The organism is Zongyangia acetica, assembly GCF_038739695.1.
GTDB classification, from domain to species: Bacteria; Bacillota; Clostridia; order Oscillospirales; family Ruminococcaceae; genus Zongyangia; species Zongyangia gallinarum.
The window spans coordinates 115,344-159,181 of record NZ_JBBEWN010000008.1; the positions used below are offsets into that span (position 1 = coordinate 115,344).

Genomic DNA, 43,838 nt, shown 5'->3' on the forward strand with positions numbered 1-43,838 from the left:
ATCGAGACCTTTGCCAAATCAATGGGATATGACATTGCCACCTTTGCAAAACTGGGACTGTTTTCACAATATCCTGTGGATTTAGGCTCTCGATGCACTGTGTTTATGAATTCATCGGTCAAACAGGCCCAAAAGGATGGGGCGACGGTAGAGGATATTTCCGCAGGACTTTCTATGAGCGTGGTGAAAAACGCCATTTATAAGGTAATCCGTGCCCGCAGCGCCGATGAATTGGGCAAAGAACTAGTGGTACAGGGTGGTACCTTCTTAAATGACGGTGTTTTGCGCAGCTTTGAAAAGGAGCTGGGGCACAATGTCATCCGCCCTGAGATTGCAGGGCTCATGGGCGCCTTTGGAGCGGCCCTTTTTGCAAAGAGTCTGCATAAAGATGTGTCCTCTATGCTCAAACCTGGGGATCTTCGCCATTTTGAACATACTGCGCGAGGGACGATCTGTCAGGGATGTACCAACAAATGCAATTTGACCATTAATACCTTTAGTGGCGGCCGCCGCTTTATTTCTGGTAACCGCTGTGAAAGGCCGTTGGGCCAAAAGGCGGCTCAAAAGCTGCCTAACCTGTTTGAATATAAGCTTGAGCGAATAAAAGCCCTTCAGTCGCCCAAGGGGACCAGAGGGAAAATCGGTCTTCCCCTAGGGCTCAACATGATTGAGAACATCCCGTTCTGGTTTACTTTCTTTACGGAGTTGGGGTTTGAGGTGGTACTGTCGGATATCTCCTCTCGGCAATTGTATCTGTCGGGACAGTATTCCATCCCCTCTGATACAGCCTGTTATCCCGCAAAGCTGATGCATGGGCATATGGAAAACCTTATTTCCAAAGGGGTGGATATGATTTTCTATCCCTGCATGAGCTACAATTTTGATGAAAAAACGTCGGATAATCATTTTAACTGCCCTGTGGTTGCCTATTATCCTGAGTTGCTTTATGGCAACATGGAAAAGCTTCACCATATCAAGTTCTTGTTCCCGTATCTGGGGCTTCATAATCGTACCTATTTTAACCGTTCCATTCACAAGTTTATCAATAAGGAAATTTGTGTGATTCCTTACGGGGAGATTCGTCGGGCATCGGGGTTGGCCTACAAAGCTTATGCCAAATGGCAGGAGGATGTGCGGGCGCAAGGAAAGAAGGCTTTGCAATACGCAAAAGATCATCACCTCAAGACGATTGTATTGGCAGGGCGCCCTTACCATATTGATCCAGAGATCAACCACGGTATTGACCGTCTGATCAGTTCCTTTGGTATTGTAGTGGTCAGCGAAGATGCTGTTGCCCATTTGGTGGAGCCGCAAAAGGTTCATGTTCTCAACCAATGGACCTATCATGCAAGGCTTTACAACAGTGCGAAATATGTTACCACACAGAAAGATATGGAACTGATTCAACTGGTGAGCTTTGGATGTGGTATTGATGCGATTACCACCGATGAAGTCCGTGCGATTCTTGAATCAGGCGGAAAAATGTATACACAGCTGAAAATCGATGAAATCAATAACCTTGGCGCGGTGAAAATCCGCATCCGCAGTTTGCTGGAGGCCATGGACGAAAGGAGCAGAATGGAAAATGAGTAAGAAACAGCAGGATACGGAACGGGTCATCTTTACTGAGGAAATGAAAAAGACCCATACCATCCTGGTGCCGAATATGTTGCCCATTCACTTCAACATGATTGCCCAAATCTTCAGGGAATACGGATATAAGATCGAGGTGCTCAGTACCTCTGGACGCAATGTAGTAGAATGTGGGCTTAAAAATGTCCACAATGATACCTGTTATCCGGCCCTCCTGGTTATCGGCCAGATGATCGATGCCCTGGAAAGCGGAAAATATGATCCAGATAAGATCGCGCTTATGATTACCCAAACAGGCGGTGGATGCCGGGCCTCCAACTATATCCATTTGTTGCGCAAGGCTTTGAAGAAAAGTGGCTATGACCATGTTCCGGTCATTTCTCTTAACTTTGCTGGCATGGAGAAAAATCCCGGCTTTAAGCTGACTCCACCCATGCTGCTCCGGCTTGTCTATGCCGTCCTCTTGGGAGACTTTCTTATGCTTCTATCCAACCAATGCAGATCCTATGAAGTGGTTGAAGGTTCCACCGATGCATTGGTAGAGGCCTGGACCAAGCGCCTATCTGTGTCCCTCCGTCAAAAAGCGAGCTATCGTCAGGTCAAAGAGTTTTATCGTCAGATTGTCCACGACTTTGGAGAACTGCTTTTGCGGGAGGAAGATAAAATCAAGGTAGGGGTGGTAGGAGAAATTTATGTTAAATTTTCTCCCCTCGGCAACAACAACCTAGAGGAATTTCTTCTCACAGAAGGGTGTGAGGTTGTTGTGCCCGGCCTGCTGGATTTTCTCAATTATTGTATTTACAATTCTATTACAGACCATAAGCTTTATGGAACGGGGGCTATTGCGAGTTTGTTCTGCCGGGTGGCCTATCGTTATATGGTGAAAAAGCAGAAGGACATGATTGCTGTTATCCGTGAACACGGAAAATTCCGGCCTGCTGGTTCTTTTGATCATACCAAGGAATTGGTGCAAGGTTATATCAGCCGCGGAGTCAAGATGGGAGAAGGCTGGCTTCTCACCGCGGAGATGCTGGAGCTTATTGAGCAGGGGGTTAACAATATTGTTTGTACCCAGCCTTTTGGTTGCCTGCCCAACCACATTGTAGGCAAAGGAATGATGCGGGTAATTAAAGAGCATCATCCAGAGGCGAATATTGTGGCAGTGGATTACGATCCCGGTGCCAGCCGTATTAACCAGGAAAACAGAATCAAACTGATGCTAGCTAATGCAAAGATGCAGCAGGAGGCCGCTGAAGCGGCTGATAAAACAATGTCTGTAGAGGAAAATGTGGATCAAAAAGAAGCAGTATTTGCTCAGCTATAAGATAAAAAGCGCACCGCTTCACGGTGCGCTTTTTATCTTATGATTGTCAATTGTCATCATAGCTTTCCTGTGATAAAATATATAAATTAGTGGCCATTTTGTTTAGAAATTTGTATTTTGCATATTGACTTTTTGAAGTAAAAAGATTGACCAAATGATTTTATTGTGTTATTATGCTATCATACTAAAGTATAGAGGAAAGGATGCAGCCTCCCAATGAAAATATATGATAAAATTACGCCAGAGGGTACCAGAGATCTGTTGTTTGAGGAATGTCAGACCATCCGCTGGGTGACTGCACAGCTGGCGGAGGAATTTAAAAGCCGTGGCTACGGCGAGGTAATGACTCCGTCTATTGAGTTTTTTGACGTATTTGCGGCCAATTCCACCTATTTTCCTCAAGAATCCATGTATAAACTCATCGACAATAAGGGAAGAATCATTGTTCTTCGGCCAGATATGACGACGCCTATTGCGCGACTGACTGCTACCCGTATGAAAAATCAGACCTTCCCACTGCGATTTTATTATAACGGAAAGGTTCACCGGGTGACGCCCAGCCACAGCGGGCGAAGCGATGAAATTTTTCAGATGGGCGTGGAGCTTATCGGCGCCAACACCTCCCGTTCCGATCTGGAAGTGATCGCTTTGTCGGGAGAATGTTTGAGGAGGATTAATCCGGATGCTTTCCGCATTGAATTGGGCCACATCGGATTGTTCCAGGGACTGGTAAAGCAGTTGGAAGCTGATGATTACACCAAAGAGGAGATCAGAAGATATATAGAAGCAAAAAATTATGGTGCACTTAATGCTCTATTGGACAAATTCGAAGGGAATCCAGCCGCCCAGGCCCTAAAAAAATTGCCGTCTTTGTTTGGCGGCGAAGAAGTTTTTGCGCAGGCAAAGGAGCTCAGTGTAACGGAAGACTTTTCTGATATACTCGACTATCTTCGCAGTGTCTATGAAAGCTTAGGCAGGCTTGGGCTCAAGGATAAAGTCATTATCGACCTAGGCCTTGTGAACCAAGGAAATTATTATACCGGCGTAATCTTCCGGGGATATTTGGAAGGCATTGGAGAACCCCTTGTTTCCGGCGGGCGCTATGATAACCTTTTACGCGATTTTGGAGCGGATTTGGCGGCAACCGGTTTTGGCATTGACATCAATTTAGCGGTAAAATTTTTGCTAAAAAATCATGACTTTATCCGTCCAACCCAATCTAAGGCCATTGTTTTTGGCCGGGATGGCTATGAGACCAAAGCAATTGAGTATGTAAAACAATTGATACCCGAACTCGGACAGTGTGAGCTTTCTGTCTTTGATACGGAAGAAGAGACAAAAGCTTATGCCAGAAAAAAAGGAATTGGTAAGCTTTATATCGTAGGTGAGGATATTACCATTGTAGATATTGGAGGGGAGAAAGCATGAAACCCATGCGGATAGCGCTGACAAAGGGCAGGTTAGAAAAGGATACGGTAGCCCTCTTTGAAAAAATTGGTTTTGATTGTACCAATCTAAAAGAAAAAGGCCGGCGTCTGATCTTGGAGATTCCGGGAGAAAATATCGAAGTTGTGCTGGCGAAAGCAGCTGATGTCATCACCTATGTGGAGCATGGCGTCTGCGATATGGGAGTAGTAGGAAAGGATACCATCATGGAAAACGGTACATCTTTCTATGAAATGATGGATCTCGGTTTCGGCAAATGTAAATTTGCTTTGGCCACTCAGAAAGGCTCTGATTTTTACGCAGGATACAATACCAAATGCATTGCAACCAAATATCCCAAGGTGGCGCGGAGCTACTTTGAAGGGAAAAGCATGGATGTAGATGTAGTGAAAATCGAGGGATCGGTTGAATTGGCGCCGTTGCTGGGATTGGCAGATGGCATTGTGGATATTGTAGAAACTGGAACAACCCTCAAGGAAAACGGTCTGGAAGTGAGCGAGTTTATCTGTGATATTTCGGCCCGTGTGATTGTGAATATTGCGAGCCTTAAGTTACGTAAACAGGAAATCGAGGGCCTTTTAGAAAAAATTGCCAAAGTGAAGGAGGAGAAAAAATGATCCAGGTAGTGAAAGCGGATGGAATCCAGGAAAGGGCATTACTCTCCCAACTGAAAAACCGCAGTGAAGAGGTGGATCGGAAGGTAACCGTGGCAGTGACTGAGATTATTGATGCAGTCAGGGCCAAGGGTGATGAGGCGGTTCGGGAATACACCCTAAAGTTTGATGGCAAGTGCCCGGAACAGTTTGAAATTTCCAAAGCGGATATGCAGCGGGCGTTGGATGAAGCGGATCCAGAATTTGTTGCTTCACTTCAGCGTGCAAAAGAGAATATAGTAGACTTTCACAGACGGCAAAAACACCAAAGCTTTATCGATGCAAAGGCAAACGGTGTGATTTTAGGCCAAAGGATTCGTGGCCTGCACCGGGTGGGCCTCTATGTGCCTGGGGGGACAGCGGCTTATCCCTCATCGGTTTTGATGAATGCTATTCCCGCCAAAGTGGCAGGGGTCAAGGAAATTGTGATGATAACTCCGCCGCTGAAAACTGGTGGCGCCAATCCAGACATTTTAGTGGCGGCGGCTATTGCTGGTGTTGACAGGGTATTCCTGGCAGGCGGAGCACAGGCTGTGGCAGCTTTGGCCTATGGCACTGAGAGCATTCCACGTGTGGATAAGATTGTAGGTCCTGGGAATATTTATGTAGCCACAGCCAAACGGCTTCTCTATGGAACTGTGGACATCGACATGGTAGCGGGCCCCAGTGAAATTCTGATTATGGCGGATGAAAATGCGCCAGCGCCTTTTGTGGCGGCGGATTTGATGAGCCAGGCCGAGCATGATGTATTGGCCTCCGCCATATTGCTGACTACCAGCGAGAGGCTAGCACAGCAGGTAGTAGAGGAAGTGAAGAACCAGTCGGAATCTCTCTCTAGAAAAGAGATTATTGCCCAATCTTTGCAGGATTTTGGGGCTATTATCATCTGCAAGGATAACGATCAAATGGTGGAATACGCCAATGAGATTGCGCCAGAACATCTGGAAGTAATGATGGCAAATCCTTTGGAATATTTAGGCCGGCTAGACAACGCAGGTTCGGTATTCTTGGGCAATTATTCTCCAGAGCCTTTGGGAGATTACTTTGCAGGTCCCAACCATGTTCTGCCCACTAGCGGGACTGCTCGGTTCTTCTCTCCGCTTTCTGTGGATAGCTTTATTAAAAAGTCAAGTTATATTTATTATACAGAAGCTGAGCTGTGCAGGGCTAAGGATGATATTATGCGCATTGCAAATCGAGAAGGGCTGACGGCTCATGCTAATTCCATTAAGGTGCGTTTCTAAGTAAAATTGCGGAAAGGTGAATCATCATGTCTTATTCACTGAATGAAAAGCTGCGGGATTTGGTTCCCTACGACCCAATTAGCGGTAATTTCGAAATCCGGCTGGATGCCAATGAAAGCTTTTTTCAGGTAGATGAAGAAATTCTGGCAGCTTTTAAAGAAAGTCTCTCTCAAGTACAGTTTAATCGCTATCCCGATCCATATGCCAGACGTCTCAATGAAAGCTTTGCCAGCTTTTATGGGATTGATCCCGCTTATGTGACGGCAGGAAATGGTTCAGATGAGCTCATCGGTGTCATTACCTCATCCTTTTTGGAAAAGGGAGATACCGTTGTGACCTTTGCGCCGGATTTTTCAATGTATCGATTTTATGCAAGCATTTATGAGGCGAAAAATATTGATGTCTCTAAGGAAAAAAGCTTTGCCATCGATGTGGATAAGGCCATTGCACGGATCCGGGAAGAGAAAGCAAAGATGGTGATCTTTTCTAACCCATGTAATCCAACGTCTTTGGGCCTTAACAGAGAACAGGTACGCCGCCTTATTACTTCGGTTGATGCACTGGTAGTGGTGGATGAAGCCTATATGGACTTTTGGGATCAATCCATTTTACAGGAAGTTCACCAGTATGACAATGTGATTGTCCTGCGTACTTGTTCTAAGGCGATGGGAATGGCTGCTCTGCGCCTGGGATTTGCTGTGGCCAACCCCACCATTACAAGAGCGCTCCGTGCTGTGAAATCTCCCTATAATGTCAATACTATTTCCCAGGAAATGGGAACAATTATATTTTCCTATCCAGAAAAAATTCATGAAAGAACCAAAGCCATTATTGCTGCGAAAGAAGAGTTGGAGAACGCGCTTCGAAAACTATCCACCCAAAGGCAGCAGATCCAGGAAATCTATCACAGCTGTACCAATTTTGTATTTGTAAAATTCAAAGACAGCCAAAAGGTATTTGAACGTCTTTTATCCATGTCCATTGCGGTACGGCATATGGGAGACTACCTTCGCTTGACGGCAGGAAATAGGGAAGAAAATCAGCGGCTGATAACTTGTTTGGATCAAATTCTCAGTGAGGAGGGGTAAACATGCGCATTGGAAAACAGGAGAGGCGTACTAGGGAAACCGAGATTTGTGTCACCATTGATCTAGATGGTTCAGGAAAAGCAAAAATTGCAACGGGGGTCGGATTTCTTGACCATATGTTGAATTCTTTTGCCGTTCATGGACGATTTGACCTGGAAGTCGTGGTGGAGAAATCAGATTTGGAGATAGATTGCCATCACACGGTTGAGGATACCGGCATTGTTCTAGGCAAGGCAATTGGGGAGGCATTGGGAGATAAGGCGGGAATTGCCCGTTTTGGAAGTTTTTATATTCCCATGGATGAAGCCCTCAGTTTTGCCGCTGTAGATATTAGCGGCCGTCCTTTTTTGGTATATGACAATGTCCACAAAAATGAAATGATCGGCAATTATGAAACCGATATGACTGAGGAGTTTTTCCGGGCGGTGGTCTTTAACGCGGGGATGACACTGCACCTGAAGTCCTTATATGGTACCAATGACCATCATCGGATCGAAGCCATGTTTAAAGCTTTTGCCTATGCGATGGCCATGGCAGTAAAAAAGCTGGATACGGATGCGCCTGTTTCGACCAAAGGCGTGCTATAAAAGGGAGGGGACCTGATGATTGCCATTATTGACTATGGAGCGGGTAATCTTTTCAGCGTCAAGAATGCTTTGGACTATCTAGGGATTGAGAGCCAGATTACCGATGATGGCGGCCAAATTGCAAAGGCCGACGGCGTCATTTTACCTGGAGTGGGTGCTTTTCCTGACGCGATGAGAATGCTTACAAATCAGGGATTGAAGCCGGCTGTCCTGGAGGCTGCAGGAGAAAAGCCCTTTTTAGGAATTTGCCTAGGCATGCAGATGCTTTTTGATGAAGGTAGGGAATTTGAGATGGCACCGGGGCTGGGGCTGATTGACGGATATGTGGACAGGTTACAGACCCAGAAGCTAAAAATTCCCCATATGGGTTGGAATGAACTGCGGTATCAAAACCCTTGTGAGCTGTTGAAAGGCATCGAAGAAGGGGAATATGTCTACTTTGTCCATTCCTTTATGGCTTATACCGGGGATGAAAACATCGCCGCTTATTGTGATTACGATCAGAAGGTAACAGCATTGGTGCAGAGAGGATATGTGTTTGGAGCCCAATTTCATCCTGAGAAAAGTGGAGAAACCGGGCTGATGATGCTCAAAAACTTTGCGCGGCTTACAAAATGAAAGAAAGGGCAGAGAATATGATCATATTACCGGCCATCGATATTAAAGATGGACAGTGTGTTCGCCTGGTCAAAGGAGATTTTTCTACTGCACATAAAGTGGCAGAAGATCCGGTCACAACGGCAAAAGGCTTTGTTGACCAGGGAAGCCATTGGATTCATATGGTGGACTTGGATGGCGCAAAGCTGGCAAAACCCAAGAATACAGAGATTTTCACATCTGTGAAAAATGCGACCGGGCTGCATATGGAATTAGGCGGCGGTATTCGAGATATGAAAACCATTGCCTACTATCTGGAGCATGGTATCGATCGGGTCATTCTAGGGTCGATTGCTCTGAAAAGGCCGGACCTTGTCAAGGAGGCAATTCAGCAGTATGGCGGAGATCGCATTGCTGTAGGTATTGATGCAAAGGATGGTAAAGTTGCCACGGAGGGGTGGCTTTCCACCAGCGAGGTGAGCTATCTAGATCTGGCAAAATCCATGGAGCAATCAGGAGTAAGGGTGATTATCTTTACAGACATATCCAGAGATGGCACCCTTTCGGGGCCTAACTTGGATCAGCTCGGCGCACTGCAAAATGCAGTGTCCTGTGACATCATTGCCAGTGGCGGTATCAAAGAGATTGTGGATATCAAAAATTTGATGGAATTGGGACTCTACGGCGCAATCTGTGGCAAGTCTCTGTATCAGGGAACATTGTCCTTGCGCCAAGCCATAGAAACGGCGGGTGATCAAAATTGCTAGCTAAACGGATTATTCCCTGCCTGGATGTCCGGGATGGGCGTGTGGTCAAAGGCGTCAATTTTGTGGGAATCAAAGATGTAGGAGACCCGGTTGAATGTGCAATTATGTATGACCGCCAGGGCGCGGATGAAATTACCTTTCTCGATATTACCGCTACCCATGAGGGGCGAAAAACGATGGCGGATGTTGTGAGAAAGACGGCGAAAAATGTGTTTGTCCCTTTGACGGTGGGAGGAGGTATTTCCACTATCGAGGACTTTAGAACCATTCTGCGGGCCGGTGCGGATAAGATATCCGTCAACTCCTCGGCGGTCCGTAACCCGGATCTGGTGGCTCAGGCTGCGGATAAATTTGGCAGCCAGTGTGTAGTGGTGGCCATCGATGCCCGGCGGGATGGAAAAGGCGGCTTTCACGTTGTGGTCAACGGAGGCCGGATTGATACAGGGCTTGATGCTATTGCGTGGGCCCGAAAGGTCTATGAGATGGGGGCCGGAGAAATACTTCTTACCTCAATGGATGCTGACGGTACCAAGAATGGCTTTGATTTGGAACTGACCAATGCGGTATGCAATGTGGTTTCTATACCTGTGATTGCCTCGGGGGGCTGCGGGAGATTGGAGCATTTTTCAGAGGTTTTCCTCCAATCTGGGGCGGATGCGGCTCTGGCCGCTTCCTTGTTCCATTACAGAGAATTGACAGTTGGCCAGGTCAAGGACCATCTACGTGCCTGTGGTATTCCAGTGAGAAAAACAAGGGAGCGATAGAATATGGATTACGATCAGTATTTTAAGAAATCAGAGCTTATCCCTGCTATAGTGCAGGAAGCAGGAACGGGAGAGGTACTGATGTTGGCCTATGTCAATAGAGAAAGCCTTCAGAAGACTTTTGAAACAGGCTATACTTGGTTTTATAGCCGTTCCCGTCAGGAATTATGGAATAAGGGAGCAACTTCCGGGCATCTGCAAAAGATTGTGGAAATCTATGCGGATTGTGATGACGATACCTTTCTTTTTGTGGTAGAACAAACGGGTAATGCTTGTCATACAGGTGCCCACAGCTGCTTTTTCAAAAAACTGAAATAAAGGAGGAAAATCAGATGAACGAGACCCTACAGGGATTATATGAAGTGGTATGCGACCGTAAAAAGAACCCCAGTGAAGGATCCTACACCTGTTATCTTTTTGAAAAAGGAAAGGATAAAATTCTGAAAAAATGTGGGGAAGAATGTGCGGAAACCATTATTGCCGCAAAAAACTGCGACAATGATGAGCTCAAAAATGAAATCTGCGATTTGCTATACCACCTGATCGTATTGATGGTGGAAAGTGCTCTGCCCCTTTCCGATGTGATGGATGTTCTGGAGGAGAGAAGAAAGAAAATTTCTAATCTGAAAGTCATGAAGGTAGTAGATCATAATACTTAATGACAAGCATCATATGTAATGTTATAACGCTTTACAGATGATACTTCTGCATGTGTTCGCTCTTGAAAAAGTATTTTATTCATGCTATAATTGTTTACAATTAAGACGTGGAGATGGTGCCAGCATGCAGGAGCAACATAAAACAAAAATGGTTGTGGGACTTTTAGCGGCTGTGATAGCAGTAGGGGCTACCTTATGCGCGGCTGTTGTCAAGACGCAAAATTATATCGGTGACCTATTAGGGGATATGTCCCTATTTTAAGGGTAATAAAAAGCAGGACACATAGTGTCCTGCTTTTTTTGTTGTAGACCAAGCTGATAATTCTTAGATGAGAGATGATCACAGAATTTCTCCATCTTCAAATTTTTTCTGAAACCAGACATCCTTTACAGTGAAGGTTTTTCCGTTGAGATATGTCAGATGTTCAGCATCGGTAGAAAAATCGAACGTCAGTTGATAGGAATAAAGCGCTTGATAACGAAAGCCGGTATGCTGATTGTCTTTATTCCTTCCATATTTGCTGTCGCCTAAAAGAGGATGGCCGATATGAGCCATATGAGCGCGGATCTGATGGGTACGTCCAGTAATGAGATCGACTTCCAAAAGGGAGAAACGTCCTTTTTCGGAAAGCACTTTATATTTCGTGATCATGGTTCGACGGCCGGTACCAGGGGTATTGAAGACTCTCACTTGGTTTTTACTTTCATCCTTAATCATATAAGCTTTTAGGGTATCAGATTTGCGTTCCATACGTCCATGGACAATGCAAAGATATTTTTTATGCAGCTCCCGGTCCTTGATTTTTTGGTTGAGAACTCGTAGGGACGCTGCATTTTTGGCGGCTATGACAATGCCCCCGGTGTTGCGGTCAATGCGGTTACACAGCGCCGGAGCAAATACATTTTCCTTGCCCGGATTATACTCACCCTGCGCATATAAATAGTGCTGAATTCTGTTAATAAGGGTATCGACCTGCTCCGCATCATCTTCGTGAACCAGTAGGCCGGGCTTTTTGTCCACTAAAAGAATATTGTCATCTTCATAGAGAATATCGATCTCCTTTGGCGCGGACAGGAAAGGCCATTTGGTGATAGCTTCGCTGAAAAACTCATCGGCAATATAGAGTTCTAAGAGGTCCCCCTCTTTTAGACGAGTGGAAATTTCACAGCGCTTTTTATTAAGTTTAATTCTTTTAAGCCGGATGGATTTATAGAGAAGCGAGAGAGGAAGACGAGGGACGATTTTGGCAACAAAGCGATCGACTCGGGCACCCTCATCATTCTTTCCTATAGTAAACGCACGCATGGACATCCTCCAGGAAATATTTTTGTTTATTATAGCATATTTTTTCTATTCCTGTTTTTTTACTTGGGAAATTCTTTTTATTTTGCCTTTTCAAAAGAAGGCGAGTGGTTTATAATAAGGACAATATCTGAAGAGGGGTTGAATATTACAGATGATTACACGGGAAAGGGTATTGGAAATTTTAAAAGAGGCAGGAGTATTGCTCGAGGGTCATTTCCTGCTGACCAGTGGAAAACACAGCAATCGTTATCTGCAGTGCGCAAAAATTTTCCGCAATACAAAATATTCTGAAGAGCTTTGCCGCGCTTTGGCTGAGCAGTTCCAGGATGCGGGAGTAGAAGTTGTTATTGGACCGGCGATGGGTGCCGTGCAGATGGCCTATGAAGTCAGCCGTCATCTGGGATGTGAAAACTTTTTCGCAGAGCGTGAGGATGGCAAGATGACGCTGCGCCGGGGATTTGTTGTAAAACCTGGAATGAAGGTCCTGCTGGTAGAAGATGTGGTGACAACGGGCGGTTCTGTCAAAGAGGTGATGGAGATCGTCAGAGAGGCCGGTGGTGAAATTGTCGGTGTTGGTTCTATTGTAGACCGTACCAATGGAAAAATGGACTTTGGCGTTCCTTTTAAATCGGTAATTGCAGTGGATGTGCAGGCTTGGGAGCCACAGGATTGCCCGCTTTGTAAAGAGGGAAAAGTTGAACTAGTAAAACCGGGTAGCAGAAAACTCCCTGTAAAAAAATAAATTGTGCTTCATCTGCACTTTGGGGGAGAAATCTATGGAAGAGCAGCTTCATACAAATCACAGAGAACGGTTGCGGGATCGCTTTCTCAAGGATGGCCTTGACTCTTTCGAGCCACATAACGTGCTGGAACTGCTTTTGTTTTATGCGCAGCCAAGAGGAGATATGAACCCTTTAGCTCACCGCCTCATTGATACATTTGGCAGCCTGTCGGGAGTATTGGATGCGGCTATAGAGGATCTTTGTTCTGTCAAAGGGATGGGCAAGAACACAGCTGTATTTTTAAAGATGATCCCTCAATTATGCAGATACTATTTGGATGACAAGTACCAAAACGGGTTTATTATTGATAGCACCCAAAAGGCCGGAGAATTTCTTCTTCCCAAATTTGTAGGACGTACCAACGAGGTTGTCTATTTGGTTTGCTTAGATAATAAGGGAAAGGTAATTCATACCACCCAAGTGATTGAGGGAAGCGTCAATGCGACCCAAGTATCTGCCCGTCGAATTATTGAAATCGCAATCAGAACCAATGCTTCTGCAGTCATTATCTCCCATAACCATCCCAACGGTGTGGCAATTCCTTCGGGAGCCGATGTTGCCACCACTAGAGATTTGGATCAAGCTTTACGGCTAGTGGGGATCCAGCTCATGGATCATATTATTGTGGCAGAGGATGACTTCACCTCCATGGCGGATTCCGGAATTATTACCCCTGTCATGCGATAAAAATGGTTCTTCATTTTCATAAAAGGATTACATAATTTGTAAATGCGGTCTGTATTTTGGCAGACCGTATTTTTTTAGGAAAATCGATCCAATTGAATAAAAAATTCAGAAATAGTACACATATTTTCATAGGAAATCCGGTAAAATTCTAATTTGAGGAGTTATATAAACATGGGATATGATTTTCGATTGGCAAAAAATAATGAAATTGATACTATTTTTTCTCTATATAAAAAAAGAATTCAATGGATGGATAAATCTGGTATTCAGCAGTGGAATATGACAAATTATTTAGAAGTATATCCAATCAGCTATTATGCAGACCGCCAAAGGTTGGGAGAACTCTATGTCCTAAGTAAAGAGGATGTTGTTATTGGCGCCGTGGTTCTGTTACAAAGCGATGAATGTTGGCCCCAAATGGCAGATTCGCCAGCGTACTATGTGCACAATCTTGTTACTGAGTTATCAGTAAAAGGTGCAGGTAAGATTATTCTTTCAGAAGTGGAAAAAATGGCAATCAGTAAAGGAATACAATTCTTGCGTCTTGATTGTGCAGTAGATAATAAATTTTTGAATGAATATTACGAATCAATTGGGTATAAAATGGTTGGTTGTTGTAAGGAAGGAGCTTATATCGGCAATAAGCGAGAAAAAGAATTACACTGATAAATATCAATTATAAAATCGAAAAGTCGAGATTTTAGCTGTTTAGTAGCCATATAGGAGAAATGAAGTAACCATTTCTTTGAAAGTCAAAAGGTTTGCAATCTTTTGTCAATTGCGTCAATATTTCTAAATAGTGAGAATGTGATTTGTCACCATTCACGATAAAATACAAGTTTTTTTGTAAAGATGCTATAAATAATTGACAGGAAAGCAAGGCAAACGTATAATGATGGTATAATTTGCAAGTTGAGCAAAGCTCAAATACACTCTCACGAAGTGGCGATGTTTGTTGGAATCCAGTATGTTTCCGAACAGATATTGCCTTGTTTATTGAAAGAGAGAAAAATATTTTTGCAGTGGAAATAAGGATTTTGCTGCGGAGGTTGGAATGAAAAAGGCAAATAGGATTTTTTATATATCTTCTTTGGTGCTATGGGATTTTTTATGTACTTGGTTTTCCGTACAAATTAGCTTTAAACTAAAGTTTGGTTTTTTCCGAGAAATTCCTCAGTATTATCTCAATAACCAAGGGAGCTATATTCTTTTTTGCGCCCTGGTGATTATTGGACTCAATATTATTTTTCGATGCTATAACTCGGTGTGGCGCCATGCGGGGCTGTCAGAAGTAATCCGACAGGTGATATCGGTCCTTTTATTCGGCGTCATTGCCATTGCTACAGACCGGATTTTACGTCAGGGAATTCCCTTTGAGGTAATGATTCTAATTTCCGGCGTCATGTTGCTGAGTATGCTGCTTGGTCGGTTTTCTGTGGTTTTTGTTATTTTCATCAAGAATAAGCTGCAGGGAATACGAAAAAAGAAGCATATGCGCCGTATTTTGGTTTATGGTGCAGGGGAGTTGGGCGCTTATCTGCACAAAAAGCTTTATGACCATCCAGAAGACGGGATGCAGGTTGTGGCTTACCTAGACGATAAGAAGGAACTTCATGGATGTAAGGTGGCAGGCGTCAAGGTTTATGGCGGTTTTGATGAATTACCCGAAATCCTAGATGACCTGCATATTGACGAAGTCATTGTTGCCATTGCTAATCCTGATAAAGACTTCCTCAAACAGCTCATTCGGGTCTGCAAGTCAAAAAAATGCACTATCCGCCGCTTTGGGACCATCGACAACTTGGAAGAACGGGTGGAGAACGCGCGGCTCAATACCATTAACCTGGAGGAATTGCTGCGTCGGGACAGTGTACACCTGAATATGAAAGTGGTTAAGGATTTTGTCCAAGACAAGGTGGTATTAGTTACTGGCGGCTGTGGCTCTATTGGATCAGAAATTTGCCGACAGGTGCTTCGTTTTGGGGCAAAGAAGCTGATTGTTTTTGATATCAATGAAAACGGTCTTTTTGCTTTTGATAACGAGCTTAAAGAAATTTACGATCAAACCCGATACTCTATCCGTCTGGGATCGGTGAGAGACCGAAAAAGAATGGACGAAATATTCAAGGAGTTCGAACCTCAGTTGGTATTTCATGCGGCGGCTCATAAGCATGTGCCTATGATGGAACTCAATCCAAAGGAAGCCGTTAAGAATAATGTATTTGGGACGATCAATGTAGCTCAGGTGGCTATCAATCATCAAGCGGAGAAATTTATTCTCATTTCCACAGATAAGGCCGTTAATCCCACCAATATTATGGGGGCCTCGAAGAGGATTGCTGAAATGGTAATCCAGATGATGGACAAGGTCTCAGATACAGATTTTGCTGCGGTTCGCTTTGGCAACGTGTTGGGCTCCAACGGTAGTGTGGTTCCGTTCTTTCAAAAGCAGATTGAAGAAGGCGGACCTGTCACGGTTACGCATCCGGAGATGCGGCGATACTTTATGACCATTCCGGAGGCTGTGCAATTGGTTTTAGAGGCCGGCGCAATGGCAGACGGTGGCGAGATCTTCGTGCTGGATATGGGAGAGCCGGTGCTCATCTATGATTTGGCTTGCGATATGATTCGGCTTTCAGGACTTGAACCGGAAAAGGACATCAAAATCGTCTTTACTGGACTGCGTCCTGGTGAAAAGTTGTTTGAAGAGATTAGTCTGGCGGAGGAAAATACCACCAAAACGTCAAACAACAAAATTTATATTAATAAACCGGTGGAGAACAATCTCAACTGGTTTGCTAAAAATGTCAAGCATTTGGAGGAGACGCTGTCTTTACCGGGAATGGACGAAATGTTTGACTCGGTCAAGGATATTGTTTCCACCTTTGAGCACAATGATAATGTAAAGGAAATCTACGGCAATGAGTCGGCAGACCAATAAAAATTTATGCTGCACAGAGACAGCTCGGGCAGGATGGAGGAATACAGTGATGTACGCAAAATTAATGGAGAAAATTGAAAACAAGACCGCAGTGTTGGGCGTTGTAGGCCTGGGTTATGTAGGTCTGCCCCTGGCGGTAGAAAAGGCTAAGGCAGGCTATATCGTCAAAGGTTTTGACGTCCAAGAAAAAAAGGTGGATATGGTCAATTCCGGCCATAATTACATCGGCGATGTGGTGGATAGCGATCTAAAGAAAATTGTAGACGAGGGGCGGCTGACAGCTTATGCCGATTTTGCCCATATTCATGAATGTGATTGTGTTGCCATCTGTGTGCCCACTCCGCTGGACAAGTACTATCAGCCGGATATTTCTTATGTGGAGTCTTCTGCTAAAGCGGTTGCTGAGTACTCCAAACCTGGTATGTTAGTAGTGTTGGAAAGCACCACCTATCCCGGTACCACAGAAGAGGTCATCCAGCCCTTGTTTGAAGCAAAGGGATACACTGTAGGAAAGGATGTTTTTCTAGCATTCTCTCCTGAGCGAGTAGATCCGGGCAATAAAGAATATAAAACGAAAAATACCCCTAAAGTCGTTGGTGGTGTTACCCCTGAGTGCACCAAGCTGGCGGCGAAACTCTATGGCAATGTGTTGGATAGCGACATCTTTGAGGCTTCCAGCCCCAAGGTAGCTGAGATGGAGAAAATTCTGGAGAACACCTTCCGGAACATCAATATTGCGCTTGCCAACGAAATGGCCATTCTTTGTAAGCGGATGGACATTCCGGTTTGGGAAGTGATTGATGCAGCAAAAACCAAGCCTTACGGGTTTATGGCCTTTTATCCTGGACCTGGACTGGGGGGACACTGTATTCCCATTGACCCATTCTATTTGACCTGGAAAGCCCGTGGCTATGATTATCATACACGTCTGATAGAAATTGCTGGAGAAATCAATAACAACATGCCCGAATACGTAGTAGAAAGGATCAGCCATATGCTCAACCGGGAAAAGAAGAGCATCAATGGTTCCAAAATCCTTCTGCTGGGCGTTGCCTATAAACCGGATATTGATGATCTTCGTGAGTCTCCAGCGCTTAAGGTAATCGAGCATTTGGAGAAATTCGGGGCAGAACTTGTTATCAATGAACCTTTCGTCAAAGACTTTAAACATAATGGAAAGGAATATCACTCCACCGACCTCAGCGATCAACTTATCAAAGATGCTGATATTGTGGTGGTGTTGACCAACCACAGTTGCTATGATGCTGAACACATTGTCAAGACAGCGAAAATGGTCTTTGATACCCGTAATTTGACCAAGGGAATTGACGCAGACAATCTGGAAAGATTGTAATTTTAAGAGATGGAGCGCGTGAAAATGATCAGTGAAAGGGCCCATATTGCATCAAATGCGGTGATTGGAGAAAATGTGGTCATTGAGGATGACGTCGTCGTAGGTGAGGGCTGCCAGATTGGTCATCACGTGGTCATCCGTCAGGGGAGCCGTATCGGAGATAATGTACGCATTGACGACTTTTCCTGCATTGGAAAGCTTCCTATGAAGGCTGCCAACAGTGCTACTACCAGCGAAAAGGAATTGCCGCCAGCCACGGTGGAGGATGGGTGTATGATAGGCACCCATGTGGTTATCTATCGTGGAGCTGCCCTGGGTAAAGGCTGTTTAGCAGCTGATCAGGCCACTGTTCGTGAGGATGTGACGGTGGGTGAGCGGACCATCATTGGCCGTGGTGTGACAGTAGAAAATTTTTGCCATATTGGTTCTTTTACCAAGATTGAATCCAATGCCTATATTACTGCCTATAGCCGTATTGGGGATCGGTGTTTTATCGCCCCTTGTGTTGTCACTTCTAACGATAATTTTGCTGGCAGAACCAAGGAGCGTTTCTCTCATTTTCGTGGGGTAACCATAGAAAATGGTGGGAGGGTCGGCGCAGGAAGCGTCATCCTACCAGGTAAGACCATCGGTACGGATGCATTTGTCGCGGCTGGAAGTGTGGTCACCAAGGATATCTCTCCTAAAATGGTGGCTATGGGATCACCAGCTCGGGAAATTCGACCGGTACCGGAAGAGCAGCTTTTGGAAAATCAGTAGAAAAGCAAGTACATGAATACTAGCCGCAGTTTTAGATGTATTATTTAAGACTGCGGCGTTACTGCCTGAAGAATGGCAACAACACAGAAGGAAAATAATGACCGGAGGTAAAACAGATGATAGATACAGTCAAATATGCCTTGATTGGCTGCGGACGCATTTCTCCTAACCATATTGCAGCGGTAAAAAATAACGACCATATTGAATTGGTTGCAGTTTGTGATATTGTTCCTGAGAATATGGAGCATTTACTGTCTCAATTTGAACTGCAGGATAAGGGAATTGCCCGTTATACCGACTATCATCAGATGCTTAAGGAGCAGCATCCTCATCTGGTCGCCATTGCAACCGAAAGCGGCAAGCATGGACAGATTGCTTTGGACTGTATTGCGGAAGGTTGTAATTTAATTATTGAAAAACCTATTGCTCTTTCTTTGGACGAAGCAGATGCCATCATCGCAGAATCGGAAAAGCAAGGTGTCATTGTCTGTGCCTGCCACCAAAATCGCTTTAATAAATCTATCCAGAAAATCAGGGAAGCCCTAGAAGAAGGACGCTTTGGAAAAATGTTTCATGGAACTGCTCATATCCGGTGGAACCGTTCCAAACCCTATTACGACCAAGCCAAATGGCGGGGTACCTGGGAACAGGATGGCGGTGCCTTGATGAACCAGTGCATCCACAATATTGACCTGCTTCGCTGGATGATGGGGGATGAAATTACCGAGGTTATGGCCTATACTGATCGTCTGAATCATGATTACATTGAGGCAGAGGATCTGGGACTTGCCATTGTTAAATTTAAAAACGGGGCTTATGGCGTTATCGAAGGAACCACCAATATTTATCCTCATAATTTGGAGGAGACTCTCTATCTCTTCGGGGAAAAGGGGACAGTAAAAGCAGGTGGAAAGTCAGTGAATATCATTGAAGAATGGAATTTTGCTGATGAGACCGGTGATGTTGATGCGATTAAGAAAGAATTTGGGGAAAATCCGCCCAATGTCTATGGATTTGGACATACACCTCTTTATAAAAATGTGATCGATGCGGTACGCCATGGGAAACAGCCCTATGTGGATGCCCGAGCAGGCCGGCGTGCTTTGGAGCTGGTTTTGGCCATATATCTTTCGGCGAAAGAAGGAAAAGCAGTAAAACTGCCGCTGAGCCATTGCAGCACTTTGGATTTTAAAGGCAGGTTTTAAAGGGCATGAAGCTGAAGCTATGGGATCGCATCAAGGGCCTATTTCAGGGCGACTTTGTAAAAAATGTGCTGATTCTGGTCAGTGGTTCTACTGTCGCCCAGTTTCTGCCAGTTCTCTTGTCGCCTTTGCTGGGTCGTTTATATAGCCCAGATGACTACGGTATTTATACACTATTTGTTTCCACTGTCAATATTTTAGGGCAATTGGTAGGGTTTAAATATGACTTTGCCATTGTGGTTTCAGATACCGATGAAAAGGCTAATGGTCTGTTTTTTCTGAGCATGACGCTGACAGTTGGGATTTCTGCTGCCATGATCCTGGCATTTCCTTTTGCAAAACCAATTTCTCAGCTGCTCGGTGGCGGGGATAATATTGGTTGGATTTTTTGCCTCCCGATGGCGGCACTGATGACGGGAATGTATAATTCCCTCAACTACTATAATGTTCGTCTCAAAGAATATAAGGCCATTACTAACGCCAATATTATCAAGACGGTTGTCCAGTCTGGGATTCAATTGGGACTCGCTTTTCTCCACTGGGGCGCCATGGGACTGATTTTAGGACAGATGATTTCCTTCGCAGCTGGAAATACACGGATGATCCATAATTTAAAAGGCAGGGTACATCGCAAAGATTTCAATCGTAAGGCTTTGGTCGATGTGGCAAAGGAATATTCCAACTATCCTAAGTTTACCATGCCTGGCTCTCTTGCCAACACCATGACCTATAATGTCATTTCTTATTTTCTATCCGCACTTTACAGCACTGCACAGCTGGGATATTATTCCATGGTCAACCGGGTACTGGGTACACCTCTTTCCATGGTGGGTGGAGCAGTTGGGCAGGTCTTTGTCAAACAGGCGGCAGATGAAAAAAATACTTCCGGCAATCTTTCCCATACCTTTAGTAAGGTTTCTGGCCTTTTGCTATTATTGTCAGTCCCAATGTTTTCCATCCTTTTTATCTTTGCTGAACCGATTATTCGGATCTTTCTCGGAGAACAGTGGCTGCCCGCTGCCGATTATATTCGTATTTTGACCCCGATGTTCCTGGTGCGCTTTATTGTTTCACCAATATCCAACAGCGCCTTGGTGATGGGGAAACAGCTGATGACAATGATCTGGCAATTTGGATTGCTTTTGTTTGCCCTGGTTCCAACCGGTGTTGCGGCGCTGTGTGACCTTACGGTTAAAAACTATCTGCTAATTTTATCGATATCTCTTGCCATCGCTTATTTCATTTTCTATGTGTATTGCCACTACATTGTCAAGGAGTATCAGAGTCGTTAACATAATCGTTCTTGGTGAGAAAACGGAGATGATTTCATGAAAATTGCATTACTTGCGCCTGCGAATTCTAGCCATACCATCAAATGGGCCAATGCCTATGTCAGGCACGGGCATCGGGTGCGTCTTTACTCGCTGCCTAACCATGCCAATCAGAATGAGATCATTGATGAGCGTGTACAAATTGTTTACTTGAAAACAGGTGGATTTCGAGGGTACTTAATGGGGGGAAGGCAGCTGCGAAAGGATATTCAGAGCTTTCATCCAGATATAGTCAATGCCCATTATGCCAGCGGTTATGGAACATTAGCGCGGATGGCGAAGGTTCATCCACTTCTCTTGTCCGTATGGGGAAGCGATGTCTATGATTTTCCCTATAAAAGTCCTCTTCATAAAAAAATTGTGTGGAATAATATCCAAAATGCAGACCGTCTTGCCTCCACCAGTCATGTGATGGCTAAACAGGTAAAACGAGTTTATCCTTCCTATGAGAAAGAGATTTTTGTCACCCCTTTTGGCGTGGATGTGGCTCGCTTTTCCAAGAAGGAAGTTGAAAAGCCGTGTTTTACAGTAGGTACAGTTAAGCTTTTAGAGGATAAATATGGCCTGTCTTATCTTATCCGAGGGTATTCCCAGTTTGTAAAACGATTGCCGGAAGGCGAAAAGGCACAGCTCCTCATTTATGGCAAGGGGAGCAAACAGGCGGAGCTGCAGGGGTTAATCGACGAACTAGGACTGAATGATGAGGCAAAGCTCTGCGGCCCTATTCCTAATACACAGGTGCCCCAAGCGATTAGCGGTATGGATGTATTTTGTGTGCCCAGTGTCCTCAACTCTGAAAGCTTCGGCGTTTCTGCGGTGGAAGCCATGGCTTGTGAAGTGCCTGTCATTGCTTCTGATGTAGACGGATTTACCGAAACCGTTGAAGACGGAGTGACAGGATTCATTATACCCAGGGAAAATACAGAAGCCATTGCCGACAAACTTTGGCAGCTCTATAGTGACAAAGAATTACGTGCAAAAATGAGCACGGCGGGCCGACAGCGTGTCTTAAGGCTTTATGACTGGGAAGAAAATGTCAAGACCATGGAACAGGCATTATTGGAGACGGCAGCTCAAAAGTAACGGAGCGCCTGTCTGGGGAGCGTAATCAATGAGAATACTACTAATTAATCATTATGCTGGGTCGGAAAGCTATGGCATGGAATTTCGGCCCTTTTATTTGGCTCGGGAATGGGCAGAAATGGGCCACGATGTCACTGTGCTGGCGGCTACTTTTTCCCATCTACGGAAGAAAAATCCCACGGTGGAGCATGATTTTTCGGAAGAGGAGATTGTGCCCGGTGCCCGTTTTTGCTGGGTCAAAACGCCGTCTTATCACAGCAATGGTCCTATGCGGATGCTAAATATGACCTTATTTTATCAAAAGGTTAAATATAAGGCCAAATATCTGGCGGAAAAATATCGGCCTGATGCCGTGATCGCGTCTTCCACCTATCCCATGGACATTTATCTGGCAAAGAGAATCGCAGAATTTTCTGGTGGCAACTTTTTCTTTGAGATCCACGATCTATGGCCTTTGTCCCCAGTAGTACTCTATCATATTTCAGAGAAAAATCCGCTGATTCAGATGCTTCAGAGGGCAGAAGATTTCGCTTTTTCCCAGTCAAAAAAGGTAATTTCTCTGCTTCCCCATGCAGACCAACATATGAGGGAACGAGGCTTTGATACGAAAAAGTTTGTCTGTGTTCCCAATGGTGTAGTCATAGAAAACCGGAAAGTTGATATTTCTCATACGCCTCAGTACGAAACGATTATGAAGCTCAAAGACGAGGGGAAATTTATCTGCATGTATCTGGGTGGGTTCGCTAGGGCCAATGCTTTAGAGGATTTTATCGCCTGTGCTAAAGATCTGGATCAGGATACAGTCCTTGTTATGATCGGCGGGGGGCTTCTCAAAGATAATTTTGCTCAGCAGATCAAAACGCAACATCTCCAGAATGTAATTCTCCTTGACCCAGTGGAAAAAAGCCAGGTCAACGCTTTTTTGCAGCTGGCAGATTGCCTGTATATTGGCGCAAAACGATGTGAGTTATACCGCTATGGTGTAGCAATGAACAAGCTTTTTGATTATATGCTTTCCGCTCGGCCCATCCTTTGTGGTGTGGAGGCATCCAACGACATGGTAGGAGATGCAGGTTGTGGCATCACCATAGAGCCGGAATCTCCGTCAGCGATTGTCGAAGGTATCCGCCTGCTTAGGGAAAAAAGTCCGGAGGAGCGGGACGCAATGGGTCGTCGAGGTTACGAATATGTCCTCCGTTATCACGATTACAAAAAGCTTGCTCAGCAGTTTATCGATGCATTAACAAAGTAGAAAACGTCGCTCCCCGCTCGTTCCGCGTAGGCAAGGGGAGTTTGTACATAAATGAATTTATGCCGATACGCGGCGGCGGATTGGAGAAAATCATGGAAAAAAGAAAAGATTTTCTGCCCTATGGCCTTCCTTTTATTACAGAAAAGGAAGTGGAGGAGGTTTCCAATGTCATCCGTTCTGGATGGTGGTCCAAGGGCCCGAAGACCATGGAATTTGAAAAAAAATTCGCAGAATATGTGGGTGCAAAGCACGCGATTGCTCTCAATTCCTGTACTGCGGCACTCCATCTAGCTCTGGTAGCTAAGGGAATCGGTCCAGGGGATGAGGTCATTACGACTCCGATGTCCTTTACGTCTACCTCTAACACCATTCTCCACGCGGGGGCCACGCCTGTTTTTGCTGATATTGATGAGAGTACAGGGCTCATTGATCCCGCTGAGATTGAGCGGCATATTACTCCCAAGACAAAGGCGATTGTTCCGGTACACTATGCCGGACAGGCCTGTGATATGGACGCGATTCATGCAATTGCGGAAAAGCACGGTCTGTTTGTCTCGGAAGATGCTGCTCATGCGGTTTCAGCCACTTATAAAGGGCAGCTTATTGGTGGCGGGGAAAAATGCCAGGCGGCTTCTTTCAGCTTTTACGCCACTAAAAATTTGGCCACAGGGGAAGGCGGCATGCTAACCACCAATGACGACGAGTTGGCGGAGAGAGCCAGGGTATTGAGCCTCCACGGCATGGATCGAAATGCCTGGAACCGTTATCAAAAGGGAGGAAGCTGGCATTATGATGTGGTGGCTCCCGGCTTTAAATACAATATGACAGATATAGCGGCAGCGCTGGGACTATGTCAGCTGGAGCTGCTGCCCCAAATGCAGGAAACAAGAGAGCGTTACGCTGCTATATATGATGAAGCGTTCTCTCGACTCAATGCGATCACCTTGCAGCGCCAGGTGCCCTATGGGAGAAATGCAAGACACCTTTACTATATCCGGGTGCAGGAAGACAAACTGACCATTGACCGGAATGAATTTATCGAGAAGCTCAGCGCTTACAATATTGGCACCAGTGTCCATTTTATTCCCATCCATCTGCATCCATATTATCAAGAGCATTTGGGCACCAAGGAAGGAGATTACCCCAAGGCGGAGCATTTTTACAGCCAAATCATCTCGCTACCGCTATATCCATCAATGACGGAGGAAGATATCAAATATGTTGCTATGTCCGTGGGAGAAATTGCCGAAAAATATGCAAAATGAGAGTGTCCGGCCTTATTATGATAGTCTCAGTAGGAAAACCGGACATCTGATTGTCAAGCGGATCATAGATATTCTATTTTCCATCATCTTCATTATCCCTTTGCTGCCCATTTATTTGTTGGTAGCCATTGCAGTTAAGGTGGATTCCAGAGGACCAGTTCTCTTCAAGCAGGAGCGGGTTAAGCAGTTTGGAAAGCCGTTTTTTATTCTTAAATACCGCACTATGGTGGTGGATGCCCAGAAGATCGGTGCTCAGGTTACAGCTAAAAACGATAGTCGTGTAACTAGGGTGGGCAAATTCCTTCGGGCCAGCCGTATTGATGAGATTCCACAGCTTTTTAATGTGCTCAAAGGGGATATGACCTTTGTTGGAACTCGGCCCGAAGTGCCTCGTTATGTAGCGCATTATTCTGATGAGATGATGGCAACACTACTACTGCCTCCAGGGGTTACGGGGACAGCCAGCATTGCCTATCGCAATGAAAATAAGCTATTGGAAGAAAATGAAGATCCAGAGCGGACTTATATTGAAAAGATTTTGCCGGAAAAAATGGCGTATAATTTAGACTATCTCAAAAAACTTTCGGTCAAATATGATTTTATTGTCATGGGACGCACGGTCAAATGCGTATTCGAAAAGGACGAGTAGGAGTGGATTAACGGTGCAATTTATTGATTTAAAAAAGCAGTACCAGTTAAATAAAGAAAAGATTGATAAGGCTGTATTAGAAGTATTGGCAGACGGTCGCTATATTATGGGGCCTCAGGTCAAAGAATTGGAGGAAAGACTGGCAAAATTTGTCGGCGTTAAGCACTGCATTTCCTGTTCAAATGGAACCGATGCTATGACCATCCCTTTGATGGCCATGGAGATTGGCAAAGGGGATGCGGTATTTACCACGGCTTTTACCTTTTTTGCCACTGCTGAGGTCATTGCTCTTCGTGGAGCGGTTCCTGTCTTTGTAGATATCGATCCGGACACTTTTAATATCGATCCTGATGCTCTGGAGATACAGATCCAACGGATTATTGCAGAAGGAAAGCTCAATGCAAAAGCCGTCATTGCCGTTGACCTCTTCGGTCTTCCGGCAGACTATTTCCGTTTGCGGAATGTGACAAAAAAATATGGCCTTACCCTGATTGAAGATGGCGCTCAAGGTTTCGGTGGAGAAATTATCGGGAAAAAGGCTTGCAGCTTTGGCGATATTGCCACTACCTCCTTTTTCCCTGCAAAACCTCTGGGATGCTATGGAGATGGCGGAGCAATCTTCCTCAATGACGATGAGATGGCGCAGAAGTGCGAATCCATCCGGGTCCATGGAAAGGGAAGCGAAAAATACGACAATGTTCGCATTGGACTCAATGCCCGGCTGGATACTATCCAGGCAGCGATCCTCTCCTGTAAACTCGATATTTTTCCATCGGAAATTGAAAGTAGACAGAGAGTAGCCCAAAAGTATACCGAACTGCTGAACGACATTGTCAAAACTCCGGTGATTCCCAAAGGATTTCTAAGTGCTTATGCCCAGTATACCGTTATGCTGCCCGAGGATGCACGGAGAGATCAGATCATGGCAGAAATGAAAGAGAAGGGAATCCCAACTTTTGTATACTATCCTAAGCCCATGCATTTACAGGGTGCGTTTTCGGCTCTGGGTTATAAGCAGGGTGACTTTCCCCATGCGGAGGCGGCGTGTGAAAGGGTACTTTCATTACCAATGCATCCTTATTTGGAGGATGAGGAAATAGAGAAAATCGCTACAGCCCTGAGGGAAAGTCTGTAGATTGAGTAGTGAGGGGGAGGGGGAACTAATATGAAGCCGACATTATTACTGGCCATTGACATCGGCAATACCAATATGGAATTTGGCGTCATTGAACACGGAAAAGTGAAGGCAAACTTTCGCCTAGGGACAAATCGTGACGTGACTTCCGATGAAATTGGATTGCTTGTAACGCAATTTTTTTCCATCCAAGGGATTGAGAGAACTGCAATTAAAGACATTATTATCACTTCCGTAGTACCGCAGGTCATGTATTCTATTACCAATATGATTAAAAAGTATTTCGGCGGTAAATCCCCCCTAATTGTCGGAGAAAATTTGCCATTCCCCATTGTCAATCGTTATGATAATCCCCATGAGGTGGGAGCGGACCGCTTGGTGGCAGCTATCGCAGCCTACCGCAAATATGGCGGACCTGCTATTGTAGTAGATTTCGGAACCGCTACCACCTTTGACGCAGTGGCAGAGGATGGCGCCTATCTGGGCGGATCTATCTATCCTGGAATCAAGATTTCGATGGATGCTCTTTTCCAAAAGGCCTCCAAGCTTCCCAGAGTAGAGTTGGTGGATCCTGGCACTGTCATCGGACGCAATACCGTACAAAGTATGCAGGCTGGTGCTGTCTACGGATATGTAGGCGCTGTTAAGAATATTGTGGGCCTCATGCGGGTACACTTGGGCGAAAAAACGAAAGTTATCGCCACAGGTGGACTTTCTAAAATGATTGGCCGCCAATCGGGGTTATTTGATTATATTGATAAGGCACTTACTTTGGAGGGCCTGGTCATGATTTATGAAATGTACAAAAATAAGGAAAGTAATACAAAAAAATAAAAAAGAAGAATCCGGTGGCATCACCGGATTCTTCTTTTTTAATCTTTGCCCAATCGGGTCAAAATAGAGATCGATGAAAGAAGCAGACCAACCATGCATAAACACCGTAGCACCGCTGCAATAGTGTTAAAACTAAAAAAATTGCTCAGCATTTCTTTAAGTTTGCCCTTGGAAATACCCAGTGGAAGGACATAGGAATTTGAGTCAGATTCATCCTTGGTCCGGTTGGTCACAAATACAGCAGTTGGACCATCAGAGCCGCCTATAATACCAATACTTGAGGCCTGTTTCCAACCACCGACACGTTTCCATCGGCAAAATTGGTGATGTTTACAGAAGAGGGCAGCTATAAAACCGCCTATGGATGTAAACCAAAGAACTTTATCTTCCAACGGAATTCTAAATTTCACAGGATGTCCTCCGTTTCCTCAAAATTGGACGAGAGATTCTACAGCCACTGCTAAGTGGACTTAACAACAATGAAAACAAATTTATTTTACCAAAAAATAAGGAAAAGGACAACGGGAAAGATGACATACATAGAATAATTATAATAAGTTTTTGAAAACGGCATAGCGTTAGCTATGTCGTTTTTTCGTTTTAATGATATTTAATTTCAAAAGCCCTACAACTCTATATTGTAGTTCTGAAATCTTTATAATATTTTACTCGCATCTGCGAAAAAGAGATGAAAAAATGAAATCAGAAAAATATTTCTTTTATCTATCAACATAAATCTGTACTTCATAGTTCCATTGCAGAATACCGGATACAATAATGAGTTGGACCGTGAATGCTGGGTCCACACCATACTCTATTTTAGCTCTATATACCAGTTCGTCCAATGTGTGTTTTCTATTTTCTTCCGTACAGTTAGCGCAAAGATATTTTCCTTTTGGCAATCTCTTTAATCCATCGATTTCCGCATAATGAATGCAAACAGCAAAGAGCCTTGATAATCCTTTTTCGGTGTATATGCCCGCTAAATCCTCAAAGGAGAATTGCGCTTCTAGGGCTGGCGTAACTTTTTCATAGAAATGGCTGAGATAATTCCAAAGATTATCAAGGGTTGGCACCTCTAAGGTATCTGATAGCAAAATAACGCGCTCGGGGTAATCTTTGAGAAAAATACTGTTGAACTTTTGTTGTCCCTGCAATTTCTTTTCATAGTCGGCTTTGGCTAACTGGATTTTTGATTTGCTGTATTCTAATGCGGCTATTTTTTCATCGGCCTTTTTCTCTGCTTGCGCTAAAAAGTCCACAATTTTTTCGAGATCATCATATTCTAGCACTTTTTTTATCTCCTGCAAAGACAGGTCCATAAGTTGTAAGGCGCGGACTGTATTCAGACGAACAATGTCCTGTTCGGTATAATAGCGGTAATTGGTCCATTCGTCTTTTTTGCTTGGCTTTACTAATCCGATGCGGTCATAATGCCGCAGTGTTTCACTCGTTGTATGAACAGCCTTTGCAGCTTCTCCCACTGAAAAATATTTCTTCATTTTTATGTTCCCCTATTGACTTTTGTGTTGCACAAAGGTTTATGATTCATTCTAGCAGAGGATGTGGCAGAAATCAATAGATATTTCAGTGCTGTTTAGGAGGAATAGCTGCATGATAGAACTCAAACATGTAACAAAGCAGTACGGGCAGGCAACCGTACTCAAAAACATCACGTTGTCAATCGACCAACCGGGGATATATTGCCTGCTTGGCAGAAATGGAGCAGGCAAAACAACCCTGCTCAAGTCGATCGCCGGGTATCAAAACATTACAAATGGTACGATTCAGGTTGACGGTAAGACAATAACAACATCCACTTTGGATACAGGGGTTAGCTACATCGAAAATTTTGCAAAGCATTTTAATCTTCCGGTACAAAAACTAATACGAATTGCCTCTGAAGTAAACCCCAACTATGATTACGACTTTGCCTTGGAAATGATGGAGCGTTTTGAGCTGGAGGGAAAAAAGAAATTTCATCATCTTTCTCTTGGCATGAAAACGATGGTTTCTACGATTATCTGTTTGGCGAGTAATAAAGAGGTTATTCTTTTAGACGAACCAGTCCTCGGATTCGACGCAATTATGCGGGTGGAGTTTTACGACATGCTGACAGAGAGTTTTCGGAAACATCCTCGCGTTATGATTGTATCCACCCATATCATTGAGGAAATTGCAAAGACAATTCAAAAGCTGATCATTATTGATAAAGGAAGCGTCCGCTTCTTTGACACATTGCAATCGGTGGAAACAAAAGCATTTAGCATCAGCGGGCTTCAAAAAGACGTGGAGGCAGCAACACAAAATCTAAACATCATTGGTCAAGATACTGTCGGAGGGCTTGTAACAAGTTATATTTTTGATAACCCGCCAAAGCAGACTGCTTCACTGGAAATTCACCCACTGTCCTTGCAGGATTTCTTTATACAAATGGTGGGACATAAGGGAGGTGTAAAAAGATGACAGCTATTTTTGCGATTGTAAAACGCTTGCTTGCCAGCAATAAAATCAGTTTCATCATTACAGCCCTTGTGGCGCTTTGCGCCACATCTTCCGGCGACGTTGTTTTAAGTAACGGCAATTATACTTGGCTGCTTGCTGTCTTAACCCCGTTCTTTTTTGTGTTTTATGATTTCACAAAGCTAATGCATTTAGGATCCAGCAAAAAAGATTACTTTTTCGGCTGTCTCATCAGCTACGGTTTCTTGGCGTTTTGCATTTCCCTTGTCAATACAGTCATCCATCTGTGGATTGACCCTGCATATCCAGCACAAACAGTGATCAATATGATGGATGTTTGCAAATGGACGGAAAACGGGATGATTGTTGCCGGATTGCAGCAGATGTTCTTTTTACTGTTTGTTATGGTCTTTCTTCATGTGCTGTTATCCATGCAGACACATTGGTATGGATGGCTGACTGACGCAGTACTGGTCGCCATCATTTGTATTTTTACTCCGATTGCACCATTACGTGCTGTCTTGGCTGGATTTTTCCAGATTATCATGTTTAACAGCAATGCTGTTCTGCACATTTGCATCTGTCTACTACTAAGCACCGCGTTATCTCTCGGAGGGCTAGTGGTCTTAAAAAGAAAAACTTTATAGGCAAGAGGGATCGCCATGATTCGGATCAAAGCAGTTGACGCACAAAATATATTGGATGTGTGCGAATTGACAACAAATCAAGATGGCATTGGCAGAACATTAGAGGGCCATTCTTGCTGCAACGCAATTTCCATAGCGGAAACAAAATATCATCCAGAAATGCATCCCAATGCAATTTATAACAACAATGTACTCATTGGCTTTTTTATGTATATACGCACAGAAACTCAAGCGGAAACGGCGACGATCTGCCGCTTTATGGTAGATGATAGATTTCAGCAGAAAGGGCTTGAAGAAAAAGCTTTAGAGCATGTCTTGCGAGGTCTAAAAATTCAAGGTGTCAAGAAAGTAATCTTCATGATAGATGAAGAAAATAAAATTGCTAAAAAACTATGTCTTTCTTTCGGATTTCGCTTCACGGGAAAGATTGATCATGATGAATACTGCTATGAATTGGTGTTGTAAATCTAATCTGTGAAATATGGAGGAATAAAAATGAAAAGAATCATTTCCCTCGCATTGTGTCTTATGTTGGTCAGCTTCATCTTGTCGGGCTGTTCGAACAATAGTGAACCATTTGAGGCAAAAAGTTATACGCCAGATATACAGCTGAGTGAAATCAATTTTGATGTGCAGGACAGAGAAATTGAAGTAACCTTGTCCGAGGATAAACAGGTGCATATCCAATATTCCGAAAACAGTAAAGAGTATTACGATATTTCTGTTTCTGATGAAAATGTGCTGACCATGACAAGCGCAAGCAACAAGGAATGGACAGATTATATTGGAAGGAAACCCTCTGCCGAAAATCGAAAAATATCGTTGCAGATCCCGGACGAACTTTTGGAAAACCTTACACTGTCTACAACAAACGAAGATATTACACTTTCTGCCCTGACCGTAACAGGAAGTATCAACATTTCTTCTACTGAAGGGAATATTACCTTTGGAGATTTAGATGTGGGCAATGCCTTGACCCTGAGTGCCAAAAACGGGAATATTACAGGAACAGTTGTAGGAAGTTATGACGATTTTTCCATTCAAACAGAAATCAAAAAAGGGGAGTGTAATTTGCCAGATAACAAAGATGACGGAGAAAAAACGCTCCATGTGTCCAGCAATAATGGCGATGTCAATATTGAGTTTCAAAAAGCATGATTATGATTCTTAAAGCCATTGTTCTGTCGCTTTGTTTGAATGTAGATATCAAATATGAAAATTGCTTTTTTCGTCTATATCAATGTCTTTTATACTTTTATTTACTTGCTTTTTTTGAAAAATGTGATATGATAAAGAGGTTCTCACAAGAGAATTATACCAAAGCAGAGTAGAAGCCCGTGCGTTAAGTGCTGTCCGAACGGGGAGTTGTCGGATGGACGAAAAGGAAACTTGCGGTACGTGCTTCGCATCCCGCTGCTGCATCCAAAGAGATTCCCCTCTTTTCATGTAGCGAAGAATGTTACATGAAAGGAGGTTTGTTTTTTTGCAAGGAAATATGAAAATCGTATCCAGGGAATTTTCACTGCTATCCCGTCGAATGAAAGACGCTGTGATGGAAATGAAAAATGTCCGTTCTCTGGCTGGTGCGTCTATGCTGTCAGCATTGGGCGTAGTAATTCATGCCGCCACAACAGTAATCGCAAGTTTAACCCAGATGATTAGCTTTGCTTTTCTCACTGTAGGCGTCTCTGGACTGCTCTATGGCCCTGTAGTAACCGGCTGCATTGGTGCTATTACGGACATACTCAAATATTTGGTTAAACCAAATGGTGGATTTTTCCCTGGTTTTACCCTCAGTGAATTTATTCTTGGCTTTCTGTTTGGATTGTTTTTCTATCAACGGAAAATAACGTTGGCAAGAGTGTTTGCAGCAAAGCTAACGGCAACATTGCTCATCAATTTATTTTTGACACCATTGTGGCTGTCAATGATGTATGGCGATGCATTCATTGTGCTTTTGTCTGGCAGAATTGTAAAGAATTTGGTAATGCTCCCTATCGAAACCGGATTGCTTTATTTTCTCTTAAAAAAAGTACAGGAAATTGTGCCCAAAGGGCAAGTATAATGTTCATATAAAAAGGGGCCCAAATTTGGGCCCCTTTTTATATGAACGGCTGTAAAATTGATGACCATATCGTTTCAATATGCACATAGTATAAAAAATTGACGTTTTTCTTATGCAAGATATCTTGTCTCTATGGCTGCCTCATGGTAAAATAATACGTACAAAATGAGTTTGGGGAAGTGGGTTTGGCTACATGAAATACGATTTGGTACTATTCGATTTGGATGGCACTATGCTGGATACTGGCAACGGGATTTGCGAATGTGCTTGGTCAGTGTTGGACGACCTAGGGCTTCCTAAGCCGGATCGACAGAAAATGCGATTGTTTGTCGGTCCTCCGCTAGAAATTACTTTTCCAACAGTAGCTGGGACTGATCCGGAAACCACCGTAAAGGCAGCTGCCATGTATCGTGCCAGATACGATCAATATTCTGACCGTGGCTGCATTCCTTATAATGGTGTGATTAATGCGCTACAGTTTGTCCATTCTCTTGGAAAGAAAACAGGAGCGGCCACTTTAAAAAAGGAATACCATGCAAGAAGAATGTTGGTGAAATATAAAATAGCTCCCTATTTGGATTTTATTTCAGGAGTAGATGATGAAGGAAAAAGAGATACAAAAGAACTGGTAGTACAACATGCTATGGAGGGCCTTGGTATTACAGATAGCAGTAAGGTTGTGCTGGTGGGAGATACCGAATATGATGCTAGAGGCGCATTGGCAGCGGGTATTGATTTTATTGGCGTTACCTATGGTTATGGTTTCGCAACAAAAGAGGACGTGGCAAAATATCCCTTTGTTTATGCGGCAGATTCCTTAAACGAAGTCATTGATTTTCTGAATAAATAAAAACAAAGGGCGAGTAAATAATTCCTCGCCCTTTGTTTTTCTATGAAATAGTTATCTGTAGTTTTCCTGATTGTTTTCTTCATCGTTTTTTCGATTTTGGAACTGATTTGGATTTTGTTTGTTCTGAGGTTGGTTTCTCTGAGCATTCTGCGCTTGGTTAGGCTGTTTATTTTGGTTCTGTTTATTTTTTGCCATCTTTTCTCACCTCTCTTTGTATTCATAGGTTTTCCAGTAAGAAAGGTAATATACCCTTTGAACTATCCTTAAAGATTAAAAATATCGGAAATATTTCGTCAAAAAGGAAAAAATGCCTTGACTTAATTATACTGATATGGTATATTTAAGTTGTTCCTAGGAGGAGCAAAATGAACTTAAACTTGAGACATCAATGACAGGGAGGATTAAAATCATGAAAAAGTTTGTTTGTACTGTATGTGGTTATGTTCACACTGGAGATAGCGCTCCGGAGTTTTGCCCGCAATGTAAGGCTCCTGCCTCTAAATTTAAGGAGCAGGCAGAAGAAACCATGACTTGGGCTGCAGAGCATGTAATCGGTGTCGCTGAAGGCGTTGATGCTGAGATCCTGGAAGGTCTGAGAATGAACTTCACTGGCGAATGCACCGAGGTTGGTATGTATTTGGCCATGGCTCGTCAGGCAGATAGAGAAGGTTATCCTGAAGTTGCTGAGTGCTATAAGAGAGCAGCTTTCGAGGAAGCAGAGCATGCTGCAAAATTTGCAGAGCTTCTGGGTGAAGTGGTTACTAACTCCACCAAAAAGAATCTGGAGCTGAGAGTTGCCGCTGAGAACGGTGCATGCGCTGGCAAGATGGATATTGCTAAAAAAGCAAAAGAGCTGGGCCTGGATGCAATCCATGACACTGTTCATGAGATGGCTAAGGATGAGGCTCGTCATGGGCAGGCTTTTGCAGGTCTGCTGGGCAGATACTTCAAATAAACCTTGAAAATCTGACCTTTAATAGTCCCTTTTAAATTTTCCAACTCAATAGAAAAGCACAGGCGAAGATCTTCTTTTAAGTTCATTTTCGCCTGTGCTTTTTCTATTTCAATACAAAATAGCATGTTTTTTGTTAGTTGAAGCATACTAATTTTATTAATTACAGAGAATGGGGAATTGTATATGGCAACTCTTTATTTTGGTGGAGACATTATTACGATGGAAGAAACCGTCTCCGGAACTGGGCTTTTGGAAGTAAATGGGCTAATTCGCGAAGTGGGGGATTATCGCAAACTTATGTCAATACGTCCGTCAGATACACGTCTTGCCAACTTGAGGGGGAAAGCGTTACTTCCCGCTTTTATCGATGCGCATAGTCATCTCACCTCTGTTGCGAGAACATTAGATTTGGTAAATTTGGAGGGGACAAGCAGTTTTGAAGAGATAAAAGAACGGATAGAAAAATTTTGCCAAGAAAGAAAGATAGTACCTGGAAAATGGATCACCGGGTTTGGTTATGATCATAACTTTTTAAGGGAACACCGACACCCATCTAAGGAAGTATTGGATGAGGTATCGCCTGACAATCCTATAGTGATTACCCATGCATCCGGGCATATGGGAGTAATGAATTCCAAAGCTTTACAGCTAATGGGGATTGATCATCGTTCGGAAGATCCGCCAGGAGGTATGATTGGGCATTTAGAGGGAAGTCATTACCCTAATGGATATCTGGAAGAAACAGCCTTTACCTCGGCAATAAGCCGTATTCCATTGCCCTCTTTTGAAGATAGATGCCGTCAATTGGAAAAAGCTGAGCAAATCTATTTTGAAAATGGAATTACCACCATTCAAGAAGGGCTGACCAAAAAGGATGAATGGAATTTATTACTGCGGATGTCGGAAGAGGGAAGACTGAAATCAGATGTCGTATGTTATGCTGATTTGAAGGATCATCGTACTTTGTTCAAGGAAAGTGGGGCGCGGCAGAATCGATATATGGGCCGGCTAAAGATGGGGGGATATAAGATCTTCTTAGACGGTTCCCCTCAAGGCAGAACCGCTTGGTTGCGAGAGCCCTATCTTAAGGGAGAAGCGGGCTATCTTGGATATCCCATCTACAGCGATCATCAGGTTCGGCAGATGCTGGAGCAGGCTATCGCTGATCAGGGGCAAATTTTATGCCATTGCAACGGAGATGCGGCCGCAGAGCAAATGATACGAGCTTATGAAGAGGCAGGGGGAAAAAATCTTCATATGCGACCGGTGATGATTCATGCCCAACTTGTAGGGCATGATCAGCTCAAAAAAATGGCCGATCTTTCAATGATTGCGTCTTTTTTTATAGCGCACACCTATCATTGGGGTGATGTGCATTTGCAGAACTTCGGCTCAGAAAGAGCGATGAAGATTAGCCCTGCGGCATCGGCCAAGAATCTGGGGGTATGCTACACCTTCCACCAAGATTCGCCTGTACTGCCTCCGAACATGATGGAGGTATTGTGGTGTGCTGTAAACCGTATCAGTCGAGAAGGTATAGTGATGGGAGAAGATGAGAAAATCAATGTCTATGATGCGCTGAAAGGTATAACCATCAATGCGGCTTATCAGTATTTTGAAGAGGACAAAAAAGGCTCCCTCCGTCCTGGGAAATTAGCGGATCTTGTTATATTAGATCGCAGCCCCCTCAGAGTACCAGTCAACGAATTAAGGGATATTCACGTTGTAGAAACCATCAAAGAAGGTAAGGCCGTATTTGTTCGAAATCCAAAGGAACAAGCGTAGATATAGCAGCTCCTTTTGTAAACAATAGAAAGAAATAAGGTGCAACGAAAATTCATAAAAAATACATCTTTAAGCGAATTAAAACGCAAGTTTATACTTTATTTACGGAATGTATTCAATTTGCCAACATTCTTCTATTGACTTGCCCTATGCCCCAAATTTATGATGGATAGAGGTAGGTTTGAGACGATAAGGAGTTGCAAGGAATGCAAAAAATACAAGAAATTATTAACCAGGTAAGAAAGTCGGTAATAGGAAAAGATGACGTCATAGAAAAAACATTGATGGCTATGTTAGCGGGGGGACATATTCTATTGGAGGATGTACCCGGCGTGGGAAAGACATCTATGGCGATAGCCTTTTCTCAGGCTATGGACTTGTCCTATAAACGGATGCAGTTTACTCCAGATGTCATGCCTTCAGATGTGACAGGGTATACCATGTACGATAGGAATTCAGGAAAAAATGTATATATCCCGGGAGCTGCCATGTGCAACCTATTTTTAGCCGATGAGATCAACCGTACCTCTAGTAAAACTCAATCCGCACTGTTGGAGGTCATGGAGGAGGGGAGTATCACCGTCGATGGTGTTACCAGACAGGTCCCGCAGCCCTATCTGGTCATTGCCACCCAGAATCCAATCGGTTCCGCAGGGACGCAGCCTCTGCCGGAGTCTCAGATGGACAGGTTTATGGTTCGCCTTTCTATGGGCTATCCGGATAAGCAGAGCGAGATGGAAATGCTGCGCCGACGTCAGCCTGGTTCCCACAGCGGACGGATCCAGACGGTAGTGACCCCTCAGGAACTCAGGGAGATGCAGCAAGAGGTAGAAAGTATCTTTGTCTCGGAGCCTTTATATGAATATATCACGGATTTAGCATCGTGGACGCGGATGCAGCCGGTGATTCGCCTAGGACTCAGCCCCAGAGGCACATTGGCGCTGTTTCAGATGGCGAAAGCCTGTGCCTTTTTTCATGGACGGGATTTCTTAACCCCCCAGGATGTACAGGAGGTATTTCCTCATGTATGCATCCACAGAATTTGGCTGGATGCGAGGGCAAAGGTCAATGGGACAGGAAGGCGGCAGATCATCCGTCAGGCACTATTGCAGGTGGCAGCCCCGGTACTGGTGTAAACTATGGCAAAACAAAGAATCATATACTTTATACTGCTGCTTATTGCCTTTTTATTTTTTATCTTTTATCCGGCATATCTTTCTCATTTGTTCCTTCTCTTTATCCTGTTTCTTCCGCTTTTTTCACTTTTGGTTGTTATTCCCAGCTGTCTTTTGCTACGCTGTCAGCTTCAATGCCCAGAGATCGCTGTCGCTAAGGGAGAGGAGGCCCATTACACCCTAAAATTGGATTATCCTTTTCTTTTTCCCTGCGCCTGTGTTTTTTTACAGGTTGGTTATACCCGGCAACTGGGCAGATCTGATTTAAAGGCAAGACCAGAAGAGAGGGAGCAGCTGCGTTTTCCCATTGGGCCCTGCAGCCACATGGCATTGCATCCAACAGTTTGTTTTCACCATTGCGGCAAAATAGATGTAATGTTGGAAAAAATACGAGTTCGGGATATGTTGGGGCTGTTCCAGCTGCCTGTATTAAAACGTAAGGAGCAAAAAACAAAGGGCAGTATCTACGTCATGCCCAAACCGGTAGAAGTCATCTGGAATGTGGAAAAGTCTGCAGAATTAGGGGCGGACGGTAACGCATACTCTCTTTGGAAAAAAGGGGATGACCCCTCTGAAATTTTTCAGATGCGGGAATATCAACAGGGGGACCGCCTGCGGGATGTCCATTGGAAATTGAGTTTACGGCAGAATAAACTCATGGTCAAAGAATACGGGCTCCCCTTGCAGTTTGCTGTCCAATTCTTGCTGGATATTGGCATGAAAGCCAAGCTGGAAGAACTGGACCGGCTTTTAGATAGCTTTGCATCTCTGACGATGGCCCTCCTCCAACAGGACATTCCTTTTTCCGTTAGTTGGACAACTGGTGAAGCGCTGGAAACGGCCTTAGTGGCAAATACAGAGGATTTATCCGGTGTATTGCATAGTGTGCTGTCACTGTCTGGCAATAATCGCCACGAGGTGTTAACACAGTTTCTAAATCAAGGGCAAACCATACAGGGGAGACATCTTGTTTATCTGACCACAGGAGAAATCGCCGGCGAGGACGATTTAATGATCCGAGAAGCTTTGACTAGTTTTCTATGGGAGAAAAAGGGGAAGGTTACAGCATTGATGACCCGACCGGGAGAAAATCTTGCTTTTCAGCTACAGCAGGCGGGATGTGATGTAGTCGCATTGGACGACAGTCCTTTAGAACAACAACTGGGGGTGTTGGTTTGATGCGAAAAAAAGAAAATACTCTATTTTCTGATAAATTAGAGAACCTCACCAATGAATTTCAGGCATCTAAACGCCCGGTAGATAATTTCTGGCTCGCCCTCATGCGGCTCTCTATTTTTGTATTTGCTCTATTCGGTAGTTTGTATTGCTTTTTATACTGTTTTCAAATACCTGTAGAGATTGAATGGATTATAGGCGGCTTATCCGCCTATATCCTCGTATTTTTGATCCTATTTTCAATAAAACAGTGGTATTGGACCACGTTGGTTCCCATCTGTGTTGTGCTATTTTATGCATGGAATATCATTTCGGATCTGCGCCAGGGCTTCATGCATGTACTTAATCACATCATGCGGCAATTTACAGAGCATTCCATGTGGGATTTTCCAACTTTTGTGACAGATTCTGTAAGCGAACAGATGCAGAGTTGGCAGAGTACACTGTTTATTCTATTTCTATACTTTTTTATCGCTTTTGCGCTGGGGTTTTTCATCATACGCCGGCCCAGTGTTTGGGGCGTAATTGGATGTACTGCGCCGTTTCTCTGTGCTGCACTTTATTTTGTGATAACACCGCCTTTATCAGCTTTTTTTGGCCTGATGGCGGCTTATTTCATGATGTATGTTTATAAAAGCAGCGCACAAACCCGGCTGACCCTGCTATCCAAAGCAAAATATAAAAATAAACAATCCAAAATAATCCGAGCCCAATCAACGAGGTTTTCTCCCCAGCATATTACCACCTTGGCAATGCTGCCAGTGCTTCTTGCCTCTTTGCTCTGTGCCTCGCTCATTTTGCCATCCCAAGAATATAAGCGCCCTCCAGCGATAGACAATCTGCAACAGGCCATGGAAAAATTTGATCTGGTAAGGATGTTAAGCGGGGGCTACTCTGGTCTGGGCCGGGGCGATCTGAGAAATCTCGGGGCGATACGGGCACAAGGGGAGACGGTGCTCAAGGTCAAGTCCTCCATGGATGTCCCCTTTTACCTGCGTGGATACGCCGGAGCCGTTTTTACAGGTTCTCAGTGGGAGGAGATGCCGGATATTGACTATGAGGAAGCTTCCACAGAGTTTTCCAATTTAATCCCTCAAACCATGTTGGCGGACTATCTTTCCTTTTTCCAGGGAAATGACTCCCTGTCCTACGAAGCACCTTTGCAGGAGATTTCCATCCAAAACATTGCGTTGGGAAACTCTACTTTTTTGATTCCTAATGGTCTACGAACCAGAATAGAAGAATTGGGTAAGGTTTGGTTTATCCAGGATACAGCGGCGGCTACTGCTGGCTTTGGAGGGATTGATGACTATGTGCTCCAATCCTATCCCATTGCGCGGACACCGGGTCCGGTTTATTTTCAGGGTCCGGTTGACGAAAGCCGGGACAGCTTGGACTATATCTACCTGGATACTTCTATGATTAACGGGGCCTTTGTAGAAGAAAACCAAGGGTGGACCAATGAGAGAGGAATCACTTTTGATACATTTTTGAGCGAACAATATGCTTACCGCAGGTATGTATATGATACTTACACAGCCTTGCCAACGGATGTAAAGGATAGGGCCGATACGTTGCGCAGCCAATATGGACTGGCGCCGATCTTTTCTTACGACACATTTGGTGGGCTATATCTGAATGTGGAGCAGATCTGCGAGAATTTACGCAGTCTTTTAGCTCAACAATGCCGGTACACATTGGCGCCGGAAATCATCCCCGAAGAAGAGGATTTTGTCACCTATTTTCTCAACGAAAGCAAAGAGGGATATTGTGTCCATTTTGCTACTGCGGCCACTGTATTGCTGCGGTCGATGGGGATACCAGCTCGCTATGCAGAGGGATTTGGAATTTCTGTTGCTGACTTTGAAAAAAGCCGGGATGAGGATGGATACTTCCCAATTGACGACAGTCAGGCCCATGCGTGGGTAGAGGTCTATGACCCTTACCAAATGGAATGGATTCCTGTTGAAATGACCCCTGGCTATACCGAAGAGCAGGGGCAGTCCATACCTGAAGAAGACAATCTAGAAAATGAAGATCCTGCGGTTTCCTCAGAGCCCGATGCAGAGTCCCAGTCCAGTCAAAGTTCATCATCGATCCCGGAAACTCAAAATGCAAATAGACCGGGTATGTCGGCAAATTGGATTTTTGTGGCTTATGCCGCCGGTGTGATCGTCCTGCTGGTACTTGCTACAATTTTGGCCCGGAAGATTGCACTATATAACAGGCGCCAGAAGCTTACACAAAAGGATACAGATGCAGCCGTTCTAGCAGCTTATCGATGGATACAATTGATGCTCCATATAGCCGAATGTGATAATCCGGAAAACTTGGATACTCCCGAAAGTTATAGCCAAAAAGTATGTCAGAAGCTTCCATGGCTTCATGAGGATCAATTGACAATGGTGCTCAGAAATGTGCAGAAAGCCCGCTTTTCTGGTGTGCCTTGCACGGAAGAAGAAAGACGGAAAGTTTTGCATTTTGGCTATCAACTAGCTGATGAATTAAGCAATCATCAAACCTCTATACGTCGGCAATTGTCCCGATATTTTTATCATGTATTTTAGCTATAGCCCTACGCTTTCGTTTCTCTTGGCGTTTTTTCCGTTTTGTGTTATGATAACAATAGTTTTATTAAACGGGATTTAGAAGACTATTTTTATCATAGCTAGGGGTGTCACTAATGAAAACATGGAAAACTTTTTCATTCTTGGTCAATGGACTGCCGGTGGAGGCAAAGTTTACCCAAGAAAATATTGATGAAATTTTTCTGCCTTTGCTTCATCGACTGGATCAGATGCAGAAGGAACGGGGAAAACGGATCATTGTCTTTTTAGCGGCACCGCCCGCAACCGGCAAATCGACCCTCGCCATGTTTTTAGCGCATCTTTCCAAGGAAAATAACTGTACTGCTATGCAGGCCATAGGATTGGACGGTTTTCATTATCACCAAGACTATATTCTTGCTCACACTGTCAAACAGAAAGACGGAACCGTGCTTCCTATGAAGCAACTAAAGGGAAGTCCAGAAACCTATGATGTACCGCATTTCAGAGAAAAATTAGATGCCTTACGGCAAGGCGATCCCATGTGGCCTATCTATGACCGCCGTTTGCATGACGTTGTCGAGGAGAAATTGCTGGTGACTGCACCAATTGTGCTGATTGAAGGCAACTGGCTATTGTTCCAGGAGGGACAATGGAAGGAGCTGGCTTCCCTAGCAGACTATACGGTCTATATCCGTGCTGAAGAGAAGGACCTGAAAGAACGTCTCATTGGAAGAAAGATGCTTGGCGGATTCTCCAGAGAAGAGGCGGAGGAGTTCTATAAAACAGGTGATGGCGTCAGCCTTCGCCGTGTTTTACAGGGGAGTAGGTTAGGCGATCTTTCACTTACGATGGATGCCGATGGAAGCTTTTCTGTTTTGAAATGAGAAACATCTCTATAATAAAATCCCCCTTGTCGATCGACAAGGGGGATTTTATTATAGAGATCCTACATTATTTTTACACTGTGTAAGAAGAAATATTAAGTATTAATCGTCTCCTATAACTTCGTCCTGTAGCGCATCATAACCGCGCTCTCCAGTACGGATCTTAACAACATCCTCAACGTCATAGACGAAGATTTTACCGTCACCAATATTGCCTGTATAGAGGTTATCCCGAACAGTTTTAATCAGTGTTTCCACCGGAATCTTGCAGACGACGATATCAATCTTAACCTTAGGCAACAAGCGAGAAGATACTGGATTCCCTCTGAAGTAGAGGGTGTGACCCTTTTGCCGTCCATAACCAAAGACGTTTGTGACAGTAATACCGGTGATCCCCAGCTTATCTAAAGATTCCTGCAATTGAGAGAATTTATTCTGATTGGTCAGAATGCAGACCTTGGTGATTTTTGCCCCAGCTGTCTCATGATGTTCAACCGGTACTGCCTTTTCTACGCTAACTGCCGACTGCGTAGTGGCAACAGGTACAGCCATATCCCCAATGGAAGTCTCATCCTCAAATGTTTCCGTAACAGGGGCGAAATCCGGATAGGCAATGTTACCGTGTTCGCCGATATCCAATCCCTGAATTTCTTCTTCACGGGAAACACGGATGCCCATGGTCTTTTTCAGGACAAACCAGACCAGACCGGAGGTAATAAAGGTAAAGGCGCCAATGGCAATGATACCGATCAACTGAATGCCAAGAAGGTTGAAACCGCCTCCATAGAATAAGCCATTTGTGGTAGAAAGAGAGGTCACTCCTTCTTTGGCGAAAAGGCCAACGCATATGGTACCAAACACGCCGCATCCCAGATGGACAGAAGTTGCGCCTACCGGATCGTCAATTTTGAGCTTATCAAAGAAGCCAACAGCAAATACTACCAAGATGCCAGAGAGTGCGCCAATCAGTATTGAAGCTTCAATCGTTACATAGGCGCAGCCACCGGTAACACCAACAAGGCCGGCGAGACAGCCATTGATGGTCATCCCCAAATCTGGTTTTTTCAAGACAATCCAAGATGTAATCGTCGATGTAAGCACTGCTGCAATGGCCGAAGTGTTGGTTGTCATCAGAATATGGAAGACATCGGATGGATTCTGGAAACTCATTGTCGAGCCGGGGTTAAACCCAAACCATCCTAGCCAGAGAACAAAAAGTCCGATCACTGCCAAAGACATACTGTGTCCGGGAATTGCTCTTGGTTTTCCATCCTTGCCATATTTTCCAATGCGCGGTCCCAGCAGCATTGCGCCGGCCAGTGCCGCCCAGCCACCAACAGAGTGAACAACGGAATCGCCAGCAAAATCCATAAATCCAAGATCTGCCAGCCATCCGCCGCCCCAGACCCAGTGACCGATAACTGGATAGATGACGAGGGTCAGGACAAAAGAGAAAATAATGAAAGTGACGTATTTAACACGTTCTGCTACAGCGCCGGATACGATGGTTGCAGCTGTACCGCAGAACACGAGCTGGAAGAAGAATTTCCCCCAGAAGGGAACAGAGGAGGTCAAGGTTTGATCATAAAATGAAAGATCTTGATTTCCAAGAATAAATAGATGTTCGGTTCCCATGAAAGGGTTGTCTCCGCCAAACATAAGTCCCCAGCCTAAGAGTATAAATCCCAGAGAGGAAACTGCGAAAACAATAAAGTTTTTCGATAGGATATTAACCGTGTTTTTCGACCTTGCAAAACCTGCTTCTACGCTGGCAAATCCCAAGTTCATGAAAAAAACTAGGATGGCCGCAAGGAAGACCCATAGGGTATCGATGACAGAAAACTCCATAATTAGCCCTCACTTTCTGAAAGTCAAGACCACCCCTAAGAGGGGTGGCTTGAAGCGCGGCCTAGAAGGCCGAAAAACCAAGCCAGCGCCTAAATGACGCTGGCTTGAACTTTGTTCAAGCCTTGGTGGTATGATTACT

General features: G+C 44.3%; 43 protein-coding genes and 1 riboswitch (1 of these 44 only partly in view). Of the genes, 38 read left to right on the forward strand and 5 right to left on the reverse strand.

Annotation, left to right across the window (positions count from 1 at the left end):
- The 12 genes from WGC32_RS08890 to hisE all read left to right on the forward strand — a co-directional run.
- Positions 1–1,593, forward strand: the 3' portion of a protein-coding gene (locus WGC32_RS08890; protein ID WP_342681430.1) for an acyl-CoA dehydratase activase-related protein. The gene continues 1,347 nt to the left of window position 1, outside the view; the window shows 1,593 of its 2,940 coding nt (coding positions 1,348–2,940); its start codon lies beyond the left edge, outside the window; the stop codon is at positions 1,591–1,593.
- Positions 1,586–2,917 (forward strand): 2-hydroxyglutaryl-CoA dehydratase, encoded by a 1,332-nt coding sequence (locus WGC32_RS08895; protein ID WP_342681431.1) that lies wholly within the window; start codon positions 1,586–1,588, stop codon positions 2,915–2,917. Before WGC32_RS08890 ends, WGC32_RS08895 begins: the two co-directional genes overlap by 8 nt.
- 216 nt (positions 2,918–3,133) lie before the next feature.
- Positions 3,134–4,345 (forward strand): ATP phosphoribosyltransferase regulatory subunit, encoded by a 1,212-nt coding sequence (hisZ, locus tag WGC32_RS08900; RefSeq protein WP_191481504.1) that lies wholly within the window; start codon positions 3,134–3,136, stop codon positions 4,343–4,345.
- The gene (hisG, locus tag WGC32_RS08905) at positions 4,342–4,980 is read left to right on the forward strand and encodes an ATP phosphoribosyltransferase (protein WP_191481505.1); all 639 of its coding nucleotides are present in this window, start codon (positions 4,342–4,344) and stop codon (positions 4,978–4,980) included. Before hisZ ends, hisG begins: the two co-directional genes overlap by 4 nt.
- Positions 4,977–6,260 (forward strand): histidinol dehydrogenase, encoded by a 1,284-nt coding sequence (hisD, locus tag WGC32_RS08910; protein WP_342681432.1) that lies wholly within the window; start codon positions 4,977–4,979, stop codon positions 6,258–6,260. The genes hisG and hisD overlap by 4 nt, the downstream gene beginning before the upstream one ends.
- A gap of 26 nt (positions 6,261–6,286) precedes the next feature.
- Positions 6,287–7,348, forward strand: a complete 1,062-nt coding sequence (gene hisC / locus WGC32_RS08915) for a histidinol-phosphate transaminase (protein WP_342681433.1) — start codon at positions 6,287–6,289, stop codon at positions 7,346–7,348.
- Between the two features lie 2 nt (positions 7,349–7,350).
- Entirely contained in the window at positions 7,351–7,935 is a 585-nt protein-coding gene (hisB, locus tag WGC32_RS08920) for an imidazoleglycerol-phosphate dehydratase HisB (protein ID WP_342681434.1), read from the forward strand.
- A 15-nt stretch (positions 7,936–7,950) separates the two neighbouring features.
- Positions 7,951–8,553, forward strand: coding sequence for an imidazole glycerol phosphate synthase subunit HisH (hisH, locus tag WGC32_RS08925; RefSeq protein WP_342681435.1), 603 nt, complete (start codon positions 7,951–7,953; stop codon positions 8,551–8,553).
- Positions 8,554–8,570: 17 nt separating this feature from the next.
- Positions 8,571–9,299, forward strand: a complete 729-nt coding sequence (hisA, locus tag WGC32_RS08930; RefSeq protein WP_342681436.1) for a 1-(5-phosphoribosyl)-5-[(5-phosphoribosylamino)methylideneamino]imidazole-4-carboxamide isomerase — start codon at positions 8,571–8,573, stop codon at positions 9,297–9,299.
- The gene (gene hisF, locus WGC32_RS08935) at positions 9,293–10,063 is read left to right on the forward strand and encodes an imidazole glycerol phosphate synthase subunit HisF (RefSeq protein ID WP_191481511.1); all 771 of its coding nucleotides are present in this window, start codon (positions 9,293–9,295) and stop codon (positions 10,061–10,063) included. Before hisA ends, hisF begins: the two co-directional genes overlap by 7 nt.
- 3 nt (positions 10,064–10,066) lie before the next feature.
- On the forward strand, positions 10,067–10,381 hold the full coding sequence (hisI, locus tag WGC32_RS08940; protein WP_191481512.1) for a phosphoribosyl-AMP cyclohydrolase: 315 nt from the start codon (positions 10,067–10,069) through the stop codon (positions 10,379–10,381).
- A 14-nt stretch (positions 10,382–10,395) separates the two neighbouring features.
- Positions 10,396–10,722: a phosphoribosyl-ATP diphosphatase gene (hisE, locus tag WGC32_RS08945; RefSeq protein ID WP_191510517.1), complete on the forward strand. Its 327-nt coding sequence runs from the start codon at positions 10,396–10,398 to the stop codon at positions 10,720–10,722.
- A 340-nt stretch (positions 10,723–11,062) separates the two neighbouring features.
- Here the strand turns inward: hisE and WGC32_RS08950 are convergent, their stop codons facing one another.
- The gene (locus WGC32_RS08950) at positions 11,063–12,028 is read right to left on the reverse strand and encodes an RluA family pseudouridine synthase (protein ID WP_342681437.1); all 966 of its coding nucleotides are present in this window, start codon (positions 12,026–12,028) and stop codon (positions 11,063–11,065) included.
- Positions 12,029–12,179: 151 nt separating this feature from the next.
- On the opposite strand from WGC32_RS08950, the gene pyrE reads away from it, so the two are divergent.
- The 14 genes from pyrE (at position 12,180) to WGC32_RS09020 (ending at position 27,302) form a co-directional block, all read left to right on the forward strand.
- Positions 12,180–12,770 (forward strand): orotate phosphoribosyltransferase, encoded by a 591-nt coding sequence (gene pyrE / locus WGC32_RS08955; RefSeq protein WP_342681438.1) that lies wholly within the window; start codon positions 12,180–12,182, stop codon positions 12,768–12,770.
- Between the two features lie 34 nt (positions 12,771–12,804).
- On the forward strand, positions 12,805–13,497 hold the full coding sequence (gene radC, locus WGC32_RS08960; RefSeq protein ID WP_191481515.1) for a RadC family protein: 693 nt from the start codon (positions 12,805–12,807) through the stop codon (positions 13,495–13,497).
- 171 nt (positions 13,498–13,668) lie between these two features.
- Entirely contained in the window at positions 13,669–14,163 is a 495-nt protein-coding gene (locus tag WGC32_RS08965; protein ID WP_342681439.1) for a GNAT family N-acetyltransferase, read from the forward strand.
- Positions 14,164–14,551: 388 nt separating this feature from the next.
- Positions 14,552–16,438 carry a nucleoside-diphosphate sugar epimerase/dehydratase gene (locus WGC32_RS08970; RefSeq protein ID WP_342681440.1) on the forward strand — a complete coding sequence of 629 codons (1,887 nt, stop codon included), beginning with the start codon at positions 14,552–14,554 and terminating at the stop codon, positions 16,436–16,438.
- A 49-nt stretch (positions 16,439–16,487) separates the two neighbouring features.
- Complete coding sequence (locus tag WGC32_RS08975; RefSeq protein WP_191481517.1) at positions 16,488–17,792, forward strand: nucleotide sugar dehydrogenase; 1,305 nt, start codon at positions 16,488–16,490, stop codon at positions 17,790–17,792.
- A gap of 18 nt (positions 17,793–17,810) precedes the next feature.
- Complete coding sequence (locus tag WGC32_RS08980) at positions 17,811–18,551, forward strand: acyltransferase (RefSeq protein ID WP_462933631.1); 741 nt, start codon at positions 17,811–17,813, stop codon at positions 18,549–18,551.
- Between the two features lie 116 nt (positions 18,552–18,667).
- Positions 18,668–19,756, forward strand: coding sequence for a Gfo/Idh/MocA family oxidoreductase (locus WGC32_RS08985; protein WP_191481519.1), 1,089 nt, complete (start codon positions 18,668–18,670; stop codon positions 19,754–19,756).
- 5 nt (positions 19,757–19,761) lie between these two features.
- Positions 19,762–21,045 carry an oligosaccharide flippase family protein gene (locus tag WGC32_RS08990; protein ID WP_191481520.1) on the forward strand — a complete coding sequence of 428 codons (1,284 nt, stop codon included), beginning with the start codon at positions 19,762–19,764 and terminating at the stop codon, positions 21,043–21,045.
- A gap of 36 nt (positions 21,046–21,081) precedes the next feature.
- Complete coding sequence (locus tag WGC32_RS08995; RefSeq protein ID WP_342681441.1) at positions 21,082–22,167, forward strand: glycosyltransferase; 1,086 nt, start codon at positions 21,082–21,084, stop codon at positions 22,165–22,167.
- A gap of 28 nt (positions 22,168–22,195) precedes the next feature.
- The gene (locus tag WGC32_RS09000) at positions 22,196–23,419 is read left to right on the forward strand and encodes a glycosyltransferase family 4 protein (RefSeq protein ID WP_342681442.1); all 1,224 of its coding nucleotides are present in this window, start codon (positions 22,196–22,198) and stop codon (positions 23,417–23,419) included.
- A gap of 92 nt (positions 23,420–23,511) precedes the next feature.
- Entirely contained in the window at positions 23,512–24,684 is a 1,173-nt protein-coding gene (locus WGC32_RS09005; RefSeq protein ID WP_342681443.1) for a DegT/DnrJ/EryC1/StrS family aminotransferase, read from the forward strand.
- Positions 24,674–25,333, forward strand: coding sequence for a sugar transferase (locus tag WGC32_RS09010; protein ID WP_224771533.1), 660 nt, complete (start codon positions 24,674–24,676; stop codon positions 25,331–25,333). The genes WGC32_RS09005 and WGC32_RS09010 overlap by 11 nt, the downstream gene beginning before the upstream one ends.
- 13 nt (positions 25,334–25,346) lie before the next feature.
- Positions 25,347–26,468 (forward strand): DegT/DnrJ/EryC1/StrS family aminotransferase, encoded by a 1,122-nt coding sequence (locus tag WGC32_RS09015; protein ID WP_342681444.1) that lies wholly within the window; start codon positions 25,347–25,349, stop codon positions 26,466–26,468.
- A 30-nt stretch (positions 26,469–26,498) separates the two neighbouring features.
- Positions 26,499–27,302: a type III pantothenate kinase gene (locus tag WGC32_RS09020; protein ID WP_191481526.1), complete on the forward strand. Its 804-nt coding sequence runs from the start codon at positions 26,499–26,501 to the stop codon at positions 27,300–27,302.
- Between the two features lie 38 nt (positions 27,303–27,340).
- On the opposite strand, the gene WGC32_RS09025 is transcribed toward WGC32_RS09020, so the two are convergent.
- Entirely contained in the window at positions 27,341–27,712 is a 372-nt protein-coding gene (locus tag WGC32_RS09025) for a hypothetical protein (RefSeq protein WP_342681445.1), read from the reverse strand.
- A gap of 309 nt (positions 27,713–28,021) precedes the next feature.
- Positions 28,022–28,804: a MerR family transcriptional regulator gene (locus tag WGC32_RS09030; RefSeq protein ID WP_342681446.1), complete on the reverse strand. Its 783-nt coding sequence runs from the start codon at positions 28,802–28,804 to the stop codon at positions 28,022–28,024.
- Between the two features lie 112 nt (positions 28,805–28,916).
- Between WGC32_RS09030 and WGC32_RS09035 the strand changes: the two genes are divergently transcribed.
- The 6 genes from WGC32_RS09035 (at position 28,917) to WGC32_RS09060 (ending at position 33,327) form a co-directional block, all read left to right on the forward strand.
- Positions 28,917–29,768, forward strand: a complete 852-nt coding sequence (locus WGC32_RS09035; protein WP_342681447.1) for an ABC transporter ATP-binding protein — start codon at positions 28,917–28,919, stop codon at positions 29,766–29,768.
- Positions 29,765–30,412, forward strand: coding sequence for a hypothetical protein (locus WGC32_RS09040; RefSeq protein WP_342681448.1), 648 nt, complete (start codon positions 29,765–29,767; stop codon positions 30,410–30,412). Before WGC32_RS09035 ends, WGC32_RS09040 begins: the two co-directional genes overlap by 4 nt.
- A gap of 15 nt (positions 30,413–30,427) precedes the next feature.
- Positions 30,428–30,877, forward strand: coding sequence for a GNAT family N-acetyltransferase (locus WGC32_RS09045; RefSeq protein ID WP_342681449.1), 450 nt, complete (start codon positions 30,428–30,430; stop codon positions 30,875–30,877).
- Between the two features lie 30 nt (positions 30,878–30,907).
- On the forward strand, positions 30,908–31,570 hold the full coding sequence (locus tag WGC32_RS09050) for a DUF4097 family beta strand repeat-containing protein (RefSeq protein ID WP_342681450.1): 663 nt from the start codon (positions 30,908–30,910) through the stop codon (positions 31,568–31,570).
- A 163-nt stretch (positions 31,571–31,733) separates the two neighbouring features.
- Positions 31,734–31,830, forward strand: a riboswitch (THF riboswitch).
- 65 nt (positions 31,831–31,895) lie between these two features.
- Complete coding sequence (locus WGC32_RS09055; protein ID WP_342681451.1) at positions 31,896–32,477, forward strand: folate family ECF transporter S component; 582 nt, start codon at positions 31,896–31,898, stop codon at positions 32,475–32,477.
- 193 nt (positions 32,478–32,670) lie between these two features.
- On the forward strand, positions 32,671–33,327 hold the full coding sequence (locus WGC32_RS09060) for an HAD hydrolase-like protein (protein WP_191481530.1): 657 nt from the start codon (positions 32,671–32,673) through the stop codon (positions 33,325–33,327).
- 51 nt (positions 33,328–33,378) lie between these two features.
- Here WGC32_RS09060 and WGC32_RS09065 read toward each other — a convergent pair whose 3' ends face one another.
- Positions 33,379–33,522 (reverse strand): hypothetical protein, encoded by a 144-nt coding sequence (locus WGC32_RS09065; RefSeq protein ID WP_191481531.1) that lies wholly within the window; start codon positions 33,520–33,522, stop codon positions 33,379–33,381.
- A 214-nt stretch (positions 33,523–33,736) separates the two neighbouring features.
- Between WGC32_RS09065 and WGC32_RS09070 the strand changes: the two genes are divergently transcribed.
- The 6 genes from WGC32_RS09070 to WGC32_RS09095 all read left to right on the forward strand — a co-directional run bounded on the left by WGC32_RS09070 (position 33,737) and on the right by WGC32_RS09095 (position 41,851).
- Positions 33,737–34,282, forward strand: coding sequence for a ferritin family protein (locus WGC32_RS09070; protein ID WP_191481532.1), 546 nt, complete (start codon positions 33,737–33,739; stop codon positions 34,280–34,282).
- 183 nt (positions 34,283–34,465) lie between these two features.
- The gene (locus WGC32_RS09075; protein ID WP_342681452.1) at positions 34,466–36,067 is read left to right on the forward strand and encodes an amidohydrolase; all 1,602 of its coding nucleotides are present in this window, start codon (positions 34,466–34,468) and stop codon (positions 36,065–36,067) included.
- A gap of 206 nt (positions 36,068–36,273) precedes the next feature.
- Complete coding sequence (locus WGC32_RS09080) at positions 36,274–37,203, forward strand: AAA family ATPase (protein WP_342681453.1); 930 nt, start codon at positions 36,274–36,276, stop codon at positions 37,201–37,203.
- Positions 37,204–37,620: 417 nt separating this feature from the next.
- Positions 37,621–38,421 carry a DUF58 domain-containing protein gene (locus WGC32_RS09085; RefSeq protein ID WP_342681454.1) on the forward strand — a complete coding sequence of 267 codons (801 nt, stop codon included), beginning with the start codon at positions 37,621–37,623 and terminating at the stop codon, positions 38,419–38,421.
- A gap of 614 nt (positions 38,422–39,035) precedes the next feature.
- Entirely contained in the window at positions 39,036–40,985 is a 1,950-nt protein-coding gene (locus WGC32_RS09090; RefSeq protein WP_342681455.1) for a transglutaminase-like domain-containing protein, read from the forward strand.
- A gap of 116 nt (positions 40,986–41,101) precedes the next feature.
- Positions 41,102–41,851, forward strand: coding sequence for a nucleoside/nucleotide kinase family protein (locus WGC32_RS09095; protein WP_191510291.1), 750 nt, complete (start codon positions 41,102–41,104; stop codon positions 41,849–41,851).
- 102 nt (positions 41,852–41,953) lie between these two features.
- Here the strand turns inward: WGC32_RS09095 and WGC32_RS09100 are convergent, their stop codons facing one another.
- Complete coding sequence (locus WGC32_RS09100; RefSeq protein WP_191481538.1) at positions 41,954–43,699, reverse strand: ammonium transporter; 1,746 nt, start codon at positions 43,697–43,699, stop codon at positions 41,954–41,956.
- Between the last annotated feature and the right edge of the window lie 139 nt (positions 43,700–43,838).

What these genes read in the sequence shown, in the direction of transcription:
- WGC32_RS08895 (WP_342681431.1), top strand. Translation starts at nt 1,586, where the DNA reads ATGAGTAAGAAACAGCAGGATACGGAACGGGTCATCTTTACTGAGGAA.
- hisZ (WP_191481504.1), top strand. Translation starts at nt 3,134, where the DNA reads ATGAAAATATATGATAAAATTACGCCAGAGGGTACCAGAGATCTGTTG.
- hisG (WP_191481505.1), top strand. Translation starts at nt 4,342, where the DNA reads ATGAAACCCATGCGGATAGCGCTGACAAAGGGCAGGTTAGAAAAGGAT.
- hisD (WP_342681432.1), top strand. Translation starts at nt 4,977, where the DNA reads ATGATCCAGGTAGTGAAAGCGGATGGAATCCAGGAAAGGGCATTACTC.
- hisC (WP_342681433.1), top strand. Translation starts at nt 6,287, where the DNA reads ATGTCTTATTCACTGAATGAAAAGCTGCGGGATTTGGTTCCCTACGAC.
- hisB (WP_342681434.1), top strand. Translation starts at nt 7,351, where the DNA reads ATGCGCATTGGAAAACAGGAGAGGCGTACTAGGGAAACCGAGATTTGT.
- hisH (WP_342681435.1), top strand. Translation starts at nt 7,951, where the DNA reads ATGATTGCCATTATTGACTATGGAGCGGGTAATCTTTTCAGCGTCAAG.
- hisA (WP_342681436.1), top strand. Translation starts at nt 8,571, where the DNA reads ATGATCATATTACCGGCCATCGATATTAAAGATGGACAGTGTGTTCGC.
- hisI (WP_191481512.1), top strand. Translation starts at nt 10,067, where the DNA reads ATGGATTACGATCAGTATTTTAAGAAATCAGAGCTTATCCCTGCTATA.
- hisE (WP_191510517.1), top strand. Translation starts at nt 10,396, where the DNA reads ATGAACGAGACCCTACAGGGATTATATGAAGTGGTATGCGACCGTAAA.
- WGC32_RS08950 (WP_342681437.1), bottom strand. Translation starts at nt 12,028, where the DNA reads ATGCGTGCGTTTACTATAGGAAAGAATGATGAGGGTGCCCGAGTCGAT.
- pyrE (WP_342681438.1), top strand. Translation starts at nt 12,180, where the DNA reads ATGATTACACGGGAAAGGGTATTGGAAATTTTAAAAGAGGCAGGAGTA.
- radC (WP_191481515.1), top strand. Translation starts at nt 12,805, where the DNA reads ATGGAAGAGCAGCTTCATACAAATCACAGAGAACGGTTGCGGGATCGC.
- WGC32_RS08965 (WP_342681439.1), top strand. Translation starts at nt 13,669, where the DNA reads ATGGGATATGATTTTCGATTGGCAAAAAATAATGAAATTGATACTATT.
- WGC32_RS08970 (WP_342681440.1), top strand. Translation starts at nt 14,552, where the DNA reads ATGAAAAAGGCAAATAGGATTTTTTATATATCTTCTTTGGTGCTATGG.
- WGC32_RS08975 (WP_191481517.1), top strand. Translation starts at nt 16,488, where the DNA reads ATGTACGCAAAATTAATGGAGAAAATTGAAAACAAGACCGCAGTGTTG.
- WGC32_RS08985 (WP_191481519.1), top strand. Translation starts at nt 18,668, where the DNA reads ATGATAGATACAGTCAAATATGCCTTGATTGGCTGCGGACGCATTTCT.
- WGC32_RS08990 (WP_191481520.1), top strand. Translation starts at nt 19,762, where the DNA reads ATGAAGCTGAAGCTATGGGATCGCATCAAGGGCCTATTTCAGGGCGAC.
- WGC32_RS08995 (WP_342681441.1), top strand. Translation starts at nt 21,082, where the DNA reads ATGAAAATTGCATTACTTGCGCCTGCGAATTCTAGCCATACCATCAAA.
- WGC32_RS09000 (WP_342681442.1), top strand. Translation starts at nt 22,196, where the DNA reads ATGAGAATACTACTAATTAATCATTATGCTGGGTCGGAAAGCTATGGC.
- WGC32_RS09005 (WP_342681443.1), top strand. Translation starts at nt 23,512, where the DNA reads ATGGAAAAAAGAAAAGATTTTCTGCCCTATGGCCTTCCTTTTATTACA.
- WGC32_RS09010 (WP_224771533.1), top strand. Translation starts at nt 24,674, where the DNA reads ATGCAAAATGAGAGTGTCCGGCCTTATTATGATAGTCTCAGTAGGAAA.
- WGC32_RS09020 (WP_191481526.1), top strand. Translation starts at nt 26,499, where the DNA reads ATGAAGCCGACATTATTACTGGCCATTGACATCGGCAATACCAATATG.
- WGC32_RS09030 (WP_342681446.1), bottom strand. Translation starts at nt 28,804, where the DNA reads ATGAAGAAATATTTTTCAGTGGGAGAAGCTGCAAAGGCTGTTCATACA.
- WGC32_RS09035 (WP_342681447.1), top strand. Translation starts at nt 28,917, where the DNA reads ATGATAGAACTCAAACATGTAACAAAGCAGTACGGGCAGGCAACCGTA.
- WGC32_RS09040 (WP_342681448.1), top strand. Translation starts at nt 29,765, where the DNA reads ATGACAGCTATTTTTGCGATTGTAAAACGCTTGCTTGCCAGCAATAAA.
- WGC32_RS09045 (WP_342681449.1), top strand. Translation starts at nt 30,428, where the DNA reads ATGATTCGGATCAAAGCAGTTGACGCACAAAATATATTGGATGTGTGC.
- WGC32_RS09050 (WP_342681450.1), top strand. Translation starts at nt 30,908, where the DNA reads ATGAAAAGAATCATTTCCCTCGCATTGTGTCTTATGTTGGTCAGCTTC.
- WGC32_RS09060 (WP_191481530.1), top strand. Translation starts at nt 32,671, where the DNA reads ATGAAATACGATTTGGTACTATTCGATTTGGATGGCACTATGCTGGAT.
- WGC32_RS09065 (WP_191481531.1), bottom strand. Translation starts at nt 33,522, where the DNA reads ATGGCAAAAAATAAACAGAACCAAAATAAACAGCCTAACCAAGCGCAG.
- WGC32_RS09070 (WP_191481532.1), top strand. Translation starts at nt 33,737, where the DNA reads ATGAAAAAGTTTGTTTGTACTGTATGTGGTTATGTTCACACTGGAGAT.
- WGC32_RS09075 (WP_342681452.1), top strand. Translation starts at nt 34,466, where the DNA reads ATGGCAACTCTTTATTTTGGTGGAGACATTATTACGATGGAAGAAACC.
- WGC32_RS09080 (WP_342681453.1), top strand. Translation starts at nt 36,274, where the DNA reads ATGCAAAAAATACAAGAAATTATTAACCAGGTAAGAAAGTCGGTAATA.
- WGC32_RS09090 (WP_342681455.1), top strand. Translation starts at nt 39,036, where the DNA reads ATGATGTATGTTTATAAAAGCAGCGCACAAACCCGGCTGACCCTGCTA.
- WGC32_RS09095 (WP_191510291.1), top strand. Translation starts at nt 41,102, where the DNA reads ATGAAAACATGGAAAACTTTTTCATTCTTGGTCAATGGACTGCCGGTG.
- WGC32_RS09100 (WP_191481538.1), bottom strand. Translation starts at nt 43,699, where the DNA reads ATGGAGTTTTCTGTCATCGATACCCTATGGGTCTTCCTTGCGGCCATC.